Here is a 55,269-nt window from a genome sequence, read left to right as displayed (position 1 = left end):
TTGATTTGGAGCGCTTTATGTCTGATCCTGCTTTGGGGTGGAAGACGCCCCATCTTGGTATAGGGGTTCGTTTCTCACCTACATCGAATGGGGTGGTTGGGAAGCTGCGAGACTCCCGCGGGAATGGATTGACTGGCGAGACCCCGCAGAGCGAAGCTCGAGGAGACTTGCCGTCATCCCCGCAGGAAAGCGAGTAGCTTCCCAGCCACCCCTGACTCACAACATGGCAACGAAACCCGAAAACATCTCGAAACTGAGTCTTCCACAATCGGAAGCATATATTGAATATGAAAAGAAGCGCCCTGGGGGATGGACGCTTCTTTTTGATTTATTATTGATGATTAATGATTTAAGTTAAGAACGATTAAGCGTTCTTCTGTCATGTCATCGATGGTGTATTTCGGGCCTTCTTTGCCCCATCCACTATCTTTCACACCACCATAAGGCATGAGGTCGACACGATATTGGGAGGAATCGTTGACCATTAAGCCTCCGACTTCCACATTTTTTGCTGCATAAAAAGCGGTATCGATATTTTGTGTGAAGATACCACCTTGAAGGCCATACGGGGATTCATTCACTTCTTCAATACATGATGAAAGGTCAGAAAATGGAATGATACTCACAACGGGAGCGAATATTTCTTCACAGACGACTTTCATCTCAGGTTTCACATTTGTTAAAATCGTAGGGTGAAATAAAGCAGCCTCACGATTGCCGCCATGGATGACTTGGGCTCCTGCTTCCTTCGCCTCCTCCACCCATTGTTCGGCACGTTCGGCTTCTTCCTCGCTGATCATAGGACCGACATCGGTATTTGGATCGTTCGGATCGCCTACATTCAACTTTTCAATTGCCTGAATGAACTTGTCCTGGAATTCTTCACGTACATCTTCGTGTACATACAATCGTTGGACAGAAATACAAACCTGCCCGGCAAAGGCGTAACTTTTAGCGGCTACGTTTTCTGCAGCGGCGTCCAAGTCCGCTTCTTTATCGATAATGACTGGTGAGTTATTTCCGAGCTCCAGGACGAGTTTGTTCAGTCCTGTATTTTGTTTTAACTTCAACCCGACTTCTGCACTGCCTGTAAACGTGTACAGGTTGATTCGTTCATCCTTCATCATTTGATTCCCCACCGTGGATCCAGACCCAACAACCACATTAAGAAAACCTTTCGGGAGTCCTGCTTCTTCGAACAATCCGGCTAATTTCAGTGCAGAAATCGGGGTCTTACTTGCAGGCTTCAAGACCACCGCGTTCCCTGCCGCTATAGCGGGTGCGATTTTATGTGCGACAAGGTTAACAGGGAAATTGAACGGGCTGATAGCTCCGACAACTCCGACTGGGACCTTGATGGTAAAAGCCATACGGTTTTCAGACCCTGGTGCTGCCTCTACCGGAACACCTTCCCCATGAATCCGCTTCGCTTCTTCTGCGGCCAATTCAAAGGTCTGTGCTGCCCGATTCAATTCGGTTAACGCTTGTTTGATCGGCTTGCCAGCTTCCATCATAATAACTTTTGCCATGTCCTCTTGGTTTTCTTTCAATAGTTCACTCACACGTTTCAATATTTCAAAGCGTTCATAAGGAGACATGGCATGCTTCTTATAGGCATGCATCGCTGCTTCAATGGCTGCATCCACCTCTTTCTCAGACGCTCTAGCCACCTGTGCAAAGGTTTCCTGTGTGTATTTGTTCAATACGTCCAGTTGATCATTGGTGTCTATCCATTCTCCATTAATATAGAGCTTATAACGATCCATGAACCTCTCTCCTTTGAAATAGAATATGCGGCTTTTTCTATTTCCTTATACGGGGATATACCGCAAGGATGTTAAAAAACAAAAAAAGCCTGAATAGAGGAAACCCTCCATTCAGACTTTTCGGCACTTTATAGGAATAATCCTGCAATCGTTGCAGAAAGCATAGAACCTAGAGTCGCACCGATAAGAAGTTTCATACCGAAACCAGATACTCGTCCACCTTTTTCCGCATCAATACCTTGAACAGTACCAGCTATGATACCGATAGAGGAGAAGTTAGCGAAACTTGTAAGGAAGACCGTTACAATACCAACTGTTTTCTCAGATACACTGTCAAGCATGTTAGAGAATTCAAGCATCGCTACGAATTCGTTCGTTACGATTTTCGTACCCATGATAGCACCAGCATCGACGACTTCAGCAGCTGGAATACCCATCAGCAAACCGATTGGTGCAATGATATAACCAAGTAGCTCTTGAAGCGTAAATCCGTTGAATACAGCTCCGAACAACCAGTTCACAAGTTCAAGTGATGCAATAAAGGCAATTAGCATGGAAGCAACGATCAAAGCAATTTTACCACCATCAAGGGCACCATTACCCATGGCTTCAAAGAAACTTTTCGCATTGGAAACATCTTGTATATCAACTTTGTCATCTTCTTTAGAAACTTTAACCGGTGCGATGATGGATGAAACGATCAAGGCACTGAACATGTTTAATGGAAGAGCCACAAGGATATATTGACTTGGTAGCATACCAAGATACGCACCTACGATGGATGCAGATACAGATCCCATAGCAGAAGCACTGACAATATACAAACGGTTGTCATTCAAGTTATGGAACTGTGACTTTATGGCAATCAATGCTTCTGATTGACCGAAGAAAATACTGTTGACTGCGTTGAAGGATTCAACTTTCGGCAAACCGGTAATTTTCGAAAGTCCCCAACCAAGATATTTAATGATGAATGGCAAAATCTTTAGATATGTCAAAACAGAAAGAATGGTTGCAAAGAAAATGATGATCAATAGAACGTTGAAGAAAAACACACCGTTTTCCCCTACTTCTACGCCACCTAATACGAAATCAACACCTACAGTACCAAATTCAATTAACTTATTGAAACCAGCAGAAATCGCGTCAATAATGAGTTTTCCGATGGTCGTGTTGAACATGAACGCCGTGATCAGCAACTGAACGACAAGCATGACAGCTATACCTTTGTAGTTGATGTTCTTACGATCATTAGACATCAGAAAAGCGATTCCAAGAATAATCGCAACAGCCAGAATACCTAAAAGAATGCCCACAATAAGTCCTCCCCTAATTGTAAAATAAAGTATTTATGAAAATGCTTACATCAAGTAATTCCACTATGGATTTTATCAGGTTGTCAGACGTCATGCAAGGTTTATTTGTATGTAATAAATAACAAATCATGACATGCTAGTCTTCCTATGCTCTAATATGCCTTTATTTCTGAGGGTTTATCCTCTTTATTAGGACCTTAATAAAATTTTGTCATATGAGTATACACTTGTACACATAGAAAAAGAAACGCCAACCGGCGTTTCTTTTTCTATGACTTTTGCATTTTTCTCAATAAGAACAAAAAGTACGGGGCTCCAATAACAGCAGTGAAAATTCCTGCTGGGACTTCTGTGGGTGGAAACAAGCCACGGCCCAGATTGTCAGCGACCATTAAGAGTAGCGTTCCCGTAAGCGCTGAAACTGGCAGCAGATAGATTTGCTTGTTCCCTACCAATTGCCGGGCAATATGTGGAGCAATTAACCCGACAAATCCGAGTGTACCGACAACTGCTACGGAGGCACCTGCAAGAATCACCGCTATGATCAATAATAACAACCTTGCTTTTCTGACAGGTTCTCCGAGCCCTTCTGCGACATCGTCTCCAAGACTAAGTACATCAAGTTTTGGAGCCAGGAAAAATGTGATGGGAACAACAATCACAATCCAAGGCAGCAGCATCCACACATCTGTCCAATCTTTACCCCATAAACTACCCGTCAACCAGACGAGCGCTGCATTCGTTTCCAAGGGGAATTTTACCGTCAAAAGCTGTATTCCCGCCTGGCAAATCGCTCCTAAAGCAATACCCACAAGGGCAAGTGTCGCTGGCTGTACGCCCCTTTTAAAGGCGAAGATATAAAGGCCGGTTGTGACCAGACCCGCTCCTATGAACGCAGCAATCGGAAGGCCGATGACAGGCAAAGAAGGAAAGAGGATGATGACAGCGGCCGCTGCAAATCCAGCACCCTTTGTAATTCCAATGACATCAGGCGAAGCCAGTGGGTTACGGATAATTCCTTGTAATACTGCTCCAGATATCCCCAATCCAGTTCCTACCAACAAGCTCATAATAATTCGCGGCAATCGGAAATTCTCGATGATATAGCCACTTCCCCCTGCATCCACTCCAACAAAATAGTTAAATATGGAACCAGGCGGAATCCAAACAGCGCCGACACCTATCGAAAGAAAAGCTCCTAATATGACGAGTAGAGAAAGGGAAATAATAATCGTCATTGGATGCATCTTTTTCAAGCTCATGCTGCTCGTCCTCCCTTGCTAGCCAAATATAAGAAAAATGGGGCTCCGAGTAATGCCGTTACGATACCCACCGGAGATTCTGCAGGAAATGAAATAAACCTTGACAGCACATCAGAGATCGTTAATAATGCCGCACCAAAGACGGCTGACAGCGGAAGTACCAGTCGATAATCGGACCCCATGAGCTTTCGTACAATATTCGGTATGATCAAACCTATGAAACCGATTGGACCAGCAACGGCTACAGAAATACCGGCTAATAGAATGACTAAGATGGCCGATGATGCCCGGATCCATCCAATTTTCTGTCCCAATCCTCTCGCGACATCGTCACCTAACCCAAGAATCGTCAGTCCTTTGCTTAGAAATAATGCGCCGATGATGCCAGTCAGTGACCACGGGATCATTAACCGGACATCAGCCCAGTTACGACCATCGATGCCGCCGGCAAGCCAAAAAAGAACATCTTCGGTTGATGTTTCATGAAAAAGGACGATTCCTTCGATTAAAGAGGATAGAAACAGGTGGACAGTAATTCCTGCCAAAGCCAATTTTACTGGTGTCATACCGCCCCCTGTTGAAGAAAGAGAATAGACAATCGCCCCTCCGACAGCCGCACCTAAGAATGCGAAATATACGAGCGTTGAAGAACCAAGCCCAGGGAAAAGGACAACTCCGACGACAACCATTAACGAAGCCCCTGCATTGACACCAAACACTTGAGGTGAGGCTAAAGGGTTGTTGGTGATGGCCTGCATGATGCCCCCTGCAATTGCTAAACATGCACCGACAATGATTCCTACAAGAGCTCTAGGTAAACGGATGGTATGAATGATGGAGGCTGCTTTCCCTTCATCAGGGGAAAACAAAAGTTTCAATACATCAGCAAATGGAATGGCATAAGCACCAATACTTAAGCTCGCAATAAAACTCGCAATGAGGATCAAGATCCCTGACAAAAAAATAAAGGCCATTTTATATTTAATTACGGATGATTGCTGAGATAAATGCTGCACTTGAATTCTCCTATCTATATACTCTTTTCACCATATCACAAACGATAGGAAAGCGTCCCCTGGTAAAAAGGAAAGAGCGAAGGGCCCCCCCTCCGCTCTTTAAACAATTATTCCTCATATAAATAGTTGATAGCGTCCTCTAGTATTTTCTCAGATGAAATTAATCCTCGGAAACGGGACCACATATTACGATCCACTTCGTGAACTTCTCCATTTTCCACTGCTGAAATATCCTGATACAAATCATTGCTTTCCCATTCATCAACGACCGTTTGATCTCCAGCTACCATGTGGAACATCACATCTGGATTGAATTCAACAACCTGTTCCAAGTTGATTTTGTTGTAACGTTCGTCTCCACTCTGGATCGCGTTTTTCAAACCAATGGATTCCAAAAGGGAACCTGTGTAAGATTCCATGTTATGTGCAAAGTAACCACTATCCGCTACGACCGCAGGAAGGACTGTACGCTCCTCATCCTCGGGTACCTGAGCACGAAGTTCTTCCATTTTTGCCTTATGATCTTCTAGTACTTCCTCCCCTTTTTCTTCCATTCCCATCGCTTTTGATACAGTCTCAAAGCTTGAAATGATTCCTTCATAATCAGCGGCTAGAGAAGGAAGAATGATCGTCGGAGCAATGTCAGACAACTGATCATAAATATCTTTGTGTCTTTTCATGTCTGCAATAATCAAATCAGGTTGCAGGGAGCTGATCACTTCTAAGGAAGGCTGCTTCCTCGTACCTACAGAAGTATAATCACCGATTTTTTCACGGATTGGTTCGATGATGCGTTCTGAATCATCATCGTCTGCGATGCCGACAGGTGAAACGCCTAAAGAGGCAAGGTTGTCAACAAAGGAAAACTCCAGAGCAACGACTTTCTCAGGCTGGCCTGTAATCTCTGTTTCTCCCATTTCATGTTCAATGACGCGTGTATCTTCCGCTGTTTCACCGCTGTCAGCCTGTGGATCTTCTGAAGTTTGGTCTTCGGAAGATCCTCCACATGCACTTAAAACAAGTACAAGAACGAGCATAAATAACGAAACTATACTTTTCTTCATATGTAAAACCTCCATTGTTATTGATAATCATTATCAAACACTCTACTCATCATACTCAAATTTGGAATAATTGTAAAGGCCACAACAAAAGGACTGCCGCACCTTTCAAGTACGACAGCCCTCCCATTTATTGCGTAATAAACATTTGTGTCCAATAGTGACCGTAACTTCCACCTTGTGCATAACCCACGCCGATTTGTGTCAAATTTGGATCTAGAATGTTCTTTCTATGCCCCGGGCTGTTCATCCATCCATTGACCACTTCCTGTGGCGTTCGTTGACCGGCAGCGATGTTTTCTGCCGCACGATTGTAAGAAATATTGAAATCTCTCATCATATCAAATGGTGATCCGTAGGTAGGAGATGTGTGGGAAAAGTAATTTTTATTCGCCATATCTCTGGACTTGTACCTGGCCACACGTGATAACTGCCAGTTCGCCTTCAAAGCAGGAAGACCGTTTTTCGCTCTTTCTTGGTTCGTCAAGTCAATCACTTGGCTTTCGACTGATTTGATGTCCCCTTTCAAAGGAATCGTCACCCTGTCTCCTGGATAAATGAGATCAGGATTGTTGAACTGTGGGTTTGCATTGATGATTTCACTCAAACCAATTTTGTATTTTTTTGAGATCTTCCATAATGTATCCCCACTCTTAACTGTGTAAGTATCCGTTGCTGCATGGGTCATTTGAGGTGTTTGCACAAACAACACCGCAGCAAAAATAATAGCGCCTAACCACATCCATACTTTCAAGTGCTCTCACTCCTTTTTTTAGTGTCAGATGTAGTGTGGCTCTTTCTAATTAAATTATGTATGTAGAGGAAAAGTTTAGGAACTAAAAACGCACCCACCGGTGGTCAGTCGGTGGGTGCTATACCATAGGGGAGGTATAATCATTTTATGAATGAAACGAGCGGGCCACTTCAACCAATTGTTGTCGTGTCACACTCTGTTCATTACCTTCTTCAGACGCCACACTGGCGCGGTAAGTCATCAAATACGTTACTCCATCTTTTTCCCAGGTCAACTTTTTGGAAAAACGATTATCTTCATAAAATCCGTCTATGTTGTCGAGGATGGAAAGCTCTTCCGGATCGATCCACGGAGTATCGATTTCCTCTTGGGAAAATTGAATGGTCAACAGATCATTATCCGGCGTATAAAAACTCAAGTCCATCAACTCTGTACCTTCATCCTGATAAATGTCTGAAACGACACTTATCATCGGTACAGGGATATACTCAGGAAGATCTGGCTGAAACTCCAATTGTTCAACGGCCGAAGACACCTTCTCCATATTGTAAGAATGATATCCACTAGGGACCGCATGGGTTTTACTACTACAAGCACTGATCATAAACAACAAGAAAATTAAAACACCAAACCTTTTCCACACACTGCTTTCCCCCGTCATTTCTATGTTTCTAATATAGAGACGAGATGACTCCCAAAAAGGTTTCACATAGGAGGAAAAAATTTTAATTAATGATCCCGTGCTGGATAATTTCTACCTTCACCTTTGGTTCAATTGATATTTCTGGATATACTTCGCTCCAGTCTAACTCTTTCCAAACTTCCGGATGATAAGCTTTCACTCTTCTTCCAATCCCGAATACATCACTGTTCGCTTCCTGGACCTGACTGATAATGTCTACAGACTCATCAGTAAGTTTCTCGGACAGCTTTTTGCCTATTTCCTCAATCCTTCCTTTCACATATAAATGATCGGAAGGATATTCTACGATTTTCACTTTCATATCAAGATTAATGGTTACAGCAATTTCCCCGTCTTTATTTTCTATTTTCATCTTTCGATCATTTTCCGCTACACTCACCGTGATATAATCCAGGATTTCATCTTTCCCATGATCATCAATCTTTTCAGTCAGACGGGCGACCCTTCCCTTTTCCCCTTGCAACAGCATATATAGTGTCGTTTGTTCTGCTCCGATTTTTTCTCCTGTATAAGCTTTGTCATGGAACAACCCCATACCGCTGAAAGTGAGTAAATTTCCATCATCTTCTATTTTAAGTAACGGGATAGAAAAATCGATTCCCGGTTCCAATAATTCCGCACAGAGAAGTTGAAGGTTTTCACCAGTTGCATGAGTGGACGAAACCGCGGCCTCCAACAACCCGCTGATATAATTACTGATTCTTGTCGCCCCAGTATGATTCATACTTATAACATCCTGGGCCGTCCCTTCTTCTACTACTGCAAGGTAAGCATTCAAGTTACTTCTTGGATTGCGATACATGTCGTCAAGGATAGGGTAGATGTCTCGTTTCGCAAGGTCTTCTCCTAAAACAATCACTTTCACTTTAGCTGGATCGTATGATTCCGGTATCATTCGGTCAATCTTCCCCCTTGCTTGTAAAGGGGTGTTTGCTGAAGTTGATAATACTTGTAGACTTTCACTTCCCGGCCCTTCGGAAGCTCTACTAACAGAAGGGATGGAGACCGTTTGTATAATTTCTCCTTCTTCCCCTTGGTCAAAGCCCAAAGAAAGGACTAATTTGACATTTTTAAACTGTCTTTCATCCCAACACCCAGTAAGGAACAAGAGACTCACTATACCAGCTATTAAATATTTTTTCATGATGCCCCCGCCCCCTTATCTTTTTTCTTTCTCAAATAACTGACAGGAACCATAATCAGCGGAAGAGTGAGAGAAAAAATGTAACCAGAATAGGTAACCACCTTGTTGAAAGTTTCAATTCTTGAAATATCTAAACCAATATATATACTTATGGAAAATACGAAAATACCTACGACAACGATCCATTTGTTTTGCGAATGTCTTTTAAATAAATCGGAAAGACCTAAACTCGATAAATAAAGGTATGTAGCAAAAGATGTTGCCACATTGATGACCCAAATCGATATGAAAAACAAATCGATACGTGCAATGATCGGGAGTGAAAATGACTTCAACATATATAGCACTGGTTCAGGAACTAATGGAAGTTCACTCGTGCTGAAAAAGGTAAAGCTTGCAAAAACCGTCAACAAATAGAAAAGCGTAACAAACCAGTGGGCCATCACAATCGTTTTCAACTTTTGTTTATTTGTCCCTTCCACTTTAGAAAAGATAACAAGGGAAACGATAAAGCCAAAAAAAGAAAAAATGGCTTTGTTAATTCCAGCAAATATTTTCCCCCAACCTGTTTCTAACATAGGAAACAAGTACATGATATGTGTTTCCTTTGTTGAAAAGATAATGAGGAACAGTAAAAAAATCAGTAGGAAAGAGAGCATCGTATATAACCGGCCAAGTACAAGCAGCCCGCCACCAACCATGTACATACAAACCGTAACCATTAAAAGAGCCATAACCCACAATGGAGTGTTCGGTAAGACCCATATACTGATCATCCGGGAAAACAATAAAATGATTAACGTTCCTACTCCGATAAAATAAAAAATATATAAGATGGTAAGCGGCCTTCCTATCCATTTCGTAAACATTTTATCGTTCATAGTAAACAACGTATCATGCGGGAAGTTCTTTGCAACAAACCAGATCCCTACAAGAAGGACTTGAATCGCTACTGCTCCTAATAACAGAGATATCCAACTATCCTGCTTGGCTACACTATGAAGTTCATATGGAACAGAAAGCACACCGACACCGATTTGAGTTTGAACGATGATAAAGAAAAACTGCCTTTGCGACAGCTTTTGTTCATTTTGTTGTGTCATCTGTTGAGGAGGGTTGGTCATTTCCCCCGCTTCCTTGCTTTGATTGGTTCTGTTCATCACGGTTCTTCCACTCCCTTGAAGGGTCCAAAGCTATAGGTTTAACTGCATGAGCATCCTTTGGTCTAAGCTTCATCATATACATGGGCAAACGGACAAACGTATCTTTCAAATCAACCAGACTCAACGGAGCAAGTGGAGCAAAGTAAGGGACACCAAAAGATTGGAGCCGGGTTAAATGAATGATGATAAACAACATTCCAAATACGATCCCTATAAAACCGATCGTACCTGCGAGTAGGATTAGTGGAAAAGTCAACAACCGAAGAGCTGTACTCAATTCATTGGAAGGGACGACAAAGGATGCAATGGCGGTCAAAGCCACAACGATGACCATCAAATTGGAAACAAGCCCTGCGCGGACTACGGCGTCACCAATGACGAGACCTCCCACGATCCCTATTGTCTGCCCGATTGGCGCCGGGAGACGAATCCCCGCTTCTCTAATCAGTTCAATGATGATAACCATCACAAGAGCCTCCAGTATCGGAGGATAGGCAATCTCATTGATCGATGCTTTAACAGGAATAACCAGTTCATCCGGAATGACCTCAAAATGAAAGCTGACCACAGCAATATAAAAAGCAGGTAATGTGACAGCTATGATAAAACTGAATAAACGAATCAGTCGTACAAACGTCCCTGTGAACCAGCGCATGTTATAGTCATCCGGAGCCTGATAAAACATAAAAAAAGTCGCTGGTGCAATGAGAGTGGTAGGACTTCCTTCCGCCATGATGGCTACTCTTCCTTCCACCAGGTTCGCTGCTACTCTATCAGGACGCTCGGTATTCAACATCTGAGGAAAAGGTGAGTTCGACTTATCTTCTATAAATTCTTCGATATGCCCTGGACTGTGAATCATATCCGAATCAAGGGAATGTAACCTTGTTTCAATCTCTTGGACAATCACAGGATCAGCAATTCCATCCATGTAAACAACAGCTACATTCGTGTTCGTTTTCTTACCTAATTTAAAATACTTTATTGTTAAGTCCCTATGCTCCACTCTTTTTCGGACAAGATTAATGTTTGTCATCATGTTTTCGACAAATCCATCGTGAGCCCCGCGGACTACTCTCTCGTTTTGTGGTTCCTCTGGCGTCCTTCCAAATGAAGAAGTCACACTGAACTGTGAAATTTCTTTTTTTCCTTCTTCCATATAAATGGCATGTCCACGTAAAAGTGTACGAACAACTTCTTCTAAGTCCTTCGTCTGTTTTGCATTAGGAAGATGGAAAACGTCTTCTGTGTGTCCCATTTCGATGGGTGCAAAAATTTTCTCGTGGATTTTTTCGTGTTCAGCTAAGGATTCAAAATATAAAAGAGCCGCATCACCTTTTTTCAATACGCGGATCTTCAAATCATTAGATTGATGAAAAGCATCTAAAATATATTTCACGTTTTCTGACAGTTTCTTTGAGCTCGGTCTTTCTTTCTCATTTGAAGGTTCAGACATATGACGGTCTGCTAATTTGTCACGGTTATTCCTGAAGAATCGCGTAAAGATTCCCATATTTGCATCACCTAACCTTAATTTGCCACGGATAAAAAGGAATATACCAACCAAATCCTATTCCTCCCCTAAAATCCCTCTTCCTCTAATGCTCCCTATTCATGAAGACTCATTTTCGAGATGTTTCCGGGCTTCGTTTGCCAAAATGGGAGTCCGGGGTGGTTGGGAAGCAACTCGCTTTCCTGTGGGGATGACGGCAAGCCTCCTCGAGCTTCGCTCTGCGGGGTCTCGCCAGCCAATCCATTCCCACGGGAGTCTCGCAGCTTCCCAACCACCCCATTCAATGCATGGAGAAACGAACCCCTCTCTCATGATGGGACGTCTTACTCCCCAATCAGAAACTGGTAAAAAGCGCTTACATCAAGCTTTCACCGTCGAAATGACCAAGGGGAATTTTAAATTATCTACTTCGTTTGGGCATACAAGCAGAGATTCTGAGAAGTGGTTTCGAGAGACTACACATGGTAAAGGGGCGGAGGGGAATGGCGAGACTCCTGCGGGAAAAAAGTGCATGGTGAGACCCCGCAGGACGCAGGCCGAGGAGGCTCACCGCGCTCCCGCGGAAAGCGAGCCATTCCCCGCAGCCCCCATCCACTCGACAAAAGTCTCGAAACTGAGTCTTACTCAATCCTGCCAGTTTCTTTAATAACATAGAAAAAATCCTATGGCTGATAGCCATAGGATTTGGTGGGGTTAGTGTCCTGGGAAAAAGACCATTTGTAATATGAAAATAACCGCGAACATATACAACATCCAGTGCACTTCTTTTCCTTTACCCGTTACGAGCTTCAATAAAGGGTATGTGATAAAGCCGAAAGAAATCCCTGTTGCAATACTGGATGTGAGTGGCATGGAAAGGATAATGATGAAGGCTGGGAAAGCATCATCGAAACTACCCCAGTTCACCTTTGCAAGACCACCCATCATAAAGCAACCGACAATGATCAATACAGGAGCTGTAATAGCTGGTAAGCCGGAAACCGCTCCAACGACAGGTGCAAAAAACATGGATAGAATAAACAATAGCGCAACGACCATTGTGGTTAAGCCTGTCCGCCCTCCAGCTGCTACCCCTGAAGAAGATTCAATGTAAGCGGATGAAGGACTCGTTCCGAACATAGCACCGACAGTTGTTGCTGATGCATCGGCCATTAAAGCGGCCCGTGCTCTCGGCAGGCTTCCATCTTTGCGGATAAAACCTGCTTGTTCTGCCACACCGATCATCGTTCCTGTTGTGTCAAAAATTGTGACAAGAAGGAAAGCGAAAATAACCGTATAAAGACCATTACTGAATACCGCTCCAAGATCCATGTCCCAGAAAACAGGAGCCGGCGGGGCATCGATGAAGCCATCAAGCTGAAGCTGGCCTGTGAAAAAGCCAATGATGCCTGTTACAAACATGCCGATAAACAATCCTCCCGTCACGTTTCTCGCAATGAGGACCAACGTGAAGAAGAGTCCGAATACAGTTAATAATGGACCTTTTGCCGTCAAGTCACCAAGCGTAACCAGCGTCTCTTCACTAGGCACGATGATTCCTGACATTCTTAACCCCAGAAAGGCTATAAATAAACCAATTCCTGATGTGATTCCATATTTCAAGGAAGGAGGAATCGCTGTAATCAACGTTTTACGTAAGCTTGTCAGACTAAGGAGAACAAATAATATACCAGAAACAAAAACAGCTCCAAGAATAACGGAATAACTGACATCCTGTTGGACGACTTCTGTAACGAAATATGCGTTCAATCCCATACCAGGTGCAATAGCGATGGGGTAATTGGCGGCAAATGCCATAATCAACGTACCTACGACCGCTGCAATGATCGTCGCCATGAACACTTGGTCGAATGGCACCCCAGCGCTAGAAAGAATAGCCGGGTTAACGACAACGATATAGACCATTGTCAGAAAGGTCGTCACTCCTGCAAGCAGCTCTGTTTTAACATTTGTATGATTTTCATTTAACCGGAACCATTTGTTTAACATTTGGAAACACCAAACTTTCAATAAGAATTACAACGTGTATTATAATATTATTTTCACGAACAAAAATCAATAGATACAACAAAAATGTTCGTTTTTATTAATTTGACATTAAAAAACCGTCCGAGAAATCATTCCTCAGACGGTTTTTCACCTGCTCTCTTGACTCTATACCATTCCATCATTTCTTCCGTATCCTTTTTCTCAAGGTAGTAGCAGGAGGCGAGCGACCTGCCTCCTCCCGAAGTCAACATGACCTCTATGCTTGAGAGGTGCGCCCTTTTTTGAAAATACGTCTGTTTTTCATAAGACGCCTGAATGCGGTACTTTTTCATCAAGTACGTCTGTTTGATAATTCCTCTTGATCGTAAGGTCAGCTGGTCTCCAAGAATATTCCAACCTGCATCATGGAAAGCAAGCCAGCCGAGTACGGCTAAGAAGCACCCCGCCACAATGGATAAAAGACCATAAGGGAAAAAGAAAATGCTGATGGGTATCGACGCTAAAAAGCCGAACCATGAATGACGCAGAATGTAACGGAATAACGATCGCTTGGGTGGTTGGTGGAAATCATCCACAACATCATAATCAGGAAGTACCTTTTTCAAAATCTCCCCCACTTCTGCCTTTTTGATCATTGGCAGCAGGCGTAACTGATGCTCATCATTTTTCAACACCGAGCCCCCTGCACTGATCAACGTGACGGAAGCGTATCCTAATGGCTGCCGAATTAAGTTTTCTTCCATCCGAATGCCCTGAATCCGATTCAATGGTATGGTCATCTGCTTTTTCTCCAACCATCCACGGGTGATGATTAAATCGTCTTCATCAATAAAAACAGAAAAGTTCGCATACCTTAGAATCGTCATCACTATGGATATCCCATAAGCCACTAATAATATGACAAGAGCGGTAAAGGCGATGACCAGCACACCTATTTGAATCCAATCAAGGATTTCATTGTAGATCGTTCCTACAGGTAAAAGGTCCATGAATTGGGAGAAGAAGACAGCTACCCCGGAGATGACTACTCCCGCTCCTCCAGATGTGATGGCCATCATCACGATTTCCTTCATTGACATGGCATAGACCTTTTCACGCTTCGGTTCTTGCATCTCAGCTTGGACTTCTTCAGTATCCCAAGTTTCGTCATCCTGTCTCCCGTTTCTTCGTTTCTTTTCCTGGAAAATGGCTTCCTCCAAGGAATCTGCTTCTTCTCTTCGGATCGCTGTCAGTTCAGCCTCTGCTTTTTCATTCCCTGTTGATCCAGCCGTCTCAACCGAAACCTTTACGAGATTCAAAGGACGGTGAAAAATACCCTCCGAGAAATCAAGACTCTGGATTCGATCGATAGGGATATACCTCTTTTTACGGAAAATAAGCCCATATTCAATTCTCAGCTCTCTCTCTTCCATACGGTATGTAAAGCGCAGCCAACGAATGATCCCTGCCCCCAAAACAAGGAGCAGGACACCGATCCATATGAGCAGTGGGATCCAATCCACTTCTCCACTGAATATGTTTCCATTTAAGACGAGCACAATGATCAATGGCAAAGCCGCATCTTTCAACGTCTTCACGAAGTTGATGATAGCTGAAATCGGGTGAAGTCTTTTTGGTTCAAACATCATCTTCCGCCACCCTTGCTAAGGAAGAGATGGACTGACGTAGACGCTCGGCTTCCTGCTCATCCAATGCCGGGATTTTATGTACCGTCGCAGCCGTAGAAATGCTGATGGTGGATAAACGGAATTTCCTGAGTAATGGCCCTTGTTCTGTATCGACGTGTTGAACTCTGACCATAGGTACCAGCGTTCGTGTCACGATAAATAATCCGTACTGCAAGTCGATCTCTGTTTCAGTGACATCATACCTCCACCTTTTCCACCGTAAACTTGGCACGAGCCAGACAAATGAAAGCACTTCTAGCAAAGCGATGCCGAGCCCAATCAAGACAATCCACCATGGCCAATCCCATAGGAAAACGGTGACGGTTAGACCGATCGTCAACAAAAGTATGATTCCTACTTGGATCCATCCGTAAATGCGCCACAACGTCAGCGCACGCTGTGATATTCTCTGTGTCGGTTGCTGTTCCATTCTTCCACCCCCTGTGTATGATTACGATTGACTGATCGAAATGTTTCATTATTTACAAAAGAAGCCGGACGTAACAGCCCGGCCATCCCTTTATTTTTTTTCTTCTGATAATGCTTTGGACTTCTCTGTACAAGCTGTCATCCCTTGAATGATCGCATTTCTGAATCCAGCTTCTTCAAGCTTCGTTACACCTGCAATGGTTGTACCGCCTGGGGTGCAGACGGCATCCTTCAGTTCACCAGGGTGACGACCGGTCTCTTTGACCATTTGAGCCGCCCCTTGGACAGACTGGGAGACCATTTTATAAGCTTTATCTCTTGGGAAGCCTTGTTGGACAGCTGCATCTGCCATGGCCTCAATGAGCATGTAGATAAAAGCCGGTGAAGATCCGCTGACGGCCGGAACCGCATCCATCAACTTTTCTTCTACGATTTCAGCTTCTCCAAAGCTTTCAAACACTTCCATTACTTCTGCTAATTCTTCTTTTGTCACGAAATCGTTCGGACACAAAACACTCATGCCTGCTCCGACAAGCGAAGGGGTGTTCGGCATAGAACGAATCACTTTCACATTGCGACCAAAGGCTTCTTTCATAGCATCAAGTGTGATGCCGGCAGCAATGGTGACAACCACTGTATCCTCGGGTACTTCATCCTTAATTTCCTGGACGACTCCTTGATACACATAAGGTTTCACCGCCAAGAACAGCAGATCACTTTCTCTTGCCACTCGTTTATTTTCATTGGAAATGTTAATCCCGTATTCATCTGTCACAAAGTCAATCGTTTCATCGGATAAAGCCGTCGCAGCGATATCTCTCGCCTTCACAAGGCCTGCATCAATCATGCCCTGAATCATCGCCTGCCCCATTTGGCCACAGCCGATAAAACCTATACGTTTGTTCACCGTACATCCCTCCTTGGTGATTCTTATTGTATAGGAAGATTGTCGAACGTACAATTCCAGATTGGATTTCCCTTGTTTCTCTAGTAAAAATTACATGTTTTTTCTAGAAAAGGTTTACAAAGCCTTATATCTTACCTATAATAATAAATGTATTCTTCATATCATAGTGAAACGCCCAAAATATCATAGCTGCTACGAAAAAAGCCGAGCTGCCTTAAGCTCGGCTTTTTTCGTGTTCTGCTTCCTCTTCTTTAATCGCTTCTAGCAGCTTCTTTACTTCTTTTTTATTTTTCCTCGCTACAAGGATATACAGCGTATCCCCTGCTTTGATTTCCGTTTGACCATATGGGGTAATCACATCCCCGTCACGAATGATTGCATTGATTAATGCTCGATCAGGCAATTCCATATCCTCTAAAGTCTGGCCAACAACAATATTTCTTTCCGTTACATCAAACTCAATCATTTCAACGTTCGCTTTGCCGATGGAAATCAACTCAAGGGAATGTATCGGATTTCCCAACTTATCGGAGACGAGTTTGAACCTTTCCGCAATCCATGTGATGGACGAGCCCTGTACAAGAGTTGAAGTCAGGACTGTAAAGAATACAACATTAAAGATGAGCTGGCTGTTCTGAATGCCTGCAAGCATTGGGAAGATGGCAAGGACGATGGGTACAGCACCGCGCAAACCAGCCCAGGATAAAAAGTACTTTTCCTTCATCGTAAAGGAAAAACCGGCCAGGCTTAAAAGCGTGGCTACAGGCCTCGCAATGAATATGAGCACAAGGGCTATTAACAGACCATCTACCATAACGGGCCAAGTGAAGACTTCTGTTGGAGAAACGAATAATCCTAGAATAATAAACATAAGAATTTGCGCCATCCAACCAAATCCTTCATGGAAACGCAAGATAGAATAACGATACGCCAGTTCAGCATTTCCAATGACCACAGCTGTTACATATACAGCTAAAAGACCACTGGCTTGAAGAAGTGAACTTGAACTGTATGATAAAAAGGCGAAACCTAAGGCGAACAAAGGATAAAGTCCACTGGAATCAAGATTAATCCGGTTTAGCGATAAACTTGCTAAATAACCAATCCCAGCCCCTACGACGAGCCCGGCCCCCATTTGCCAAAAGAAAGACCCCACCAAACCAAATAGATTGACCTGATCAATTGTGAGCAATTGTATGAAGGCAATCGTCAAAAACACGGCCATTGGATCGTTGGTACCGGACTCAGCTTCAAGTGTGGCCTCAAGCTTAGGTCGAACGTTTTTTCCTTTGAGAACGGCAAATACGGCAGCCGCATCTGTAGACCCTACAATGGAACCGACAAGGAAAGCCTCAACCCAACCGATATGTAAAATGAATTTAGCAGCTAAGGCTACGATGGATGTCGTAAGCACGACCCCTACTGTTGCTAAGGTAATCGATGGAGCCACCACAGGCCTTATATCTTTCCACTTCGTCAGCATACCACCTTCGAACAAAATGACAATTAAGGCGATGACACCGATCAACTGAGCTATTTCAGGGTTATCAAAGTAAATGAACCCAAGTCCATCATTCCCCACGAGCATTCCAACGGCAATAAACAAAACAAGAGAAGGAACCCCAAGCCTGGAAGAGAATTTTGTAACGATAATACTTACAATAAGTAATAGAGCCATCAGCATGATGAATTGATTGGACTCTAAGATTTCCTGAATCATAAACGATACTCCCTTTTATTTTCTATATATACACATTATAACAATGAAAGATTGAGTGTAAGCAATAAAACACTCGTCCACCTTTTAAAAACACAAAAAAGGCCAAGCAACAAGATGTTACTTGGCTTCTTTGCAACATCAGCTTAGCATCTCTTCTACTTGTTCACTGAAGAATTGTTTCATGGCATGAAACACATCTGCTTTTCTTCTCAAAATATAATAACGGAATTTCGGGTGATCGATTGATTTATAGGCCTGCATCAAACTTGAGGATCGGTTGTATTGGTTAACTTCTCCATAACCGAACATTTGTGAAACTTCAATGAGCTGTTCGATCAATCCCAGGCATCGTTTATTATCGGACGTTAAGTTGTCACCATCTGAGAAGTGGAACGGATAAATGTTGTAACGTTCCGGCGAATACTTCGTCTCAATCAATTCTAATGCCTTGCGATAAGCTGAGGAACAGATCGTGCCTCCACTCTCTCCTTTGGAAAAGAAATCATCCTCACTGACGACTTTTGCCTGGGTGTGGTGCGCAACAAATTCAATTTCTACTGTTTCATAATTCCGGTTCAGGAACCTGGTCATCCAGAAAAAGAAACTTCTGGCCATATATTTTTCCCATTGCCCCATGGAACCACTTGTATCCATCATTGCAATAACGACAGCTTTTGACTCAGGCTTGGTTTTCTCATTCCACGTTTTGAAGCGAATATCCTCTGGATAAATGGGTGCAAATGAAGCTTCACCGCCCAGAGCGTTTCGTTTGTACGCTTCGAGCATCGTCCTCTTCTTGTCAATGTTTCCAGTCAACCCTGTCTTTCGGATATCGCTGAACTCGATATCTGTGTGAATGATATTGTCTTTTTCCTTCTCATCCAAATTCGGTAAGGTCAATTCCTTAAACAAGGCTTCCTCTAACTCTGCTAATGAAATCTCTGCCTCATAATAATCTTCGCCAGCTTGATCACCGGCTCCATCTCCATCGCCAGGCTTCCCTTTCGATTGCTGCGGCGCTTGAGCAACGACGTCTCCGACTTCACTATCTCCTTCACCTTGTCCTGCATGCTTATTCTTCTCGTGATTATAACGGATCTTATATTCATCAAGCGAACGTATTGGAATCTTAACGACACGCTTTCCATTCGACATCACAATATTTTCTTCAGTAATGAGATCAGGTAACTGCTTGCTCATCGCATCCTTCACTTTTTCTTGATGTCGCCGCTGATCGTCGTAGCCTTTCCGATGGAGGGACCAGTCGTCTTCGGCGATTACGAAACTCATCTCTTCATCCATGTAATTCCCTCCTAATCGAGTATTACTCTATCGTATGCAGGTCCACGGTAATGGATGAAAGATATTAAGATATACATGGATTATTTGTTTCTTTCGCCTATATTTGTCTACCTTTTCACAATCAGATTGATAGTCCATGATGGTAAATAAGTTGTTCAAGTATATGGCAGGATTATGTAAGACTCAGTTTCGAGATGTTTGTGTGCGTTTAGGGGCTCCGGGAAACAGTTCGCTTTCCATGGGCGAGTGATGAGCCTCCTCGAGCTAACGCTCTGCGGGGTCTCATCTACCACGCACTTCCTCTTAGATATCCGGTTCCGGCGCCTAGCGGCTAGTGAGACTTCCCTCGCTTCTGTACGATAAGTCAACATCGAATCTCTCCGTTCTTCGTGTTTCCTTTATCTCCGCCAGCTCAGTCCAGTCCATACGCCGCTGATCGAGGCGCCTGCACACTTAAGGTAGGAGTCTCACCATTTCCCTCCGCCGCTTTGCCATATGAGGTTCTCGAAACCCTCTAACAGTAACCTGCCGAGTTCTGTAAGGAAGACCTGCTCACCCGCGCCGTTATAGAGTTGTTTTAACCAAAGATCCTGCACAAATAAGGCGTGGGAATAGGGTCTGGGAAACGTCCGCATGAAAAGCGAATGGAGAAACGAACGTGTGTGTTTTTCTACTGACTGATCCAAAACACCGCAAATCGTCGTTTCCCTGCCCCCGTATCCATGGCCAGGAATGGTCATTCATTATTTCAACTAGGCAAGGCTTCCCTTAAGGGTTCGCGATATGCGCTCACCGCGCTCCCGCGGAAAGCGAGCCATCCCCCTCAGCCCCCATCCACTCACCAAAAGTCTCGAAATTGAGTCTTCCACAATCGAGAGCGTTTGTGGATTTGGAGTAAAGAAAATCCCCTTCCACGGAAATCGTGGAAGGGGATTTTTATTAGCCTTCAAGCAATAGGTCGAATGGATCTTCAATCATTTCTTTAATTCTGCGCAAGAACTGTACTGCATCTTTTCCATCAACGATTCTGTGATCGTAGGAAAGAGCAATGTACATCATCGGACGAGCTTCGATTGTGTCATCCGGCATGACTTTCGCACGTTTTTCAATGTTATGCAAACCAAGGATTCCTACTTGAGGTGCATTCAAAATCGGTGTGGAAAGCATAGAACCGAATATTCCACCGTTCGTAATTGTAAATGAACCACCTTGAAGGTCATCAAGGCCCAGCTCTTTGTTGCGTGCTTTTGTCGCAAGGTCAGCAATGCCTTTCTCAATACCTGCAAAGTCCAGACGGTCCGCATCACGGACAACAGGAACGACGAGACCTTCGTCTGTTGAGACAGCCATACCGATGTCATAGAACTGTTTCTTAATGATTTCGTTTCCTTGAATTTCTGCATTCAGTAACGGGAATTCCTTCAATGCTCCAACCGCAGCTTTTGTGAAGAAGGACATAAATCCTAATTTGATGTCATGTTTCTTCAGGAAGGATTCTTTACGTTCACTTCTAAGCTTCATAACATTGGTCATGTCTACTTCATTAAAGGTTGTAAGCATCGCAGATTCCTGCTGGGCTTCCACAAGTCTCTTAGCAATCGTCTGGCGTCGGCGGGACATTTTCACCCGTTCGACTGGCTTATCGAATTCTGTTTTCTTCGTTTCTTCTTTTTTCTTCTCTGGCTTCTTAGATTTGTCCTCAGAAGAAGACTTGGAAGAACCTTTGGATTCCTGCTTGCTTTCTCCTTTGGCAGCTGCATCGACATCTTCCGGACGGATGCGGCCAAGGGGATCGCGTGCGGAAATCTCACTCAAGTCAATTCCTAGTTCACGCGCGCGTTTACGAGCGGCAGGAGTAGCAATTACGTCTTTAGAATTCTTACTGGAAGACTCTTTCTTCTCTTGAGAAGATTGTTGCTGCTCTTCTTTTTTCTGAGATTCTGTTTCTTTGTTGGATTCTTCTTCTTTTTCTTCTTCTGGTTCAGCTTCTTCCTCATCAGAAGAAGTGTCTTCATCTGAACCTCCGGCTTCGCCGTTTTCATCGACTTTAGCAATCACATCGCCAACTTCAACGTCGTCTCCTGCTTCTCTCAACAATTCAGCAATAACCCCGCTAGCATCTGCATTCACTTCAACGTTTACTTTATCTGTCTCAAGCTCGAGAATCGGATCGCCTTTTTCCACTTGATCCCCTTTTTTGACGAGCCATTCTGATATTGTACCTTCTGTTATGGATTCAGCTAATTCAGGAACTTTAATTTCCTTCATTTGTTTCTCCTCCTTTAGACATCTGTAGCGCTTCATGAATGATTCGATTCTGCTCCGTTTTATGGATGTTCGGCTCGCCGACGGAAGGTGAGGCACGATGCGGACGACCGACAAAGCGGTGAATCTGCCCCTTTTTCAAGAGTTTGTGCAAAATCCCTTCGACGAAGTACCAGCTACCCATGTTCTGTGGTTCTTCTTGGACCCATACTAATTCTTCTAAATTCGGATAAGACTCTAACATCTCAGCTAATCGTTGTTCAGGGAACGGATAGATTTGTTCAATTCTTACGGCATCGATCGTCTCAAAGGTCTGATCGGTTCCATCTACCGTATCTTCAATATCGACCATGATCTTCCCGCTTCCAAGAAGGAGCGTTTTCACTTTTTCTTTATCCTTGTTTTCAGATAAAATTGGTTGTTTCATAATCGGTTGGAACCGTCCTTTGCTGAACTGTTCCCCGGAAACCGCCACTCGTTGATTTCTCAAGAGACTCTTCGGAGTCATCAACACAAGAGGACGTGCTTCTTCCTGATTACTGATTGCTGCCTGTCTTCTTAACAAGTGGAAATATTGAGCGGAAGACGTGACATTGGCAACCGTCCAGTTGTTTTCAGCAGCAAGCTGTAAGAAACGCTCAAGACGTGCACTGGAGTGCTCCGGCCCTTGACCTTCGTATCCGTGAGGAAGCAGGAAGACCATATTGGATTTTTCGCCCCATTTGGCACGTCCAGCAGATACGAACTGGTCAAAGATGACTTGTCCAGCGTTAGCGAAATCACCGAATTGAGCTTCCCAAAGGACAAGAGATTCTGGTGCTTGCACACTGTATCCATACTCAAACCCAATGACTCCTGCTTCAGACAATGGACTGTTATGAATATCAAAGGACGCATTCGCCTGTTCTAATCCATGCATTGGACAGTACGTCTCCCCTGTTTCCACGTCGTGAAGGACAAGGTGACGGTGAGCAAATGTTCCGCGCTCTGTATCTTGACCTGTGATTCGAATGGGACGACCATCTTCAAGAATTGAAGCAAAAGCCAAGGCTTCAGCTGTCGCCCAGTCAACCTTCTGTCCGTCATCAAGCATTTTGCTGCGTCTTTGAAGAATTTTTTCGAGCTTTTTGAAGCCATTAAATCCTTCTGGACGTTTCAGCATGCCCTCATTCAAACCTTTAAGACGATCAAGATCGATGGCTGTATCAATTTCGTCAAGGTTTCGCTCGACTCCACTCGGACGATCTTTCACATCAGGAGAAGACGTTTCATGCTCGTTCATATTGTTATAGATGTCACGGAGTTTTTGCTCTACTTCCGCTTTCATATCTTTAAGAGCATCTTCGCCTACGACAGATTCTTCTTGGAGCTGCTTTTCAAACACAGCAGCAGCCGTCGGATGTTCGTCGATTTCTTTATAGAGTTTCGGTTGTGTAGAGCGTGGTTCATCCATTTCATTGTGACCAAAACGTCGATAACCTACGAGGTCGATTAAGAAATCTTTATGGAATTTCTGACGGTACTCATACGCAAGGGCCATAGCTGATAAACATGCTAGCGGATCATCAGCATTTACATGAACAACAGGAATTTCGAACCCTTTGGCAAGATCACTCGCATAACGTGTCGAGCGGCCGTCTTTCCTATTCGTCGTGAAACCTACAAGGTTGTTAGCAATAATGTGGACCGTTCCGCCCGTGCGATAGCCTGGGAGGTCACTCATATTCAAGGTTTCTGCTACAACACCTTCTCCGATGAAAGCAGCGTCACCATGAATCAAAAGGCCGAATGCCTCGTCCTCATCCATTTTTGCATAACCTGGCTCTGAGCGGTCATCCTGAGCCGCACGTGTAAATCCTTCAACTACCGGATTGACGTATTCTAAATGTGAAGGGTTATGGCTTAGAGTCACACGCGTAGCGGACTGTTCGCCATTCTCAATTTCTCTTCGCGCACCAAAGTGATATTTCACATCGCCTGTCCACCCGTAATTGATTCCCGTTGAACCTTCGGATGGCACCAGCTCCTTATCTGGAGAAAGGTGGAATTCAGAAAAAATGCGATCATAAGGCTTGCCAAGGATATGAGCAAGTACATTCAAACGTCCACGGTGGGCCATGCCCATCATGATATGTTTGATTTTGTCTCCGGAAGCCGATTGGATGATATGATCAAGCATCGGCACCATAACGTCTAAGCCTTCAATAGAAAATCGCTTCTGAGCAACGAATGTTTTCGCTAGGAAGTTTTCAAAACCTTCCACTTCAGCAAGACGGTATAGCAGTTGCTTCTTCTCTTCATCTGTCAATGACACCGTATAGGAACCAGTGTCGACTTTATCCTGGAGCCATTTTCTTTCATCTTCGTTATTCACATGACCGAACTCAAAAGAGATGGTCCCTGCATATCGTTCTTTTAATGTTTTGACTACTTGAAGTGCATTATCCAGTTTCATTGGGGCATCAGGCCACACCCAATCAGCCGGGATTTCTTTTAAATCCTTTTCTTGTAGTCCATATGTTTCTAATTCAAGCAAATTTGTTTTAGGTCGCTCATCACTGCCTACGGCGTATATATTCGCTTGTAGGTGACCATGACGACGAATAGCCTCAACAAGTTTCAAAGCTGAGGTAATTTTAGCTATGTCCCTTTCAGAAGGTGAAGCAGATCCATTGGTTTCAGTAACCGTGTCGCTTCCCATCCATTCAGGAGCCCCGTGCTCATCAAAAATTTCCTTCAAGGAAGGATCGACAGCACTAGGATCGTTTTCATATTGTTCGAATTGTTCTTCGATGTACCCCATGTTGGGGCCATGGAACTTTTCCCAAAAATTTTGAGTGGAGCCTTGTTTAGACACGTAGAATACCCCCAAGTAGTTGTTGGCTAATGTTTCCTCGAAAACGTTTCCAAGTCCATGTACTATTATAGAATTGAAACGCTTCCGTATTCAACAAATTTCGCTTATTTTTTTAATGAATGACCAAATCCATTCCATTATAACAAGAAAGACGCACCGATGGGTACGCCTTTTTCACTTTTTGCCACTAAAGTGATATGTCGTTGTTATTCTTCATCCTCTAAGACACGGTAAGCCATATCATAAAGTTTCATCTGACTGTTGATCGGCTGTGCGTTTTCAGGACGTTTAACATGCTCATAGGATCCATCATTCTTTTGTTCCCTCGCTTTGACATTGTCACTCAACATGACAGATAAAATCTTTTGTAAACGATTTTTTATCACTGGTTCATAGATTGGGAATAAAAGCTCGACACGCTTGACCATGTTTCTTGTCATCATATCAGCAGAGGATAAAAAGACACGATCATCTCCGTTATGGTGGAAGTAGTAAATCCTACTGTGCTCCAGGAACCGGCCGACAATACTAATCACACGAATGTTATCGCTGAAACCCTGGATCCCGGGACGCAGGCAGCAGATTCCGCGCACGATCAAATCAATCTGCACACCTGCTTGAGAGGCTTCGTAAAGCTTCATAATTAAATTTTTATCCGTCAATGAATTCATTTTTAAAATGATGCGACCATTGCCATGTTGTTTTTGGAAACGGATTTCATTATTAATATAACGAATAAAGTCATTTCTTATATCAAACGGAGCCATTGACAGGTGATGAAATTGCGGTTTCTCGGTAAACCCGCTTAAATAATTGAAAAAGTCTGTGGCATCAATTCCAAACTTCCGCTTGGCTGTGATGATTCCCATATCTGTATAAAGCGATGCTGTCTGGTCATTGTAGTTCCCTGTTCCCAGGTGAACGAAACGTTCAATTTTCTCATTCTTCTTCCTGACCACCAGGGTGATTTTGCTGTGGGTTTTCAAGTAGGTCATTCCATAAATGACATGACAGCCCGCTTTTTCCAGTTCTTTTGCCCACTGCACATTGTTTTCTTCATCAAAACGTGCTTTCAGTTCTACAAGTACGGTGACTTGCTTCCCTTTCTCCGCCGCACGCTTGAGAGCCTCTATAATCGGGGAATCCCCACTCACACGGTATAAGGTCTGTTTAATGGCCAAAACATGGGGATCATCCGCTGCTTCTGCTACGAAGTCAACGACAGGTTCAAACGATTCAAACGGATGGTGTAGGAAAACATCACGATCCATCACTTGTTCGAAGATATTTTCATCACTACTCAGATCTCGAGGGGGCTGAGGCATCAAGGTTTCGTAATAAAGATGGTCCTTAATGTCTTCAAACGTTTTATGGAATTTGAATAAGAAAGTTAAGTCCAGCGGTCCATTTGTGATGTACAAGTCATCTTTATGAATTTCCAGGACTTTTAATAAAAAGCTGATTAGTTTCTCGTCATATTTTCCGTCCCGGACTTCTAGTCGGACAGCCGCTCCCCACTTCCGTTTCTTCAATTCTTTCTCAATCTCTTTCAGTAAATCACGAGCACCTTCTTCATGAATTGTCATATCGGCGTTTCTTGTGATTCGGAACTCTGTGATCGATTCAACTTCATACCCTTTGAACAACTTGCTCATGAAATGACCGATGATTTCTTCCAATAGGACGTATTGATATTTATCTTCGTGATTCACAATTACGAAACGATCCAGTACGGATGGCACTTGAACAATCGCTGTTTTCGCCGCTCCTTCTCGATCAAGTTCGTCACGAATGACGACAGCAAGGTTAATGGATTTATTCAACAGCATCGGAAAAGGACGATAGGCATCCACCGCCATCGGGGTCAAAACTGGAAAGATCTCCTCATCGAAATAAGTTTCAAAACGTTGTATTTCTTCTTTCGTCAGATCATCAATGGACAAGATGGAAATTCCCTCTTTTTCCAATTCCGGTTTCATAGACTGATAGGCGGCATATTGTTTTTCCACATTTTTGTGGTTAATCTCGGCGATTTTGTTAAGTTGCTGCTTCGGAGTCAAGCCGGCTTTGTTTTCCGGTTTATTGAAACCGGCTTTGACTTGGTCCTTCAATCCCGCGACCCGCACCATGAAAAATTCATCAAGATTGGAAGATACGATAGCTAAAAATTTCAACCGTTCGAGCAAAGGGTTGTCCATATCAAGAGCTTCATCCAAAACCCGCTCATTAAATCCAAGCCAGCTGAGCTCTCGATTATTATAAAAAAGTGGATTGTCTAATTCTTTCGTCTTTCCTTCTGTTGACATTACGCACACCCTTTACACATGTATTCACATTCAGGTTAGTACATCAATATATCCCACATATAAATGCTGAGTTAACTTTTTGTAAAAATTTGATTTAAAATGTCGAACTTTTAGACACACGATTGAATAGCAAAAAAGCAGCCCGGAACGGACTACTTTTTATTTTCCACAAAAGAGAGCTCGATAGTCTTCTTCAATGACTTTTCCAAATGTTTTTTCTGTTTCTCTGCTTGATATTCTTCAGGCATGTAAGCACCTTTACAATAGAGAGTAACCCGAAGATCTTCTCCATCATTGGATAATTCAAGCTTTTCCACCGTCTGCCTGCGAGTACTGTCCAGACTGTAGCAAAACTTCAACATCGACCCGAGAAGACGGATTTTTTTCCGTTCATCCTTCAGAAACCACTGTTTGTACGGATCAAGGAATTGCTTGAATACCGTCTTATTTTTGAAAGAGGCCATTAAAGCCATTCGTAGTCTTTCCATATGCATCAGCCCGTCAATCGTCCGGTTAGCAAGGAGGTAAAAAGTATGCTGAGAGCTTGATTCATTGTCAATATATTCACCGAGATTGAAAACATAGCTCGCCCTTTTCACTTCCTGCCAGTCCCTTTTCCTCAAAGAACCGATTCCACGATCATGAAGCTGATGGAACAAGTCATGAGCCAGATGCTGAACGTGCTGAATATGTTTCACATTTAACTCATAATCACTGATTAGTTCCTGAATGCTCTCCTCTAACACATTCGGAAATAAAGCTGTCCCCATATCACTCGTCAGCTGCTCGAAAAAAACACCGTCGCGCAATCCTTTCCTGCTTAAAATAAAACCTGAAGCATGGACCGAATCATATAAAGAATGGAAGACTTCTGTTGCGGGAAGGATAATGTCTGCACGGTCCTTCGATAACCCCTCAACTTTCTGCAATTTCTTCATGTTCAAGGTGAAAAGATAGTTCTTGATAAAAGCGAGATCACTGTCTTTCATTTTATATTGATGTAAACCTGCGAGCGGATATTCTTTTAAGTTCTGATCAATTTGAACAAGGTTACGCGCACCTCCACCGATTCCGATCAAAGGGACGTTCTTTTTCTTCAGCCAAGGGAGAGATTGAAATTGTTCAATCAAATAATGTCGAAGATCGGACATTTCTTCCTCTGTAGGAAGATCTTTTTTAAAAAAGTCTTGTTTAAGTGTGAGCGCTCCGAATGGGAAACTATGTGATTCGATTAATTCTCTGTCCTTAAAATATGTAACTTCTGTACTTCCTCCACCGATGTCTACAGTAATTCCTTCCGTTACGGGCGTCGAATTAACCACAGCCAAATAACCATAATAAGCTTCTTCATGATCAGAAAGAATGCGCATGTCGAATCCTGTGTGTTCGGATACTTGATGAATGATCTCGGCTTGATTTTGCGCTTGTCTGATGGTAGCGGTCGCTACACAAACCATTTCTTCCAAAGGATAAGACTCTGCTACTTGCTTGAAGCTTTTTAATGTGGTCAAAAGGATTTGGATACCTTCTGTGGATAATAGGCCATCGTCCATGAGGTGATTCCTCAATCTGGCAACAGCTTTCACATTCTCCACTTCACGAAGACGTCCACCTTTTTCCCTCAAATAAATGACTAGACGCATTGTATTCGATCCGACATCAATAATTGCATAATAACTTCTGGCCATCGTCTCACCCCACTTTGTTTTTTGCCATTATACCATAAGAAACCGCCCTCTTAATATATATAAGAGAGCGGCTGGGTGTTGCCATTATCTATTCAACAAGCTACCGACATACTTCAATAATTCATTGGCAGAGCTCGAATTGTATCCATGCTCATCGATAAGAGTAGCGACCACTTCATTGATTTTCTTCAGTTGCTGTTCATCCGGTGTCTTCGTAGATGTCGTAATTTTCACAACATCTTTCAGGTCTGAGAAAAGTTTTTTCTGGATTGCTTCACGTAATCGCTCATGAGACTGATAATCGAACTTCTTCCCTTTTCGAGCATAAGCTGAAATCCGAATCAAAATTTCTTCACGGAATGCCTTTTTCGCATTTTCCGATACGCCAATCTGCTCTTCAATGGAACGCATGAGCCGCTCATCCGGGTTCAATTCTTCTCCTGTCAGCGGATCTCTAAGCTTAGCTTTGTTACAATAGGCCTCTACATTATCCAAGTAGTTATCCATTAATGTGACGGCAGAATCTTCATAAGAGTAGACAAAAGCTTTCTGAACTTCTTTCTTCGCAATTTCATCGTACTCTTTTCTAGCGAGTGAAATGAAGTCAAGATAACGCTCTTTATCTTCATTGGAAATGGAAGCGTGACTGCCGAGACCATCCTTCAACGAACGAAGAACATCCAGCGCATTGATCGAGGTCAACTCTTTCTTAATGATGGTAGAAGAAATGCGGTTGATGACATAACGAGGGTCGATGCCGCTCATTCCTTCATCCGCGTGCTCTTTCTTCAACTCTTCCACATCTACATCGCTGAATCCTTCTAAAATCTCACCGTCATACAAGCGCATTTTCTTAAGTACATCGATAGAAGCTTTTTTCGACTCTTTCAGTCGAGTCAAAATCGTGAACATTGCAGCTACCCTCAATGTATGAGGAGCGATGTGAACATCTCTTATATCACTTTCCCGGATCATCTTTTCATAGATTCGTTCTTCCTGACTCACTTTCAAGTTGTAAGGAACAGGCATGACAATCATCCGGGAATGCAAAGCTTCATTTTTCTTGTTGGCAATGAAAGAACGATATTCCGCTTCGTTTGTATGGGCGATGATCAATTCATCTGCAGAAATGAGAGCAAAGCGTCCAGCCTTGAAGTTTCCTTCCTGCGTTAAGCTGAGCAAGTGCCATAAGAACTTCTCATCACACTTCAGCATTTCCTGGAACTCCATGATTCCACGGTTCGCTTTGTTCAATTCTCCATCAAAACGATAGGCCCGAGGATCTGATTCGGAACCATATTGAGCAATGGTAGAGAAGTCAATCGAACCTGTTAAGTCAGCAATATCCTGGGACTTCGGATCAGAAGGGCTGAACGTTCCAATGCCTGTACGCTTATCCTCTGAGAAAAAGATACGTTCAACTAAAACGTCCTCAATCCTTCCTCCATATTCTGTTTCTACTCTCATCGTATTCAATGGAGATAGACTGCCTTCAATACGAATCCCGTACTCTTCCTGGAAATCTTTGCGCAGATGGTTCGGGACAAGATGTAAAGGGTCCTCATGCATCGGACAACCCTTTATGGCAAAAACAGCCCCTTCATCAGTATGCGTGTACTTCTCCATCCCCCGTTTCAGTAAGTTAACGAGCGTTGACTTACCACCACTGACAGGTCCCATCAGTAAAAGGATACGTTTTCTAACATCCAGCCTTCTCGCCGCCGGGTGGAAATATTCTTCAACCAGCTTCTCCATCGCCTCATCCAAACCATAGATATCTTCATCAAAAAACTTGTAACGCTTATGATCGTGCTCTTCTGCTACTCCCGCACTTTTAATCATATTGTAAACGCGGGAATGGGCGGATTGAGCTAAATACGGACGCTCTTTCAGTAAATCCAAATATTCTGAGAATGTACCTTCCCATTTCAGTTCCTCTTCTTGTTCCCGGTGGTCTTGTATTTTCTTTAAAATGTCCACTTCGCGACCTCCCCCGTCGTAAGAGACGAATTTTAATACATCCTATGCCTGGCTACTGTAAAACATGTGTAATTTAGAAATGTGGAAGCGGCCTGGTTAGACACGACAAGCATAAGACAAACGGCGCAGTGGTGTGTTCTTCCACCACGGAGGCGGTTGACTTATGTCTCGAGTGTCTGGCCGCTGCAACTGGACAATGAAAACGAAATGCGGAGACGCCTTGGGAGATGCGACAAGCATAAAACAAGGTTCGGAGTGAAGCGTTCTTCTTCACGTAGAACATTGACTTATGTCTCGAGCATCTAGGCGTCGGAGCTGGACACTGTGTCACGAAATGCGGAGGCACCCTGGTAGACGCGACAAGCATAAGACAAACGGTGCAGTGGTGCGTTTTTCACCACGGAAACGGTTGTCTCATGTCTCGACCGTCTGGATGCCGGAGCTGGACACTACACGAGAAATGTGCAGGCGGCCTGGTAGACACGAATAGCATAAGGCGAACAACTCTGTGGAATGCTTTTTTCCTTAGAATCGTTTGACTTATGTTTCTCCTCTCTGGCCGCTACAACTGAACAAATAGGCACACACCTTGCTCATTGATTTCGGCTGCCTGGAGAACACAGGATTTACGAAGAAACAGTAACTTTAAACCCCGATCATTAAAAGACAGCTGAAAAGTGAGGGAAAAGCCCCCTTATCCACCCTATGCCTTCCTCGTTCATTCATGACAGAAAAAAGAGGACCAACATGAAAGTCAGTCCTCTTCGTAATCCTTTTCTTGAATATACCTGCGCCTTTTGGACAACCCCATGACCAAAAAAGCAATAAATAGAAACAAATTGAGCCACCTGAAATCATCATAAAATATAGCTAATAATGCCCAAATTGCCGCACTGATTAAGAAAAGGATGCTGGAAATCAACGTTTGGCTCACGATCATCCCTCCTTCCTTTATTATAAATCAACAGAACCGTATTGTATGTCCATTTTTTTGCAATGAGCAAGTAGTCCTAAAGGTTGAATTAACCCCTGTTAGTAAATTTTGACACGATGATATCCCCTTGTTAGAATTGTTACGAATATTTTAATAGGATAAAGTGCTACACAATAGAAAGAAGGACTGCAAATGGAAACATGGTACTTTGTCGATTCAGGTCATTGCACCCCTGCTATGAATATGGCATTGGATGAAGCCTTGATGAATTGGCACCGAAATGGAGACATACCTCCTGTACTCCGTTTTTATGGATGGGAGCCTGCGGGATTATCTGTAGGATATTTTCAGAAAGTCAAAGGAAAGATTGATTTGGAAGGCGTCCAAAAGCATGGGTATGAGCTTGTTCGTCGTCAGACTGGAGGACGAGCTGTCCTACATGACAATGAACTCACATATAGTGTAATTGTGTCAGAAAATCATCCTGACATGCCTGACTCTGTGAAAGAAGCCTATCTTGTTCTATCCAAAGGTTTGCTTGAAGGATTCACAAACCTTGGTATTCAAGCCGAATTCGCTGTTCCTGAAGGAAAATTAGATGTCGCAGGATCCGCTGTATGTTTTGAAGAACCTTCCTGGTATGAACTGATTGTAGAAGGTAAGAAAGCAGCGGGAAGTGCACAGACAAGAAAAAAAGGGATTATCCTTCAACATGGATCCATCCCTATTGATGTCGATGATGTTAAACTATTCGATATGTTTATCTATAAAAATGAACGCATTAAAGAACGCGCTCGAAAAGCCTTCGGAGACAAAGCTGTAGCCATCAACCAGATTGTCGATCAACCCGTAACTTTTGAAGATACTAAAAAAGCTTTCAAAAATGGGTTTGAAAAAGGACTGGGGATTAAACTAGAACCTTTAAAACTGACAGAAGCACAATGGAACGAAGTCAGAAAGATTGCAGAAGAACGTTATGACACCGACGAGTGGAACTACGCTCGCTAACGAAAAAGGAGTGAACAAATTGGCCAAAAAACAAGAGTACATAAGAAAACCTGAATGGCTGAAGATTAAAATCAATACGAATAAATCTTATACAGGCCTGAAAAAGCTGATGCGTGATAAAAAACTCAACACCGTTTGTGAAGAAGCTCGCTGCCCGAACATTCACGAATGCTGGAGTGAACGTAAAACGGCGACATTCATGATTCTTGGAGATACTTGTACACGCGGATGCCGTTTTTGCGCGGTCAAAACAGGTCTCCCTAATGAATTAGATTGGGGCGAGCCAGAACGTGTCGCTGATTCTGTGGAAATCATGGGGCTGAAGCACGTCGTTGTGACAGCTGTAGCACGTGACGATCTAAATGATGGAGGCGCAGCCGTTTTTGCTGAAACCGTGAAAGCGATCCGCCGCCGAGTACCAGGCTGTACCGTTGAAATCCTCCCTTCTGACATGAAAGGGGATTACGAAAGTCTTCACACGTTAATGGACGGAGAGCCGGATATTTTCAACCATAACATCGAAACCGTCCGCCGACTGACGAAAAAAGTACGTGCCCGCGCGATGTATGATCGTTCTCTTGAATTGTTGAAGCGTGTAAAAGAAATTCGTCCGAATACACCAACTAAATCAAGCATCATGGTCGGATTGGGTGAAACGAAAGAAGAAATCGTCGAAGCTATGGATGACCTACTCGCACACAATGTCGATATCATGACAATCGGTCAATATCTCCAGCCGACGAAAAAGCACTTGAACGTAGAGCGTTACTACCACCCGGATGAATTTGAAGAGCTTAAGAAAATTGCTCTTGAAAAAGGATTCAGCCACTGCGAAGCAGGCCCAATGGTTCGTTCTTCTTATCACGCAGATGAGCAGGTGAACGCAACATCTGCCCAGCGCCGGATCAAGTATATGCAAGGCTACGAATCCCAAGGGAAAGAACTAGATACAACAAACTTCTAAAAAATGGCCCCTCATGAAACGATTCATGAGGGGCGTTTATTTTACCATGGACCTCCGTAATAAGGAGGTCGATTATATCCATAAGGTCCTGGTCCACCGTAATAAGGTGGCGGCGGAGGCGGGGGACCGTATCCTCCATAAAAGTTAGGCGCGAGAGCTCCACCGATAAAACCACCGAGCAGTCCACCAGCAAAAGGCCCTAAAAAGAAGAACCGTTCATCTTCATCGCGGAAATCCTCATCGACTTGGTACGGATTATAATAATATTGGTAATGGTTCATTCATGCTCCTCCAATCCATCCTTGGTTATTCACCTACCCTTCACTCTATGTAAACGCCCGCCCTGACGTATAGGCATGTGTCATCAAGCAAAGGATAATTTTAACTGGACAAACAATTCACATCCACCCATAATTAGGGTATAATATGAATAAATCATGCTTGTCTGGCTACATAAAGGAGGACCACTCATGAATCTTACATTGATTATTCTTGTCTGTGTCGCATTTCTTACTGCTATCTTCAGTGCCGGATATGACACAAAACCAGGTACGCCAAAAAAATAAGCAACAAAAACGCATCCAATATGGGTGCGTTTTTTTGTGTTCGTTTTGTTGGGTAGGTGGCTTTTGATTGGTTCCAGGTACGATACTTCCCTCTTATGGTACCAGGTACAGAACTTCGTTGGTGTGATAACAGGTACAGGAAACCGACTGATTGGTGTCAGGTTTGCTATTCAACAGTTTCACAATAGTAAGTTGTAAAAAAGCCGAAGTGGGAGCATTCGGCTTTTGGGAGGTTTTACTGACTTTTCATATAAATAGGTTTCAAGTAGTCCAAAAGTTCTGTAGTTATAAATCCTTCTTCGCCTGTTGGATGAAGATGATAACAATTAGACGTCCATAAAGGGTGATTTGTAAATCGATTCAAATTCGCACGTTCAGGATTTCTATGAATATAATTGCATGCTGAAACAAAATAATGATGGTTTAATATGATTTCTCCATAATACCTCCCTTGAAAAAGATGACCTTGAAGTTCGTATTTTCTGTTGAAATACTTGGAGTACATAAGGTGAAGTCGATGAAGGATTTTACTTGGAGGGTGGTCGATCGTCTCTAAAAGTAAGTGTACGTGGTTGTTCATTAAACAATAAGCGTGGAGATTAAATGGTGACCTGACTTTTGTTTTCTTTATCATATTCAGATAGGTTTCTCGGTCTGAATCATTTAAGAATATATTTTGTCTTCTGTTTCCTCTGGCAGTAATGTGGAAAATTGCTCCTGGGAACCAATACCGTTTTTTTCGAACGTTACTTCCTCCTTCCTATGTGCTTTGTGTTAATATTCGACACAACACTACAAACTCCTCTTTTTTGTCCCCGGAACGATTTATTCAAACCCGGTACACCTTTAACCAAAAACAGTACCAGGTACGAGAATGGAAATTGTTGTACCTGGTACCACACCACTGAAGTTCTGGACCGGGTACCTATAAAATCAAAACCGGTACCAGGTACAAGAAATGAAATTGTCGTACCAGGTACTACACTAATGAAGTTCTCCTGGAACACACAAAAAATGCTTCTCAGTGCCTAACACAAAAAATAAAAGACAAAAAAGACGACCACTCCCGGTCGCCTTTCTGCTTCATTTGATTAAATTCGGATGCCCTTGTTGCCTCAAAGCCTCAAAAAGAATGATAGAGGCTGTATTTGACAGGTTCAGTGACCTTACTTGATCGGTCATCGGTATTCTCAAACAACGGTCCTCCAACCCTTCTAATAAGCCCTTTGGAATCCCGTCACTTTCACGGCCGAAAATGAACAACAAATCCTGCTCAACATCACTAAAGTCAAAATCTACATAGGATTTCGTGCCGAAATTTTCAATATAGTAAAATTCGCCATCTGGAAATGCCTCGTAGAGTTCCTGAATCGAGTCATAGTAATTCACACGAACTTTATGCCAATAGTCCAGCCCTGCACGGCGGACCATCTTATCGTCTGTCGAAAAGCCTAAGGGACGAATCAGATGCAGTTCAGAATTGGTAGCAAGACATGTACGGGCGATATTTCCGGTGTTTGCTGGGATTTCCGGTTGAAAGAGTACAATATGGTTAGGCATGCGTTTCACCTCAGTCTAATCTTAGTCAACTAGACTATTATAGCATACTCTTCAGCCATCGATTTTATAAAATTTATACTGAATATCAGGGGTGTAGGCCGTTGAGTCTTCATACGCCCAGTAGCGGTGACGGCTGTTGGAGGTATGGGCATTCACAAGTGGCATGCCATTGGCATCTTTTTTGACAACGAAGGTGTTGTGATCAAACCTTCCATCCCCCTGAAAATCATAGCAAATGATGTCACCTGGTGAAAGTTGTTCGGCAGAGGAAACTTCTGTTGCTGTGAGTCCTTTTCTCGCTCCTCCCAAATACCACCGCAGCGCATGTGCGACCGTCCAGCTATAGCTCCAGGTTCCGCTTCCATACCACCAGCCTCTCGTGCGGTTAGGCGCCCCCCAGGTGGTCGCTCCACCTGCTCGTATGCACTGGGACACATAATTCGTACAATCCACATCAAAGCTTTTATATGCTGGATTGTAGCTGTCCCACCAACGGTCAGCATAGCGAACAGCTTCCCTGCGGTTGTAAGTGGATCGTGAGAGTTCTCGATCTTGATCCGCCGTAAAATCCATAGGCAAAGGCTTGGAAATCTGTTTCCCTTCAAACATCTCTGTCATCACTTTGTGGTCGAATAACTCTTCCCCGATGAACCGCGCATCGCCATGATAATGACCTTCTTCCAAGAAGTCATATCGCCCAGATTTAATAAGAAGTGATAAAGTCAAAAGATACTGGATGTGCGTTTGATTTTCATAGGCGACGCGATGATAAGGATGTATGTTAAAAGTCAGGCGCTGTAGTCGTTGCCCCCGTTCTTCAATGCCGTCTACTTTTTTTCTTAACCAATGATGATCTTCCTGATCGAACAATCGATCCATGACTCTTTCCCAGTACACTTGCAGTTGATATGTATGGCTCATGCCTCTCCCCTCCTATTAACATCTTATGAAATGCAAAGAAGGACATGAACAGCAAAAAAAGCAGCCTCCATTTGATGGAGCCTGCTTTATTGGTTTTGTTTGATCGTTTGATGTTCTTTTTCAAATTCCAATAGTTTTTGTTTTTTATCTAAACCGCCGGCATAACCGACCAACTTGCCGTTACTTCCGATAATCCGGTGACAAGGGACAATGATGGAAAAGGGGTTTTGGTTCACCGCTCCCCCTACAGCTCTGATCGCTTTCGGAGCATGCATGGAAGAGGCGATGTCCTTATAGGACCTGGTCTCCCCGTATGGGACATGATGGAGAAGCGTTCTCCATACTTGTCGTTGAAAATCAGTGCCGTAGCAGTTTAAAGGCACGTGAAATTCGTTCCGATGTCCTTCAAAGTAGTCGGAGAGTTCTTGTTTCGTTTGTGCTACATATTTGTGTTCGGGGTCATACACCAGTTCACCTTTGAGAAAATGCTTCTTTTTCCAAGATTGATAGGTAGCGAGCCGGTCTTCATAATGACCATAGTCGATTCGGCAGACGCCTTCATCATTCGCTAGTACAGTCATTGGGCCCAAAGGAGTTTCGAAAGTGTCATAGTATAAGAACGATTGATGGTTCATATTCAACCCCTTCTTCTTTTACAGTTTTTTCTATTATACAAGAGCTTTCTTATATTGAAAAGGTACATTTGGTTACTGTTCTTGAAATTGGACGCCCTTTTCCATTTCGTAAAGCACTTGTTCATTCTCTTCTCTTCCCATTGCTTCCTCGATGGCTGCAAAGCATTCAGGTTTTCCGATCTTTCCAAGCCCCCATGCAGCCGTTCCACGAATGACAGGACGCGGGTCTTCCTTCATCAAACGAATCAACTCATCAATAGCCGTCTCATCACGGTAATGCGCAAGAGCAAGAATAGCGTTTCGTTGGATTGGTTTTTTTCCACGCCATGAACCTGAAATGAAACCGAATTTCTCTTTGAATTGCCGGTTTGAAATGGATAGCAATGGGGTCAATTTCGGCTTGACGATTTCCGGATCTGGTTCGAACTCTTCATGATTATGAAAATCCTTCTTCCGGTTTTTTGGACAGACAGTCTGGCACGTATCACAGCCATAAAGACGGTTCCCGATTTTCGTCCGGAATTCATCCGGCAAAAAATCCTTCGTCTGGGTTAAAAATGCGATACAACGATTGGCATTCAACTGTCCCCCCTGAACGAGGGCATCCGTCGGGCACGCATCGACACAGATGTTACAGTCCCCGCAACTGTCATCGACCGGTTCATCCGGAGCAAATGGAATGTTCGTAACCAGCTCCCCAAGATATACATATGAACCAAATTCAGGAGTGATCACGGCACAATTTTTTCCACTAAAACCAATGCCCGCTCGTTCTGCTACGGCACGGTCAGAGAGCTCCCCCGTGTCGACCATCGATTTCAATTCCACATCCGGAAACTTTTTCTGTAAAAATGCTCCCAAACGGTTGAGGCGATCACGAACAACATCATGATAATCCTGTCCCCAGGAAGCCCGGCAGAAAATTCCCCGCCGGTCCCCTTTTTTACTTTTAGGAGCATCATGCATTTTCGAGGGGTAAGCCAGGGCGATGGAAATAATGGATTGAGCACCGGGAAGCAATCGGCCAGGTTCTGTCCGCTCTTGAACAGACCCTTTTTCAAAGCCGGACTGATAGCCAAGTTCCTGCTGCCGTTTCAGTCGCGCTTTCAATTCACCGAAAACGTCGGCGGAAGCAAATCCAATTTTGTCAATGCCGATTTCTTTACTGTAGGCAATAACTTCCTCTTTAAATTGATGAAAATCCACCCTGACACACCTCCTTTCTATCTTATATCTTTCACTTTCGCTGTCCGGATCCGGTTCAGCGTCGCTGCAATTTCAAAACGTCTCGGTCTAGCCAGCTCACCTGGGTGCTGGTCTTTGAATGGGGCAAATGAAGCGAGACCTTCTTGATCCAATTGATGTTCAATCATATCAAGTAGTTCATGAAGAGAATTTCCACGCTTCAGTACGCCTTTTTTATCTATATGAAGCAGTAAATCAGCAATCATCCTTGTCTGTGATGCATCGACGAGCTGTTCCACATGATCTAACGCGATGTCTTCACGGCCCATCAAAATCTTATGCATTCCTTTGGCCTGGACTTTTTCTTTCTTCCCTCTACGTGTCTGCAAGCTTTGAGGTAAAAAGGAACGTTTCGGGACAGCTCCGAAGGAATCATCATCCGATTCCATCCGGCCATTTGGATACTTACTCGCAATTTGCTTCGCTTTTCCCGTGACATTATGAGGAATATACTGATCCATCATGATGACATCATCTGCGACATGAAAGTAGTCTCCAGATCCACCCATAACAAGAATCGTAGAAACTTCTAATTCATCGCGCATCTGTTTAATTTTATCGATGAACGGGGTGATCGGTTCTTTCTCTTTCACAACGAGTTCCTGCATGCGCTCATCCCTGATCATGAAGTTTGTCGCACTCGTATCTTCATCAATCAGCAAGCTCGATGCCCCTGCTTCCAAGGCTTCTATGACATTCGCCGCTTGTGACGTACTACCACTGGCATTCTCTGTTGAAAACCTTGTCGTATCTGTCCCATGAGGAAGGTTTTTAATGAATGGAGAGATGTCTACCGCGGATACTTGACGTCCATCTTCCGCTCTCACTTTTACAGCAGAAGGATCTGTCAGCACATACTCACGGCCATCCCCTTCTATATGAGGATACACGCCACGCTCCATGGCATTCAACAGGGTACTTTTACCATGATAACCGCCACCGACGATTAACACAATTCCCCGCTTCAGAGCCATTCCCGTAATCGGTTCATCCCTGTGAGGAAGATCGATCGTCACCCGATTGGATTCAGGGCTCTCAAAAGGTACAGCATCTCGCATAGGTCTTTGACTAATGCCACTCTCCCTTGGAAGGATCGCCCCATCGGCAACAAAAGAAATCCAATCATTCTTTTTCATTTCATCAAGAATCGTTTGATGCTGATCCGCGAGTTGGCATACCGATTCGATTGTTTTATCTTTTATAGCAAAAACAGATTGGTTCATGATTTCTGGAAGAATGGAAAAGAAAAGCTTTTCCGCTTGTTTCCCATTGATCCGCCTACCATTAGCCGGCAGCCCGACCGTAAGACAGACTGTCATATCCTCAGCATTCAAAGAAACGGACGTCCGTTCCAGAATTTCCTGTCCCGGTTGATCAATCGCAATCATTCCACTTTTTCCTGAACCTTTTACACTTGTTTGAGTTTTATGAATGGTCTTCGCAACCACTCTTGTTATCTGATCTTCTGCATAATACTTCCTTCGAGCATCTTGTTTCCACTCAGGAGAGATTCTCCGCTCAGATTCCGGGATACGAATGCGGATTTTAGAAGGAGACGCAAAAGGGTCTCCCTGGACATAATCAATCATCAAATCATATCTCTCGAATGAATACGTCCCTTGAATTTGTTTATAAGCTTTATAGCTTTTTCCATCGATTTGTTTTAAATGTTGCTGCAATTTTTTCATCATGGATTCCTCCCTTGAACGAATAGGTCTATTATAGGGTTTATCCAAATTTCATCAATAAAAAACGCAATGCTTCGTTACCCATTTAACGAAACACTGCGTTGGTTCACATAAGTATAAAATAATAGCATTGGAGCGGGTGAAGGGAATCGAACCCTCGTCATCAGCTTGGAAGGCTGAGGTTTTACCATTAAACTACACCCGCGTAATTAATAATTCATTATTCTTGTTTTGTAGATATTCAATCGATGCCCCAGTTGTTCGAACAACCCTTATCGTTTATATTTGTAATCATAACATTCGAAATCTAGCGACGCAACATGAAATTTGCGATTTTTTGTCGAAAATTAACTTCTTCTTTACTTTAATAGTTTCATAATTACGCTTTCACATAGTATACCAAAAACCCCCTCTTCCTAAACGACACATTATTGAAGACTCAGTTTCAAGACATTCTGTAAGGTGGATCGGGCAAGGAGTCACACCATCCCCCGCCTCTCCCCAATGAAAAGCGACTTGTTTTCCCAACCATCATCCGCTCACAAAAACATCTCGAAACCGAATCTCCCACAATCCTGCCGTATAGCTGAAGGTTCATAAACGAAAAGAACTGTAGAAAACTTAATTGGTGATATCAACTTTTCTTGGACTGATAAACATAAATCATGGAGAAAACGAGAAAGGCAATGAAGTGAATGGAGTCGATAAACAGTTTAAAGAGATCAATCAGTGTGGTGGAATCCATAAGTGTCACCCCCAACAACTATTTAACTGCATCCGCTAAACATCGTTACTATGAAAATGGCAGCGCTTTAGAGGGTTTACTAGTTTCAATTTTGCAAGTAAAAAGACGCTTTCCCTTACCATGCCTCATTTTCTTTTTATTATTCTGAGATTTTTCTTTTTAAGACTTTCGGCTGGGTGGTCATCACCACTCCAAGGATAACAAGGAGCGCTCCAGTCACTTGTGCGACGCTTACCTTCTCTCCTAACCAGAAATAGGCCCCGGTCATTGTCACTACAGGGAGAAGGTTAAGAAATACAGAAGCTTTAGAAGCCCCTAAACGTTCGACAGCTGTATTATAAAACAATAAGGCAATGAAAGAAGGAAAGATACCGAGATAAAGGAAGCCGAAAATATTGGAAAGGTTCCATATAGATGGGATTCCATAAACCAGCCATTCAACCGTTATAAAAGGGAATAGGATGACTAAAGACAAACCTGTCATGACTAGAATCGTCCCTAATGGTGGAAACATAGACATCACTTGCTTAACGACAAGTGAGTACACAGCCCAACAAATAATAGCACCGACCATAATCCCATCACCGATGTTCCATCCTAAGTCAGCTAAATTGAATAGGTTTCCATTCATCACAACCCCTAGAGCTCCCAAAAGCGATAAAGCTATGCCCACCACTTGTAAGGCGCTTAAATGTTCTTTCAAAATCGCCCAGCTTAATACCACGGTCAACACCGGGATGAGAGTTTCGAGAACAGATACATTTGTGGCGGTGGTAAATTGTAATGAAGCATAAATGAACGTATTAAAAAAAGCCACGCCAGTCACAGTCATGACTAACAACGGCTTATAATATTTAAAAAAGACAGGTTTGGCCTTTCTCGCACTTTTGTATCCTACAGGAAGTAAAAATATAAAAGCTATAACAAGCCGAAGGTAAGCAATCGTGAATGGTGGGAGGTCATTCAGTGCTTTACCAGTAAGAATGTTCCCCCCATAAAAAATGACGACTAAAATAAGCAGTATGTATGGATACACTTTTCTCCCCCTTCCCCTGACTACTAAGAATAATGATACACACATAATACACCGGGGAAGAGCTCATCCCCCGGTGTATTATCTTCTTTCAATTTTTTACATCTATAAGATAACCGTACTCTTCAATGCAGCGATTAAATGTTCAAAGTCTTCCTCGACTTGCCTTCCAACATCATCCCGTTGGTAATCTTTGTTTTGTTTTTTAGAGCTTTCAGGCTCTATCAATAAGGTGCGTCCCTCCATAAAGGTGATTTCAATCTTACGCGGAGGGGTGTTTTCTGACAAACTGTAGTCTTCGAAGTATTCCTTCATAGAAATAATACGATCTGTAAACAAGGTTTCTTTTTTCAAGGCCATGTCCTGGGAAAGGCTGAGCACCGTTAACGTCCGGTCGTTACGATTCACAATAAACAATTGTTGTTGATCAGAGTCGATGACTTCTAACAAACGGTATTGGTCTGATTCGAATAACTCCTCCGTAAATTCAAGAATTGCCGCGGTCTTCAAATGACTTAACTCTTCCGTACCCAATCTTTCTTTTAAATGGATGGACATGTATTTGTAACCTCCTTAAGAATTTGTTCATACTACTCATCCCCCTTACCTTGTAAGTGAAAACGTGAAACGAGTAAAATAAACAAATTTTACCACAAAGAAAAGGGGGCGGGGTTCCGAATGTCTGATTCATTCGACAAACTTCCCTTTTTTATGTGTATAGATAGAGGTGTCCTATAATGGAAGCCCATTAGTGAAGGAGGACAGACATTGATAAAGGATTGACCTTGAAAAGGAATAACTTCGTTGTTTTTGATCTCCCCCACCTCCATCCTCCTTATTTCAAAACTTTTGTGATTTAGGGAAATACACAAGCCCTATCTTCTATGGTACGGGCACTTTTAATCGGCAAAATAAAAACGAATACAAATAAAAGAACACTGACTTCTCATTCTATGTAAAATTGGCCGACAACCTTCTCATTTAATTTTACAGCCGCTCAGAAAGAACCTTAAAGGACTCAACCGCTTCTTTGTAATAGGTGAACTGACGATTTTGAATGGTTCGCTCTAGTTTTTTGAGAGCAATGGAGGCTAATTGCTTTAAATCTTCATGACTGGTCATCTGCATCAGCTTTTTAATCATTACTTGCTTTTCTTTCGTGTCTTCCTCTAATTCCTTCCATTCCTCATCTGTATCTACATGATGTTCCCCCAAGTCCACCTCTACTCCCCGTCCAAGACCATCGATCAACTGTTTCATTTCATCATTCTCATCCACACTTTCCTGAATGGACCGGAGTGTTCTGGTATCCACAAGCTCTTCTTTCACTACCACTTCCATTTCTTCCGTCTCTGCTTTATCAATAATCACCGTTTGGTAGGATTGCTGATCATCACTTGGCAGGGCTTGAACATTCACATTTTCCTGCTGATCGACTTCCGTTATCTGCCACACTCCAAACCCTAGTGCCAATACACCGAGAATGGAAGTTCCTTTTACAAACTTACTCATTTTCCATCCCTTTCTCATCAGTTTTTTATAATTTTATATTTTCCGACATTTCATTGTAACGTAATTGTAACATTCCATGAAATAACAGTAAATGAAAAAAGAGAAGCTGTATGGAAGCTTCTCCTTTGGATCAATCTATAAGTTTTCTAAAAATAATCGAATGACATCCGCACCGCCTATAAATGTCCCTAACGAACTTCCGATATTCGCAAGAACAACGACAAGAAGGATACGAGTCACTTTATTGTTCCAGAATCCTTTGACACTTGTCACGTCATCAGACAATGTTTCAAAATCTGCTACATTGGGACGCCGGAAGTAGGCTTGGACAATCCCTGCAAACCACCCTGCCGCAATCAATGGATTCAATGAAGTGATCGGAGCCATGATGAATGCTGACACAATGGCTAACGGATGGGCAAGAGCTGCAGCTGCTCCCAGCGCAGAGAAGGACCCATTCCAAAGCACCCAGCTGATGGTTTGTTGTGTGCCCGCTGCCGGATTTGAAAAAAAGGTGTAGAGAATGATGGATACAATCAACACTGGAATACTCCACCCGATGATTTTCGGTACCTTCGATTTGGGCGGCCGCTGTTTCAGCTTTTTCAGATCATGTTCTTTATGGATTTCTTCCTTGATTCCGGGTACATGGGCGGCTCCAAGAATAGCGACTACTTTTTCTCCTGGGGCATCTTTAATTTTCTGTGCAAGGTACTGGTCCCGTTCATCAATGAGTGGTTTCTTCAATTTTGGAAAGTTATCCGTCAAATCTTGAAGCATCCCGTCAAGCATATCCTGGGACTTCATCTTTTCCAACTCTTCTTCAGAGATTTTGTCGTTACTGAAGATGCCATAAAAGATGGACAATAACAGCTTCATCTTCCCTCCAAGGCCGATGTTTCCCCATATCCTTGAAAAAGTGATCTGGATATTTCGGTCAGCTAACACAAGCTCTGCTCCGATTTCTTCAGCTGACTCAATCCCCTGAATCATTTCCTGACCCGCTTGAATACCAAACTGCTTCGCCATCCGTCGCTGAAAAGAGGAAATGGCTAAGTTCACAAGCAATAAGGTTGCTTTTTTGTTCTTAATCACTTCAAATATATCTGTGTTCTTCCAACGATCACCATCTTGGATGGACTGAAACCTTTGCTCATCAAGTTCGACACAAACCGAATCCGGTTGCTCTTCTTCAATGACACTTTTAACTTGTTCAGCACTTGCCTTTGAAACGTGAGCGGTGCCCACAAGAACGTATTCCTTATCATCTATGTGAATTCTCGTAATGTTATCTTCCAATGCAGACATCTGAACCTTCCTTTTTTGCTAACCGTTATTTTCTCTCCCCTCTAATATTAAACTAGATGAGCCCAAATGAGAATGCTTTCGAATAAAAACATGGCATTGACAACGACCTGTAGGAAGGATAGAATCTCCTATAATTATATCAACCATTCAACCTTGCGTATAAATTTGGAAATAAGGTCCAAATGTCTCTACCGAACCACCGTAAATGGTTTGACTACGAGAGGGATTAACGAATCCTTCTCTTGTTTTCTGCACACGCAAAGGCTTTAAAAAGAGGAGGAACACGAATGAATATTGAAACACTAACAAAAAAGATAAAGGTAGCAAATAAAGAATGTCCAGCAGACCTAGTCATTAAAAATGCGCAAATCGTTGATGTCTTTAATGGGGAAATCATTCATAAGGATGTCGCGATTGTCGATGGGTTCTTTGCAGGTTTAGGAGAGTACGAAGGAAAAGAAGTGATCGATGCTCAAGGACAGTACGTGGCACCTTCTTTCATTGATTCTCATGTACACATTGAATCATCCATGGTCCCGCCTTCGGAGTTCGCTAAAGTCGTCATCCCCCACGGTGTGACTACGGTTATTACCGACCCTCATGAAATCGGAAACGTCCTTGGGACAAATGGCATCCAGTTTATGCTCGATGACGCTAAGGATCTTCCTATGGACTTTCATTTTATGCTCCCTTCCAGTGTTCCCGCCACCCCTTTTGAAACGTCAGGGGCAGAATTACACGCACCTGACCTTCAACCTTTTCTTAGTGACTCACAAGTCCGGGGACTCGGAGAAGTGATGGATTATTCATCACTCCGAAACGCTGATCCGCGGTTATTGGAAAAAATCGCACAAACGATAGAAGCGGGTGGTTATGTCGACGGACACCTTGCTGGTTTGAATGAAGATGCGGTCAATCTATATTCGAGTGCAGGGGTTCAAACCGATCATGAATGTAATACTGCAGAAGAAGCCCTCGCACGCCTTCAGCGAGGCATGTATGTGAGTATCCGTGAAGGTTCCGCTGCCAAAGACCTGCAAGCCCTTTTGCCTGTAGTGAACGAAAGGAACGCCAGACGTTGTCTTTTCTGTACAGATGATAAACATATCGATGACCTTTTAAATGAAGGGAGCATCGATCATCACATCCGTTTAGCTACAGCCCAGGGCTTGGACCCCATCACCGCTATCCAAATGGCCACATTAAATGCGGCCGAGTGTTATGGACTTCATGATAAGGGAGCGATTGCGCCAGGCTACATGGCCGACTTCCTATTTTTTAAAGACTTACACGCACTGGAAGTGACACAAGTGTTTAAGAAAGGAAAGAAAGTGGCTTCCCATGGAACATTAGTAAAGGATCTACAACCTTCGTCTTCAAGTTCTCAAAAAATCACAAACAGTGTTCATATTCCAAACCTTTCAAAATCACAATTGCGTATACCTATAAAGGATTCTCAAAAAGGAAACATCATAAAAATAAACAAAAATCAAATTAGAACGGACCACCTTATTGAAGAGGTTGAGCTGGAATCAGGCTCCTTTCAACCTTCTGTAAACAAAGACCAATTAAAGTTGGTCGTCGTAGAGAGACACCACCAAACGGGGAACATTGGACTTGGGATTGTAAAAGGGATGGGGCTTCAAAGAGGAGCTATAGCTACAACCATTGCCCATGATTCTCACAATATCGTAGCCGTAGGCACAAACGATGAAGATCTCGTCAAAGCTATCCAACACTTAGGGGAAATCGGCGGGGGAATGACCTTATTTCATGAAGGGAGCCCCCTCTCTTCGTTGCCCCTTCCGATCGCTGGACTGATGTCAGATCAAGGGTACGAGGAGGTAGCTCATCAATTAGTAGACATTCACAAAGATCTGTCTACCCTTGGCTTTACAAATGACTTTAATCCATTTCTCACCCTGTCGTTTCTGACATTACCCGTCATCCCTAGCCTGAAGCTTACGGATAAAGGCCTTTTTAGCACAAAAGAAGCGAAACACATATCTGTATCGATTTAACAAAAAATAAGAAGCCGGGCATCAGCCTGGCTTCTTATTTTTTCTAACTGGAATTGGACTTACCCGTCATCTCTCTGCTCACTTTTTCAACAATCCGGGAAAGGTCCTCATCGATTCTTGCACCGCTGAACCTCAAGACTGTCCAACCATGATTTTTAAGATAAGATTCTTTTTCCCACTCTTGTTCCCACACATCGGAAGAAATGAGAAAATCATGCTCTACGGCTTCCACCGCAATTTTCAATTCTGGAAAAGCGACATCAATCGTGTACTGATCCACCCGATAACCCAATGTAGGCTGTAAACCATGAGCAAGAAAACCTTCATATAATCTCCTGACTAAATTTGAGCTGATTCCATCAGCATCCATTTCCTCTGGCTGCTCCTCATTTCTGACTCTTAGTGTCAGCAAAACGGCAAGGAGCAAAAGAGTCATAAAAGCCGCATACTCGATAAACATGTTTATGTTCATATTCATCACCCACTACTATTCTATCCAAATGACTCCTGTTCTTATTCATGCGATTTACACTCTATGATCTTTTCATTCCAAACAGAAATAAAGCGACTGCAAAACCTACAGCATCCAAAAGATATCCAGCCCACAAACCTTCCATCTGTTTATCTCAGATGAATGTGATTCTTTTTATATATTCGTTTCTATTTGACTCGTTACTTCATTTGCATAGTTATTTAGAGAATGTTGGTCCATGTCTCCGATACGGCGTATCCTATAAAAGTTTGATAGCGTTTCAATCTCTTCGATATGGTCATCCATTCCAAATGTCCCTGCTTCCAGCTCCCGATATCCATTTTTATCAAAAGTAAGTAGGTTTCAGGTTGACGAAACTGTTTTAAAATGTAGTCAGACCATATTCATCTTTCGGCAGTTCATCAAACAGCTGCATTGGGAAGCTCAATGGATACCCTATCGGAAACAGATCGTGTGGCATTAACTTTGTATTCGTCTAACTACTTGTTAAACGCATAAAAAAGACGCCGTGAGTTTAATCACAGCGTCTTTTTTCGACTATTTTTTAGTATCGGTGGCCGGGGTCGAACCGGCACTCCGAAGCCTTCGACGATGGGCACACCGTACATTTATCCGAGCATTTGGCGGGTTAATTAGCGTACGATTGGTGCAACCCGTTTTCCTACTATTAATTTTACGTTATGTTCCGTGGAAAGACAAGGCATTTTCGAGAATCGCTCTCTGTTGAAGTGAGTCAGACTATTTCCCCGTGGAACCGAAAGTTACTTCGCTGTATGACTTCTCTCTGCATTTGATTACATGGTACTATTACTTTAAATAGATAGTTTAAAGAGAGGGAATTGTCTTGGATAAACTCAATGTAGAAATAGTAAACAGTTGTGAAGGTTTAGATTGCATTAGTATTGTAGATTGGTTACAGTTTTTCGGTGCCATCGGTGGTGCATTTCTTGGCACCTTAATCGCAGGATTAGTAACTTTGAGCTCTGTAAAGAAACAGTTAGTATTCTCTAGGGATATGGAAAGAAAAAGGGAGTTAGATAACTTCATCAAATTATTTACTGCCATTTCTTATATACTTAGCAGAGAAATTACCTATCTTGAAAAGTTTATAGAAAAAATTAAGGTTACTAATGATACAAAACACATTGAAAACTTATTAAAAGACCTAGCTGTTCAACTTGAATCCAAACAAGATGATTTACGCAGATTTGATTACGTAAGTGTACCTCCTACCTTGTACATGAGAATTAGCGGTATAGACAGTGTGATGAATGATTTTATTGCTTCGTTCATGAAAGTAAACTTTGAAGAGGATTACATAATAAGTGAATCAGAAAAACAGAAATTTATAGAAATTACGGAGGGTCTTTATAACAATGTTAAAAAGTTTCAAAATGAACTTATCGCAATGGATGAACAATCAATTGCCGAAAGTAAATTGCTAGATAACAAATGGAATGAAAAAAATACCGGCACTCTAAGATATTTCATTTCTAAAGCATTTCGACGCAAAAAAGACGGTAACCGTTAAGCCCCGCCCTTTCAACGATTATTTAAAGTTGATGATTTTCGTGGTAGTACTGAAGTTAATCATCGTAGTCCCCCGCTTTGATTTGCTTCATTTTCGAGAGTAGGAAAGTTCGGAGTTCTCCTTTCGGGAGGGTTGAAAAGTTGGATTGTACGAAGGTAGTCGGAGGGTCTTCATCTTCAAAGTCGCTGACGTCGATTAATCTGTCGCCGTCTGGTAGTTTTAGTGTCGAGATGATTTCGAAAAGCTCTATTTCAGTAGCTTTGGTCATTCGTTATACTCCTTCGAAATGTTATCGAGGTATTATTCGACACTTCCCGTGAGCTTCCTCCTTTATCGCAAAGAAAAAACGAGGCCAAGCTGCCCCACCGTTCTAGTTTCAAGTTGGACCGAACCTCTCCGCATGGTCATATGGGGGATAAATGCGGTGTACCTCACAGAGCGTTTCATCATCGTATTCTTCTTGCAAACGTTGGTATGCGTTATTGTACAACGCTTCGAGATCGTCTTCTTTCTTTTGAGATGCGAGAAAGAAACATTGGTAGCACTTGTTAGCTCTTAGGTAGTGATTCGGTAACTCACCTCGAGTTTTACCCCATGAGTAAACGAACATATCTCGAAACTCCTCTTCACCCATATCCAAGCGTAAAACGAGGCGTTGGACGTACTTGTATGATGGGAAGCCTTTGATAAGCAAGTTTCTTACGAGCGATACTCGATTTCCATACAAAACACCGCTAGTCTCCGAGATAAACACACGTAAGAATTGAAAGAGCGCATCATCAAAACGCTTCTCCTCTAAAAACCCCACTTCGAATACTCACTTCAATCATCGTTAATACCCTCTTGAATTTTTTCATTTGTACGAGGAGAAATCTTTTGAGGTCATTTTTGGGGAGAGTATGGATGTTGGATTGTACGTAGGTGTTCGGAGGTTCGGGGGAATGGCGGTCGCTGACGTCGATAAGAAGGTCGGCGTCAGGCAACTTTAACGTTGAAACGATTTAATAACGCCCCGCTCCTGCAAAGTCGAGGAATTTTTTTTATGCGTTTGATAGTCTTTCATGGTACACACTGCCGATATTTTCCCCTAATTTAATTATTAAACAAAAAGATATATGAACCATTTGTAGAGAAAAGGCTCATATATCTTTAATAACTTGATTTAATTCTATAATATTATTCTCTTTCGAATTAGGAAATAAATTTCTTACCACTATAACTGTAATAGATATTATTTGAGCGTACATCCCAGTGAAAAAAACATTTACTACCCACTCTTCTAACGTAAAAACTCCACAAGCAACTAGGATGAAAATACCATTTCCTACAATAAGCTCAGCCACTAACGCAATCAATATCCATCGAGCATAAATCTTTCTCATATTTCTCTCTAAATCTTGTTGGTTCCTCCAAACTTCTAGTACAGTATCTGTTTTTTGTTTCTTTAAGTTCGTCTCATGTATAACCTTATATGTCTCCAACTGATCTTTTGTAACATTACTTATTTTACGCTTAATGGGTAACTGTTTTTCTTGCCTACCTTGGGTATCAGGAGTTTCTTGGGTTTCTTGTCTTTTTTGTGATGAACTTTCTTTCATGCTTGGATAATTCCCAGATTTATTAATCTATACCCCATGGCTGAAGAAGAGACATTAAACAATTTTGCCATTTCCCCAATATCATAGGTTTCTTTCCATTTGGCTTCCACCCAATTTTTTGGCATTAACAGAGAAGCTGCAAATTGGTTAGCTTCCCTTTCTTTCTGCTTATCAGTATCACCGTATACTTCTTTTCTAAAGAAGCTTTCATTAATACTATTATCGACGTACACTCCGTCTCTAATTCCTTGTAAATGGAGAAAATAATGCCCTAACTCGTGTGCAATAGTAAACCTTTTACGAACTGGATGATGGAAGTGATTAACAAAAATCGTCTTTTCCATTCCGTCAATATCAATAAGACCCGAAATCTCTTCTTCAGTAAACTCTACACTTATCACTTCAATACCTTCAGCGTTTGCTATTTCTAATGGGTCGATAGGTATAATCTGTGGATGATAGCGTTCTAAAATATCATTAGCTTTTTCTTCAATATCTACTATTTTTTCTTGGAAGCCAGTAGTCATACCCTTTAACCTCCCTCTCAGTGTATTAAAGTCCATACGAATGATGTTGGACACATGAATACACCACCCTTTCACTTCTCCTATTTGTTGCATTTCTAAATAATATGCTGGAGTTACTGTTTAGAGAAGAGTAAATAGGGTTAAGATTGTATTCGTATTACAATTTTACCTCTAAAGGTAAGTTTTAACAAGTCATGAATATTAACTCAACCTTACTAGTATTTACCCTCCTGCAAGTTATCCTAAGCTTGATTTTACCTATTCCCGTTCTCTCCATCCTTTCCATCCCTCCTATAAAATATGCAATGCTTGATAAAGCCTCTAAATAGCAGCTATATGTTTAGTCTTAAAATGGGAACAATTACTTTATATTGTTAGTTTATTTACGGCGATAGTTGCATGACTTGTACGAAAAGTATTCTCATATTATTCCAGAAACGTTGAATACGTAATCTCAAAGTTCATGGGCGAAATAGTCGAACCTCATAACGATAATGGATAAAAAAAGGTTCTACGTCAATTGTTGGGGTGGGAAGCCTGTTCCCACTCCTTATCCTACTTGAAAGTCTTTTAATTCTTTGAATTGATGATGCAGTAATACCTTAAATCGAAGGCGATCATATCTTCTAAATCCAAACGCAATCCGTTTAATGACTTAAGTTTGATTGTTCAACCCCTCAATAAAACCATTGCTGTAATTGAAGGAAAAGCTATTCAGCACTTCAACTTGCCAATTCTTCAGGGTCTGAACGGCCTGATTGAACTCTATTAAACCACTGGCTTTCACTTGTTCGTAATACCTATATAGCGATGCTTTTACTTCGTGAATCGCTGTTGTTCCGTTTCGTTTCGCTGCCTCAAACCAGCTTCGGAATGCTTTCCATAAGCGGTACGTAAATACTCTGACATACCTAAATACCTTTCCAAATGCCAATGCTGCTTTTGACTTAAGCGGTCATACGATTTATAAAAGATATGCTTCATACGTTTACACTTTTTGCGATCGTACTCATGAAATTCCTTCTGTACTCTGCGGCGCACTTTTTCTAAAGCCCAATAAATGTATCGACAAAAGTGAAAGAGATCGGCGACAATTATCGGATCTCCCAGTGCTTTTTGAACAGCTGATTTAAAGGAATGACTCATTTCCATAATCACAATTTGGACGTTTTGCCCTTTTGATTGAAGGTATTGTTTGACCGTTTTTACGGACCGATCCGGCAAGATGTCCAACGGTTCACCTGTGTACCCGTCTCCTATAATGACTTGATATTTACCGGCTTTCGTATCACCTTTGTATTTATCGATCGCAATCACTTCAGGTAACTTATCCAACTTCTTCAACATCGGCGCTGAAACCTTATCAAAGCGACGCATGGCGGTGGTTTGGGATGTGCGGAACTGGGCAGTTGTATCTTTGAAATTCATGCCCTGGATCACTCGAAGCCCCAGCGCTTGGTTCCACTCTTTCGTGTGTCACTGATAACGCTCGACAATGGGATTAGACTCCGCAAATTGCTTCCCACATACACAGGCATAGCGGCGTTGCCTATAGTAAAGATAGGTGGAGCGTTCAAATAATTTGAGGTGCTGAACCTTTTGAATACGGTAATCATGGACATTAGAGGTCGTTTCTCTGCATTGAGGACATGTGTGTACGTGTTTCGGAATCTAACACACCAGCTCTTTCTTCCATTTGAGTTACCTTAACGTCTTCTAATCCTGGTAATATCATGTTAAAATGCATGTGCATACAACTCCTTGCTTGCTTGTTTCTCGACAATTCAAGTGTAGTAGACAAGGAGCTTGTGTGCATTTTTTATGCCGAATTTTCTAAGACCCTAACAAATATTGTAGAGCCAAAAAAAAGCGACCCCCCTCGAAATCCGGGGACGGTCGTTTTCGTTTACTTATTCGATTCCATTCTCGATGACGTATCTATCTTCGCATTCCTTCGCCTAGTCATGACCGTTTCCCCGTTCCGTAACGTAAATATATTCGCCGTCTTCGGATGAACCGATATGGCCGACGCCTTCAACGAAATACAGATCGATAAAGTCTGCCCCATCCTCTTCGCTCATGAAATTAAAAAGTCGCTCGGTTAGTTTCGCATACTTTTCCTCTAGTCCGTGAATAACGAATTCCTCTATAAATTGATCTTGCGTTAGTTTGCGCATGTAATCATTTCCCTTCGAAATTAATTCGCAAGGGGGCAAACACTACGCACGATCCATTTTATATACGAAAAAAGACGCCCCGAAGGACGTCTCTTAACCATTTCATTAGTACCGGTGGCCGGGGTCGAACCGGCACTCCGTGAGGAACACGATTTTGAGTCGTGCGCGTCTGCCAATTCCGCCACACCGGCATGTGTCTATGGAGGCGGCAACCGGAATCGAACCGGTGATAAAGGAGTTGCAGTCCTCTGCCTTACCGCTTGGCTATGCCGCCATATCACGTTCAATTACGATTGTATCATATTCAAGTTCGATTGAATATGTGATTTTTTTGGAGCGGGAGACGGGATTCGAACCCGCGACCCCCACCTTGGCAAGGTGGTGTTCTACCACTGAACTACTCCCGCAATTAAAGTGGCTGGGCCAGCTGGATTCGAACCAGCGCATGACGGTACCAAAAACCGTTGCCTTACCGCTTGGCTATGGCCCAATATATATGTTTCTTTATCGATATAATGGGGCGGCTGATGGGAATCGAACCCACGAATGCCGGAACCACAATCCGGTGCGTTAACCACTTCGCCACAACCGCCATAATTGAAAAGCAGGGGTAGTAGGAATCGAACCCACATTGACGGTTTTGGAGACCGTAGTTTTACCATTAAACTATACCCCTATTTGATTGAAAATAAATGGTGGAGGGAGTAGGACTCGAACCTACGAACCCGATGGGAGCGGATTTACAGTCCGCCGCGTTTGGCCAACTTCGCTATCCCTCCACGCTGAAAAACTTTCAGATGGTGCCGGCCAGAGGACTTGAACCCCCAACCTACTGATTACAAATCAGTTGCTCTGCCAGTTGAGCTAGGCCGGCTAAATGGTGGCTCGGGACGGAATCGAACCGCCGACACACGGATTTTCAGTCCGTTGCTCTACCGACTGAGCTACCGAGCCAAACTATGTATTTACTGATTTAAAGTGGCGGTCCGGACGGGACTCGAACCCGCGACCTCCTGCGTGACAGGCAGGCATTCTAACCAACTGAACTACCGGACCAATTTGGTTGTACTTGTTAGTACTACTATTTTCATTTAACTAGGATGATCATTCGACGTAGTGAAATGAATAATTTGGTTGCGGGGACAGGATTTGAACCTGTGACCTCCGGGTTATGAGCCCGACGAGCTACCAGACTGCTCTACCCCGCGATAATGTGAATTCTTTTAAGAACTCATGATATTGATTTTCGTTATGGTGGAGGATGCAGGGTTCGAACCTGCGACCCCTTGCTTGTAAGGCAAGTGCTCTCCCAGCTGAGCTAATCCTCCGATAAGTGGTGACCCGTACGGGATTCGAACCCGTGTTACCGCCGTGAAAGGGCGGTGTCTTAACCACTTGACCAACGGGCCAATGTTAGATGGCGGAGAGTGAGGGATTCGAACCCTCGAAACCGTGGTAACGGTTTACACGAATTCCAATCGTGCTCCTTCGGCCAACTCGGACAACTCTCCATATGGCTCCAACGGTAGGATTCGAACCTACGACCGATCGGTTAACAGCCGATTGCTCTACCACTGAGCTACGTTGGAATATTATTGAAACCTGGCGACGTCCTACTCTCACGGGGGTAAACCCGACTACCATCGGCGCTGAAGAGCTTAACTTCTGTGTTCGGCATGGGAACAGGTGTGACCTCTTCGCCTTCATCACCAGATCTCTGTGAGTCTCTGTTTTTCAGGGACAAGATATATTATATTGTCCTTCAGAGAAAAAATCAAGGGTTAATTTCAAGTTTTTTTGAAAACCCTCAAAACTGGATAAGGAAACATCTTGTTTAAAAGAGTACGATCTTTTCACGAATGATTTTCATCAGATAGATAAGTCATCGATCCATTAGTATCCGTCAGCTCCACGTGTCACCACGCTTCCACCTCGGACCTATCAACCTCATCGTCTCTGAGGGATCTTATTTGCTTAAAGCAAAGGGAAATCTCA

At 42.9% G+C, this 55,269-nt stretch carries 43 protein-coding genes, 16 tRNA genes, 2 rRNA genes, 1 pseudogene and 1 riboswitch; of the genes and pseudogenes, 5 read left to right on the top strand and 57 right to left on the bottom strand.

Features of this window, described 5'->3' with window-relative positions; genetic code table 11:
* On the top strand, positions 1 to 197 hold a 197-nt coding region (locus DYE48_RS21295; RefSeq protein WP_208639669.1), incomplete at its 5' end, for a hypothetical protein.
* A 144-nt stretch (positions 198 to 341) separates the two neighbouring features.
* Here the strand turns inward: DYE48_RS21295 and DYE48_RS17725 are convergent.
* The 22 genes from DYE48_RS17725 to DYE48_RS17615 form a co-directional block, all read right to left on the bottom strand.
* Positions 342 to 1,766, bottom strand: a complete 1,425-nt coding sequence (locus DYE48_RS17725; RefSeq protein WP_115824752.1) for an aldehyde dehydrogenase family protein — start codon at positions 1,764 to 1,766, stop codon at positions 342 to 344.
* Between the two features lie 128 nt (positions 1,767 to 1,894).
* Positions 1,895 to 3,082, bottom strand: coding sequence for a NupC/NupG family nucleoside CNT transporter (locus tag DYE48_RS17720; RefSeq protein WP_115824751.1), 1,188 nt, complete (start codon positions 3,080 to 3,082; stop codon positions 1,895 to 1,897).
* A gap of 269 nt (positions 3,083 to 3,351) precedes the next feature.
* On the bottom strand, positions 3,352 to 4,344 hold the full coding sequence (locus tag DYE48_RS17715; protein WP_115824750.1) for a FecCD family ABC transporter permease: 993 nt from the start codon (positions 4,342 to 4,344) through the stop codon (positions 3,352 to 3,354).
* A complete protein-coding gene (locus DYE48_RS17710) occupies positions 4,341 to 5,318 on the bottom strand; it encodes a FecCD family ABC transporter permease (protein ID WP_115824756.1) in 978 nt (325 codons plus the stop codon). The genes DYE48_RS17715 and DYE48_RS17710 overlap by 4 nt, the downstream gene beginning before the upstream one ends.
* A 149-nt stretch (positions 5,319 to 5,467) precedes the next feature.
* Entirely contained in the window at positions 5,468 to 6,424 is a 957-nt protein-coding gene (locus DYE48_RS17705; protein ID WP_115824749.1) for an ABC transporter substrate-binding protein, read from the bottom strand.
* Between the two features lie 127 nt (positions 6,425 to 6,551).
* The gene (safA, locus tag DYE48_RS17700; protein ID WP_115824755.1) at positions 6,552 to 7,163 is read right to left on the bottom strand and encodes a SafA/ExsA family spore coat assembly protein; all 612 of its coding nucleotides are present in this window, start codon (positions 7,161 to 7,163) and stop codon (positions 6,552 to 6,554) included.
* Between the two features lie 157 nt (positions 7,164 to 7,320).
* Positions 7,321 to 7,818, bottom strand: a complete 498-nt coding sequence (locus tag DYE48_RS17695; RefSeq protein WP_147299295.1) for a hypothetical protein — start codon at positions 7,816 to 7,818, stop codon at positions 7,321 to 7,323.
* 82 nt (positions 7,819 to 7,900) lie between these two features.
* Positions 7,901 to 9,022, bottom strand: a complete 1,122-nt coding sequence (locus DYE48_RS17690; protein ID WP_115824747.1) for a Ger(x)C family spore germination protein — start codon at positions 9,020 to 9,022, stop codon at positions 7,901 to 7,903.
* Entirely contained in the window at positions 9,019 to 10,182 is a 1,164-nt protein-coding gene (locus DYE48_RS17685; protein ID WP_115824746.1) for a GerAB/ArcD/ProY family transporter, read from the bottom strand. Before DYE48_RS17685 ends, DYE48_RS17690 begins: the two co-directional genes overlap by 4 nt.
* Complete coding sequence (locus DYE48_RS17680; protein ID WP_115824754.1) at positions 10,109 to 11,698, bottom strand: spore germination protein; 1,590 nt, start codon at positions 11,696 to 11,698, stop codon at positions 10,109 to 10,111. The genes DYE48_RS17685 and DYE48_RS17680 overlap by 74 nt, the downstream gene beginning before the upstream one ends.
* A gap of 693 nt (positions 11,699 to 12,391) precedes the next feature.
* Entirely contained in the window at positions 12,392 to 13,687 is a 1,296-nt protein-coding gene (locus tag DYE48_RS17675; protein WP_089653088.1) for an NCS2 family permease, read from the bottom strand.
* Positions 13,688 to 13,815: 128 nt separating this feature from the next.
* Positions 13,816 to 15,312, bottom strand: coding sequence for a PH domain-containing protein (locus DYE48_RS17670; RefSeq protein WP_244199467.1), 1,497 nt, complete (start codon positions 15,310 to 15,312; stop codon positions 13,816 to 13,818).
* Complete coding sequence (locus tag DYE48_RS17665) at positions 15,305 to 15,784, bottom strand: PH domain-containing protein (protein WP_089653085.1); 480 nt, start codon at positions 15,782 to 15,784, stop codon at positions 15,305 to 15,307. The genes DYE48_RS17670 and DYE48_RS17665 overlap by 8 nt, the downstream gene beginning before the upstream one ends.
* A 90-nt stretch (positions 15,785 to 15,874) precedes the next feature.
* Entirely contained in the window at positions 15,875 to 16,690 is an 816-nt protein-coding gene (gene proC / locus DYE48_RS17660; protein WP_115824744.1) for a pyrroline-5-carboxylate reductase, read from the bottom strand.
* 214 nt (positions 16,691 to 16,904) lie between these two features.
* Positions 16,905 to 18,410 carry a potassium/proton antiporter gene (locus DYE48_RS17655; RefSeq protein WP_115824743.1) on the bottom strand — a complete coding sequence of 502 codons (1,506 nt, stop codon included), beginning with the start codon at positions 18,408 to 18,410 and terminating at the stop codon, positions 16,905 to 16,907.
* 138 nt (positions 18,411 to 18,548) lie between these two features.
* Positions 18,549 to 19,712 carry a sporulation protein YhbH gene (gene yhbH, locus DYE48_RS17650; RefSeq protein WP_089653080.1) on the bottom strand — a complete coding sequence of 388 codons (1,164 nt, stop codon included), beginning with the start codon at positions 19,710 to 19,712 and terminating at the stop codon, positions 18,549 to 18,551.
* A gap of 939 nt (positions 19,713 to 20,651) precedes the next feature.
* Positions 20,652 to 21,980 (bottom strand): 2-oxoglutarate dehydrogenase complex dihydrolipoyllysine-residue succinyltransferase, encoded by a 1,329-nt coding sequence (gene odhB / locus DYE48_RS17640; protein WP_115824741.1) that lies wholly within the window; start codon positions 21,978 to 21,980, stop codon positions 20,652 to 20,654.
* Positions 21,967 to 24,780, bottom strand: a complete 2,814-nt coding sequence (locus DYE48_RS17635) for a 2-oxoglutarate dehydrogenase E1 component (RefSeq protein WP_244199469.1) — start codon at positions 24,778 to 24,780, stop codon at positions 21,967 to 21,969. Before DYE48_RS17635 ends, odhB begins: the two co-directional genes overlap by 14 nt.
* A gap of 260 nt (positions 24,781 to 25,040) precedes the next feature.
* Positions 25,041 to 27,140 carry an RNA degradosome polyphosphate kinase gene (locus DYE48_RS17630; RefSeq protein WP_089654809.1) on the bottom strand — a complete coding sequence of 700 codons (2,100 nt, stop codon included), beginning with the start codon at positions 27,138 to 27,140 and terminating at the stop codon, positions 25,041 to 25,043.
* Between the two features lie 152 nt (positions 27,141 to 27,292).
* Positions 27,293 to 28,828, bottom strand: coding sequence for an exopolyphosphatase (gene ppx / locus DYE48_RS17625; RefSeq protein WP_115824739.1), 1,536 nt, complete (start codon positions 28,826 to 28,828; stop codon positions 27,293 to 27,295).
* Between the two features lie 84 nt (positions 28,829 to 28,912).
* Complete coding sequence (locus DYE48_RS17620; RefSeq protein ID WP_115824738.1) at positions 28,913 to 30,808, bottom strand: PrkA family serine protein kinase; 1,896 nt, start codon at positions 30,806 to 30,808, stop codon at positions 28,913 to 28,915.
* 754 nt (positions 30,809 to 31,562) lie between these two features.
* Entirely contained in the window at positions 31,563 to 31,742 is a 180-nt protein-coding gene (locus tag DYE48_RS17615; protein ID WP_089654806.1) for a hypothetical protein, read from the bottom strand.
* A 192-nt stretch (positions 31,743 to 31,934) separates the two neighbouring features.
* Here DYE48_RS17615 and DYE48_RS17610 point away from each other — a divergent pair, with 192 nt between their 5' ends.
* Together DYE48_RS17610 and lipA are read left to right on the top strand one after the other, a co-directional pair.
* On the top strand, positions 31,935 to 32,750 hold the full coding sequence (locus DYE48_RS17610; protein WP_279629305.1) for a lipoate--protein ligase family protein: 816 nt from the start codon (positions 31,935 to 31,937) through the stop codon (positions 32,748 to 32,750).
* Between the two features lie 19 nt (positions 32,751 to 32,769).
* Positions 32,770 to 33,714 (top strand): lipoyl synthase, encoded by a 945-nt coding sequence (gene lipA / locus DYE48_RS17605; RefSeq protein WP_115824736.1) that lies wholly within the window; start codon positions 32,770 to 32,772, stop codon positions 33,712 to 33,714.
* Positions 33,715 to 33,755: 41 nt separating this feature from the next.
* Here lipA and DYE48_RS17600 read toward each other — a convergent pair whose 3' ends face one another.
* The 12 genes from DYE48_RS17600 to DYE48_RS17545 form a co-directional block, all read right to left on the bottom strand.
* Complete coding sequence (locus tag DYE48_RS17600) at positions 33,756 to 33,995, bottom strand: hypothetical protein (RefSeq protein ID WP_115824735.1); 240 nt, start codon at positions 33,993 to 33,995, stop codon at positions 33,756 to 33,758.
* A 520-nt stretch (positions 33,996 to 34,515) separates the two neighbouring features.
* Entirely contained in the window at positions 34,516 to 34,983 is a 468-nt protein-coding gene (locus DYE48_RS21610) for a transposase (RefSeq protein WP_425269310.1), read from the bottom strand.
* 380 nt (positions 34,984 to 35,363) lie between these two features.
* Complete coding sequence (gene trmL / locus DYE48_RS17590) at positions 35,364 to 35,840, bottom strand: tRNA (uridine(34)/cytosine(34)/5-carboxymethylaminomethyluridine(34)-2'-O)-methyltransferase TrmL (protein ID WP_089654801.1); 477 nt, start codon at positions 35,838 to 35,840, stop codon at positions 35,364 to 35,366.
* 51 nt (positions 35,841 to 35,891) lie between these two features.
* Positions 35,892 to 36,761, bottom strand: a complete 870-nt coding sequence (locus DYE48_RS17585; RefSeq protein WP_115824733.1) for an amidase domain-containing protein — start codon at positions 36,759 to 36,761, stop codon at positions 35,892 to 35,894.
* Between the two features lie 86 nt (positions 36,762 to 36,847).
* Positions 36,848 to 37,396, bottom strand: a complete 549-nt coding sequence (locus DYE48_RS17580) for a methylated-DNA--[protein]-cysteine S-methyltransferase (protein WP_089654799.1) — start codon at positions 37,394 to 37,396, stop codon at positions 36,848 to 36,850.
* A gap of 72 nt (positions 37,397 to 37,468) precedes the next feature.
* Positions 37,469 to 38,602 carry a tRNA epoxyqueuosine(34) reductase QueG gene (gene queG, locus DYE48_RS17575; protein WP_115824732.1) on the bottom strand — a complete coding sequence of 378 codons (1,134 nt, stop codon included), beginning with the start codon at positions 38,600 to 38,602 and terminating at the stop codon, positions 37,469 to 37,471.
* 17 nt (positions 38,603 to 38,619) lie between these two features.
* Positions 38,620 to 40,329 carry an ABC-ATPase domain-containing protein gene (locus tag DYE48_RS17570; protein WP_115824731.1) on the bottom strand — a complete coding sequence of 570 codons (1,710 nt, stop codon included), beginning with the start codon at positions 40,327 to 40,329 and terminating at the stop codon, positions 38,620 to 38,622.
* 131 nt (positions 40,330 to 40,460) lie between these two features.
* Positions 40,461 to 40,534: transfer RNA gene (locus DYE48_RS17565), tRNA-Gly, on the bottom strand.
* Positions 40,535 to 41,213: 679 nt separating this feature from the next.
* Positions 41,214 to 42,110, bottom strand: coding sequence for a DMT family transporter (locus DYE48_RS17560; RefSeq protein ID WP_244199466.1), 897 nt, complete (start codon positions 42,108 to 42,110; stop codon positions 41,214 to 41,216).
* Positions 42,111 to 42,212: 102 nt separating this feature from the next.
* Positions 42,213 to 42,665: a hypothetical protein gene (locus tag DYE48_RS17555; protein ID WP_089654796.1), complete on the bottom strand. Its 453-nt coding sequence runs from the start codon at positions 42,663 to 42,665 to the stop codon at positions 42,213 to 42,215.
* Positions 42,666 to 43,094: 429 nt separating this feature from the next.
* Positions 43,095 to 43,619: a hypothetical protein gene (locus tag DYE48_RS17550; RefSeq protein WP_115824729.1), complete on the bottom strand. Its 525-nt coding sequence runs from the start codon at positions 43,617 to 43,619 to the stop codon at positions 43,095 to 43,097.
* A 135-nt stretch (positions 43,620 to 43,754) separates the two neighbouring features.
* Positions 43,755 to 44,927 carry a TraB/GumN family protein gene (locus DYE48_RS17545; RefSeq protein WP_115824728.1) on the bottom strand — a complete coding sequence of 391 codons (1,173 nt, stop codon included), beginning with the start codon at positions 44,925 to 44,927 and terminating at the stop codon, positions 43,755 to 43,757.
* Positions 44,928 to 45,062: 135 nt separating this feature from the next.
* Positions 45,063 to 45,164: riboswitch (purine riboswitch) on the top strand.
* Positions 45,165 to 45,214: 50 nt separating this feature from the next.
* Between DYE48_RS17545 and ade the strand changes: the two genes are divergently transcribed.
* Positions 45,215 to 46,948 (top strand): adenine deaminase, encoded by a 1,734-nt coding sequence (gene ade, locus DYE48_RS17540; RefSeq protein WP_115824727.1) that lies wholly within the window; start codon positions 45,215 to 45,217, stop codon positions 46,946 to 46,948.
* Between the two features lie 43 nt (positions 46,949 to 46,991).
* Here ade and DYE48_RS17535 read toward each other — a convergent pair whose 3' ends face one another.
* The gene (locus tag DYE48_RS17535) at positions 46,992 to 47,420 is read right to left on the bottom strand and encodes a DUF559 domain-containing protein (RefSeq protein ID WP_167449545.1); all 429 of its coding nucleotides are present in this window, start codon (positions 47,418 to 47,420) and stop codon (positions 46,992 to 46,994) included.
* 865 nt (positions 47,421 to 48,285) lie between these two features.
* On the opposite strand from DYE48_RS17535, the gene DYE48_RS17530 reads away from it, so the two are divergent.
* Positions 48,286 to 48,972, top strand: a complete 687-nt coding sequence (locus DYE48_RS17530) for a hypothetical protein (protein WP_115824725.1) — start codon at positions 48,286 to 48,288, stop codon at positions 48,970 to 48,972.
* 55 nt (positions 48,973 to 49,027) lie between these two features.
* Here DYE48_RS17530 and DYE48_RS17525 read toward each other — a convergent pair whose 3' ends face one another.
* The 22 genes and pseudogenes from DYE48_RS17525 to DYE48_RS17415 form a co-directional block, all read right to left on the bottom strand.
* Positions 49,028 to 49,240, bottom strand: coding sequence for a hypothetical protein (locus DYE48_RS17525; protein WP_115824724.1), 213 nt, complete (start codon positions 49,238 to 49,240; stop codon positions 49,028 to 49,030).
* A gap of 871 nt (positions 49,241 to 50,111) precedes the next feature.
* A complete protein-coding gene (locus tag DYE48_RS17515) occupies positions 50,112 to 50,570 on the bottom strand; it encodes a hypothetical protein (RefSeq protein ID WP_115824722.1) in 459 nt (152 codons plus the stop codon).
* Positions 50,567 to 51,097 (bottom strand): ImmA/IrrE family metallo-endopeptidase, encoded by a 531-nt coding sequence (locus DYE48_RS17510; RefSeq protein ID WP_167449544.1) that lies wholly within the window; start codon positions 51,095 to 51,097, stop codon positions 50,567 to 50,569. Before DYE48_RS17510 ends, DYE48_RS17515 begins: the two co-directional genes overlap by 4 nt.
* Before the next feature lie 550 nt (positions 51,098 to 51,647).
* Positions 51,648 to 52,850: pseudogene (locus DYE48_RS17505) on the bottom strand (ISL3 family transposase).
* A 205-nt stretch (positions 52,851 to 53,055) separates the two neighbouring features.
* Entirely contained in the window at positions 53,056 to 53,274 is a 219-nt protein-coding gene (locus DYE48_RS17500) for a hypothetical protein (RefSeq protein WP_115824720.1), read from the bottom strand.
* A 109-nt stretch (positions 53,275 to 53,383) separates the two neighbouring features.
* Positions 53,384 to 53,465: transfer RNA gene (locus DYE48_RS17495), tRNA-Leu, on the bottom strand.
* 9 nt (positions 53,466 to 53,474) lie between these two features.
* A tRNA-Cys gene (locus tag DYE48_RS17490) sits at positions 53,475 to 53,548 on the bottom strand.
* 58 nt (positions 53,549 to 53,606) lie between these two features.
* Positions 53,607 to 53,681: transfer RNA gene (locus DYE48_RS17485), tRNA-Gly, on the bottom strand.
* An 8-nt stretch (positions 53,682 to 53,689) separates the two neighbouring features.
* A tRNA-Gln gene (locus DYE48_RS17480) sits at positions 53,690 to 53,764 on the bottom strand.
* Positions 53,765 to 53,790: 26 nt separating this feature from the next.
* Positions 53,791 to 53,866, bottom strand: a tRNA-His gene (locus tag DYE48_RS17475).
* Positions 53,867 to 53,879: 13 nt separating this feature from the next.
* Positions 53,880 to 53,950: transfer RNA gene (locus tag DYE48_RS17470), tRNA-Trp, on the bottom strand.
* A gap of 17 nt (positions 53,951 to 53,967) precedes the next feature.
* Positions 53,968 to 54,053 (bottom strand) — tRNA-Tyr (locus DYE48_RS17465).
* A 19-nt stretch (positions 54,054 to 54,072) separates the two neighbouring features.
* Positions 54,073 to 54,148, bottom strand: a tRNA-Thr gene (locus tag DYE48_RS17460).
* Between the two features lie 4 nt (positions 54,149 to 54,152).
* Positions 54,153 to 54,228 (bottom strand) — tRNA-Phe (locus tag DYE48_RS17455).
* A 25-nt stretch (positions 54,229 to 54,253) separates the two neighbouring features.
* Positions 54,254 to 54,330, bottom strand: a tRNA-Asp gene (locus DYE48_RS17450).
* A 75-nt stretch (positions 54,331 to 54,405) separates the two neighbouring features.
* Positions 54,406 to 54,482: transfer RNA gene (locus tag DYE48_RS17445), tRNA-Met, on the bottom strand.
* A gap of 44 nt (positions 54,483 to 54,526) precedes the next feature.
* Positions 54,527 to 54,602 (bottom strand) — tRNA-Val (locus DYE48_RS17440).
* A gap of 6 nt (positions 54,603 to 54,608) precedes the next feature.
* Positions 54,609 to 54,683: transfer RNA gene (locus tag DYE48_RS17435), tRNA-Glu, on the bottom strand.
* A gap of 9 nt (positions 54,684 to 54,692) precedes the next feature.
* Positions 54,693 to 54,785 (bottom strand) — tRNA-Ser (locus DYE48_RS17430).
* A gap of 3 nt (positions 54,786 to 54,788) precedes the next feature.
* Positions 54,789 to 54,863 (bottom strand) — tRNA-Asn (locus tag DYE48_RS17425).
* 11 nt (positions 54,864 to 54,874) lie between these two features.
* A 5S ribosomal RNA gene (rrf, locus tag DYE48_RS17420) occupies positions 54,875 to 54,988 on the bottom strand.
* A 159-nt stretch (positions 54,989 to 55,147) separates the two neighbouring features.
* Positions 55,148 to 55,269 (bottom strand): 23S ribosomal RNA (locus tag DYE48_RS17415); the annotation flags it as partial.

The organism is Halobacillus trueperi, from assembly GCF_003386945.1.
Classification (GTDB): Bacteria; Bacillota; Bacilli; order Bacillales; family Halobacillaceae; genus Halobacillus; species Halobacillus aidingensis.
This window is presented reverse-complemented; position numbering and strand designations above follow the sequence as displayed.

What these genes read in the sequence shown, in the direction of transcription:
- DYE48_RS17725 (WP_115824752.1), bottom strand. Translation starts at nt 1,766, where the DNA reads ATGGATCGTTATAAGCTCTATATTAATGGAGAATGGATAGACACCAAT.
- DYE48_RS17715 (WP_115824750.1), bottom strand. Translation starts at nt 4,344, where the DNA reads ATGAGCTTGAAAAAGATGCATCCAATGACGATTATTATTTCCCTTTCT.
- DYE48_RS17710 (WP_115824756.1), bottom strand. Translation starts at nt 5,318, where the DNA reads ATGGCCTTTATTTTTTTGTCAGGGATCTTGATCCTCATTGCGAGTTTT.
- DYE48_RS17705 (WP_115824749.1), bottom strand. Translation starts at nt 6,424, where the DNA reads ATGAAGAAAAGTATAGTTTCGTTATTTATGCTCGTTCTTGTACTTGTT.
- safA (WP_115824755.1), bottom strand. Translation starts at nt 7,163, where the DNA reads ATGTGGTTAGGCGCTATTATTTTTGCTGCGGTGTTGTTTGTGCAAACA.
- DYE48_RS17690 (WP_115824747.1), bottom strand. Translation starts at nt 9,022, where the DNA reads ATGAAAAAATATTTAATAGCTGGTATAGTGAGTCTCTTGTTCCTTACT.
- DYE48_RS17685 (WP_115824746.1), bottom strand. Translation starts at nt 10,182, where the DNA reads ATGAACAGAACCAATCAAAGCAAGGAAGCGGGGGAAATGACCAACCCT.
- DYE48_RS17680 (WP_115824754.1), bottom strand. Translation starts at nt 11,698, where the DNA reads ATGGGAATCTTTACGCGATTCTTCAGGAATAACCGTGACAAATTAGCA.
- DYE48_RS17675 (WP_089653088.1), bottom strand. Translation starts at nt 13,687, where the DNA reads ATGTTAAACAAATGGTTCCGGTTAAATGAAAATCATACAAATGTTAAA.
- DYE48_RS17670 (WP_244199467.1), bottom strand. Translation starts at nt 15,312, where the DNA reads ATGTTTGAACCAAAAAGACTTCACCCGATTTCAGCTATCATCAACTTC.
- DYE48_RS17665 (WP_089653085.1), bottom strand. Translation starts at nt 15,784, where the DNA reads ATGGAACAGCAACCGACACAGAGAATATCACAGCGTGCGCTGACGTTG.
- DYE48_RS17655 (WP_115824743.1), bottom strand. Translation starts at nt 18,410, where the DNA reads ATGATTCAGGAAATCTTAGAGTCCAATCAATTCATCATGCTGATGGCT.
- yhbH (WP_089653080.1), bottom strand. Translation starts at nt 19,712, where the DNA reads ATGGATGAAGAGATGAGTTTCGTAATCGCCGAAGACGACTGGTCCCTC.
- odhB (WP_115824741.1), bottom strand. Translation starts at nt 21,980, where the DNA reads ATGAAGGAAATTAAAGTTCCTGAATTAGCTGAATCCATAACAGAAGGT.
- DYE48_RS17635 (WP_244199469.1), bottom strand. Translation starts at nt 24,780, where the DNA reads ATGGGGTACATCGAAGAACAATTCGAACAATATGAAAACGATCCTAGT.
- DYE48_RS17630 (WP_089654809.1), bottom strand. Translation starts at nt 27,140, where the DNA reads ATGTCAACAGAAGGAAAGACGAAAGAATTAGACAATCCACTTTTTTAT.
- ppx (WP_115824739.1), bottom strand. Translation starts at nt 28,828, where the DNA reads ATGGCCAGAAGTTATTATGCAATTATTGATGTCGGATCGAATACAATG.
- DYE48_RS17610 (WP_279629305.1), top strand. Translation starts at nt 31,935, where the DNA reads ATGGAAACATGGTACTTTGTCGATTCAGGTCATTGCACCCCTGCTATG.
- DYE48_RS17600 (WP_115824735.1), bottom strand. Translation starts at nt 33,995, where the DNA reads ATGAACCATTACCAATATTATTATAATCCGTACCAAGTCGATGAGGAT.
- trmL (WP_089654801.1), bottom strand. Translation starts at nt 35,840, where the DNA reads ATGCCTAACCATATTGTACTCTTTCAACCGGAAATCCCAGCAAACACC.
- DYE48_RS17585 (WP_115824733.1), bottom strand. Translation starts at nt 36,761, where the DNA reads ATGAGCCATACATATCAACTGCAAGTGTACTGGGAAAGAGTCATGGAT.
- DYE48_RS17580 (WP_089654799.1), bottom strand. Translation starts at nt 37,396, where the DNA reads ATGAACCATCAATCGTTCTTATACTATGACACTTTCGAAACTCCTTTG.
- DYE48_RS17570 (WP_115824731.1), bottom strand. Translation starts at nt 40,329, where the DNA reads ATGAAAAAATTGCAGCAACATTTAAAACAAATCGATGGAAAAAGCTAT.
- DYE48_RS17555 (WP_089654796.1), bottom strand. Translation starts at nt 42,665, where the DNA reads ATGTCCATCCATTTAAAAGAAAGATTGGGTACGGAAGAGTTAAGTCAT.
- DYE48_RS17550 (WP_115824729.1), bottom strand. Translation starts at nt 43,619, where the DNA reads ATGAGTAAGTTTGTAAAAGGAACTTCCATTCTCGGTGTATTGGCACTA.
- DYE48_RS17545 (WP_115824728.1), bottom strand. Translation starts at nt 44,927, where the DNA reads ATGTCTGCATTGGAAGATAACATTACGAGAATTCACATAGATGATAAG.
- ade (WP_115824727.1), top strand. Translation starts at nt 45,215, where the DNA reads ATGAATATTGAAACACTAACAAAAAAGATAAAGGTAGCAAATAAAGAA.
- DYE48_RS17535 (WP_167449545.1), bottom strand. Translation starts at nt 47,420, where the DNA reads ATGAACATAAACATGTTTATCGAGTATGCGGCTTTTATGACTCTTTTG.
- DYE48_RS17525 (WP_115824724.1), bottom strand. Translation starts at nt 49,240, where the DNA reads ATGACCAAAGCTACTGAAATAGAGCTTTTCGAAATCATCTCGACACTA.
- DYE48_RS17515 (WP_115824722.1), bottom strand. Translation starts at nt 50,570, where the DNA reads ATGAAAGAAAGTTCATCACAAAAAAGACAAGAAACCCAAGAAACTCCT.
- DYE48_RS17510 (WP_167449544.1), bottom strand. Translation starts at nt 51,097, where the DNA reads ATGACTACTGGCTTCCAAGAAAAAATAGTAGATATTGAAGAAAAAGCT.
- DYE48_RS17500 (WP_115824720.1), bottom strand. Translation starts at nt 53,274, where the DNA reads ATGCGCAAACTAACGCAAGATCAATTTATAGAGGAATTCGTTATTCAC.